This window comes from Streptomyces sp. NPDC047002, assembly GCF_040704505.1.
Taxonomy (GTDB): domain Bacteria; phylum Actinomycetota; class Actinomycetes; order Streptomycetales; family Streptomycetaceae; genus Streptomyces.
Genome location: NZ_JBEYWC010000008.1, coordinates 112,240 through 168,657 on the forward strand (window position 1 = coordinate 112,240; position 56,418 = coordinate 168,657).

A 56,418-nucleotide genomic window follows, 5' to 3' on the forward strand; every position below is an offset into this window, starting at 1 on the left:
CTCGGCGTGCTCAAGTCCGGCGCCGTGTACGCCCCGCTCGACCCCGGCCTGCCCGACGCACGGATCGCGGCGGTCCTCGACGACGCGGCGCCCCGGCTCGTCCTCACCGGCGAGGAGGGTGCGGTCGCGCTCCCGTCGAGCCGGCCCGTCCTCGTCCTGCCACGCCCCGGCGCGAGCGGTGCGCCCGCCCCGGGCCCGCGTGCCCTGCCGGGTCCCGGCGACCCCGCGTACCTCATCCACACCTCGGGCTCGACCGGCCGCCCCAAGGGCGTGCTCGTCGCCCACGGCTCCCTCGCCCGGCTGCTCGAACACCACCGCCGCCACCTCTTCGCCCCCGCGGCCAGGGCCGCCGGCACGGACCGGCTCAGGGTCGCCCTGACCGCCGCGCTCTCCTTCGACGCCTCCTTGGACCCCGTCCTGTGGATGCTGTGCGGCCACACCCTGCACCTCGTCGACGACCTCACCCGCAGGGACCCCGAAGCCCTGGTACACGCCGTGCGCACCGACCGGCTCGACGTCCTCGAGACCACGCCCACCCACGCGGCACACCTCCTCGACGCGGGGCTCCTCGCGCCCGCGGCCCACCGCCCCCGCGTCCTCGCGCTCGGCGGCGAGGCCGTACCCGCCGCCCTCTGGACGCGCCTGCGCGCCGAGGAGGACGTCATGTCCTGGAACCTGTACGGCCCGACCGAGGCGACCGTCGACACCCTGGCCACACCCCTCGCCGCGGCCGAGCGCCCCGTGCTCGGCCACCCCGTCACCGGCACCCGCGCCCATCTGCTCGACGCGGCCCTGCGCCCCGTACCCGAGGGCGTCACGGGCGAGCTCTACCTCGCGGGCGACAGCCCCGCCCTCGGATACGCGGGCCGGCCGGGCGAGACGGCGCGGTCGTTCCTGCCCGACCCGTACGGCCCGCCAGGCAGCCGCATGTACCGCACGGGCGACCGGGCGCGGCGCGCGGCCGACGGCGCGCTGCTGTTCGCCGGGCGCTCCGACCGGCAGGTCAAGATCCGCGGCTTCCGCGTGGAGCCCGACGAGGTCGCGGCCGTGCTGGAGACCCACCCCGCCGTCGCACGGGCCGTGGTGGTGGCCGAGGAGACCGGGGCGGGCGGCCGGCTCGTGGCGTACGCCGTGCCCGCGGACCCCGGCGCGACCGGCGTCGTCGACCTGCTGCGCGGGCACGCCGCCGCCACGCTCCCCGGCCATCTGGTCCCGGCGGCCTGGGCCCTCATCGACACGGTTCCCCTCACCCCGAGCGGCAAGCTCGACCGGCGCGCCCTGCCGGCCCCCACCACGGAGCACACCGGCACCGGACGCACCAGCCCCCGCACCCCGCGCGAAGACGTCCTGTGCACCCTCTTCGCCGAGGCGCTCGGCGTCGAACAGGTCACCATCGACGACGACTTCTTCCAACTCGGCGGCCACTCCCTGCTCGCCACCCGCCTCATCGGCCGCATCCGCGCCGTCCTCGGCACCGATCTGAGCATCCGCGCACTCTTCGAGGCACCCACGGTCGCCCGGCTCGCCGCCCGCATCGCCGACGGGACCGACGACGACCCCCTTACCACCCTGCTGCCGCTGCGCACGACCGGCGACCGGCCCCCGCTGTTCTGCGTCCACCCCGCCACCGGGCTCGCCTGGACCTACGGAGGGCTCCTGCCGTACCTCGACGAGGACCAGCCGGTGTACGGCCTCCAGACGCCGAACCTCGACGGCACGACACCGCTGCCCGACACCATGGCGGCCCTCGCCGCGCGGTACGTCGGCGAGCTGCGCGCCGTGCAGCCGCACGGCCCCTACCACCTGCTCGGCTGGTCCTTCGGCGGGAACATCGTCCACGAGGTGGCCGTACAGCTCCAGGACGCGGGGGAGCAGGTCGCCCTGCTCGCGATCCTCGACGCCTTCCCCGTGCCGCCGCGCGACGGCCTCGACACCGCCGACCGCGACACCGTCTTCCGCGCCCTCCTCGCCAACCTCGGCGCCGACGAGGCCCTCGTCACCAGGAAGGGACCGCTCGCCACCGTCGACGTGCGCGAGCACTTCCGCGCCGTCGGCAGCCCGATGGGCTCGCTCGAACCGGCCACCCTCGACGCGATGGTCGACTCCTTCACCGCCCAGGCCCGGCTCATGCGGTCGTTCACCCCGCGCACCTTCCACGGCCCGGCGCTGTTCTTCACCGCCACCGAGGGCCGGCCCGCCGATCTGTTCACCCTCGACCTGTGGGCGCCCCACATCACGGGCCCCCTCGACAACCACGACGTGGCATGCGCCCACGCCCGCATGTTCCAGCCCGCGGCACGGGCGCAGATCGGTCCGATCCTGGCCGCCGCCCTCCGTCCGCTCCACCGCACCGCACCGGGAGACCCCGCATGACGAACCCCTTCGACGACCCGCGCATCCAGCACCACGTCGTCGTCAACGACGAGGACCAGCACGCCCTGTGGCCTTCCTTCGCGGCCGTCCCCGACGGCTGGATGGTCGTCTTCGGCCCCGCGGAGCAGGCCAAGTGCCTGGAGTACGTCGAGCAGTACTGGACCGACATCACCCCCCGCAGCGCCCGCCCCGCAGCCGCCGCCTGACACCGGAACACCCGCTCAGAGAGGACACCATGACGCGGCAGCACGAGGCTCAGGCGGCGATCCGCGCCGTCGGCCTCACCAAACGGTTCGGCACCAGGCAGGCCCTCGCAGGCGTCGACCTCGAAGCCCCCGCGGGCACCGTCCTCGGGGTGCTCGGCCCCAACGGGGCGGGCAAGACCACCACCGTGCGCATCCTGTCCACCCTGCTGCGCCCCGACGCCGGTCGCGCCTGGGTGGCCGGGCGCAACGTCGCGTCCGACCCGCACGGCGTCCGCGAACGCCTGGGCCTCTCCGGCCAGTACGCCGCCGTCGACGAGAAGCTCACCGGCCGCGAGAACCTGTACCTGGTGGCCCGCCTCTACGGCATGCCACGGCGCGCGGCCCGCCGCAGAGCCGCCGAACTCCTCGCGGACTTCCGCCTCCAGGAGGCCGCCGACCGGCCGAGCGGCACGTTCTCCGGCGGCATGCGGCGCCGGCTCGACCTCGCGGGGGCGCTGGTGGCGAAGCCGCCCGTGGTCGTCCTCGACGAGCCCACCACCGGGCTCGACCCACGCGGCAGGACCGACACCTGGGGCGCCGTCAGAGAGCTGGTGGCCGCGGGCACGACCGTCCTGCTGACCACCCAGTACCTGGAGGAAGCCGACCAACTCGCCGACTCCATCGCGGTGATCGACCGCGGCCGCGTCATCGCCCGCGGCTCCGCCGGCGCCCTCAAGGCGCGCGTCGGCGGGGAGCGGCTCGCCCTCACCCTGCCGGACCCCGGCTCGCGCGCCCGCGCCCTCGGCATCCTCGCGGGCCTCGGCCCGCACACCCCCGACTTCGACCCGCGCACCGGCCGCTGCACCGTCGCCACCGACGACGGCGTCCGGGCCCTGGAGCACGCGCTGGCGCTGCTCCGCCTCGCGGACGTGGCCGTCGAGGAGGTGTCGCTCGCGCCGCCCACCCTGGACGACGTGTTCCTCGCGCTCACCGGCGGCGACCGGGCGCGGCGCGCGGAGCCGGGCCGCAGGGGCCCCGTGTCGCACCGCAGGGGGGCGGCGTGAGCGGCCCCGCGCGGACCCTCAGGGACGCGGGCATCCTCGCCGGGCGCAACCTCCTGAACCTGCGCCGCACCCCCGGGTCCGTGATCGCCGCGCTCGTCCAGCCGGTCATGTTCGTCCTGCTCCTCGCCTACGTGTTCGGCGGCAGCCTCGGCGGCGCCGGCTACCGCACGTTCCTGATGGGTGGCATCTTCGCCCAGGCGGTCACCTTCAACGCCGCGTTCACCGCGCTCGGCCTCGCCGCCGACCTCGACAAGGGCATCGTGGACCGCTTCCGCAGCCTGCCCATGCCGAGGACCGCGGTCCTCCTCGGCCGTACCCTCTCCGACCTCCTGATGAGCGCGGTGACGCTGACCGTCACATCGCTGTGCGGGCTCCTCGTCGGCTGGCGCACCGCCGGGTCGCTGCCCGAGGCGGTCCTCGCCTACCTCGTCGTCCTGCTGTTCGCCTTCGCCATGTCCTGGGTGGGTGCGACGATCGGCCTGGCCGCCAGGAGCGTCGAGGTCGCGCAGAGCGCCGGCCTCGTCTGGCTGTTCCCCGTCACCTTCGTGTCCTCGGCCTTCGTCTCCACCGCCACCATGCCGGGCCCGCTGCGGACGGTCGCCGAGTGGAACCCGGTCTCCGCCACGGCGACCGCGATCCGCGGCCTCTTCGGCAACCCGCCACCGCCCGGCACCGACCCCGGCCACGCCTGGCCCGTCGTCCACGCCCTGCCGTACGCGGTGGCCTGCGCGGCCGCCATCACGGCCCTCTTCATGGGCCTGGCCGCCGCCAGGTTCCGCCGCGTCACGCGCGGATGAGGCGCGGTCGCCTCGGCGGAGTGCGGCGGACAGCGGCGTCGGCAGCCCGGACCGCCGGGTGCGGTTGAGCTTGCCAAGACGGCCCAGGGCGGCCGAAACCGCCCTGGGCGCGGGCCGCCGCGTCTCCGTACCGTGCGTGTGCGGGACGGAGAAGTCTCGCGTGTCCGCCGCCCGGCGGCCGTGTGCCCCGGCCCGCGGCCGCGGCGCCCGCGCGACTCCACCCCTCGCGAAGGAGTACGTCATGGACGAGAACCCCCGCTGCCGCGTGCTGCGCAACGACGAGGAGCAGTACGCGCTTGCGCCCGCCCACGCCGTGGTCCCGGCGGGCGAAGCCGCCGTCCCCGGGGCGGGCGACGCCGGTGTGGAGGCGGGAGTGGGAGCCACCGCCCTGCTGGTCGCCGCCGCGCGCGCCATCGAGTCGCACCGCCCCGACGCGCTGGTGCACGACCCGTACGCCGAGCACTTCGTACGGGCGGCCCGGGCTTCGGCCGGCTGGCCCCTGCGGCCCGAGCAGGTGCCCGGCGGGGACGCCGACCCGCTGTGGGGGAGGCTCGGCGGCTACTTCGCGCTGCGCACCAGGGCGTTGGACGACGCGCTGGGCGAGGCGGCGGGCGCGGGGATCCGCCAGTTCGTGCTGCTCGGCGCGGGTCTCGACACCAGGGCCTACCGGCTGCGGTGGCCGGAGGGCACCACCGTGTGGGAGGTGGACCGGCCCAACGTCCTCGCCTTCAAGGAGCGGGTCCTGGCCGACGCGCAGGCCGTCCCCGCGGCCGGCCGGGTGGCCGTCCCCGCCGACCTGCGCGAGGACTGGGCGCCCCTGCTGCCGGCGGCGGGGCTCGACCCCGCCGCACCCACCGGCTGGCTCGCGGAGGGGGTGCTGCTCTATCTGCCCGGTGAAGCAGAACGGCAACTCCTGGCAGCGGTGGACGAGTTGAGTGCGCCGAAAAGCGCGCTGTGCTACGAGATCAAGCCCGTGCGCGAGGTCGAGGCCCTGCGCGAAAGCCCGGTGTACGCGGCGGCACGCGACCGGCTCGGAGTGGACCTGCTCCGCCTCTTCGACGGCCGGTCGCGCCCCGACTCGGCATCCGACCTCGCGGCCCGGGGCTGGCGCTGCTCGGTCCAGAGCCCCTTCGACCACACGCGCCGCTACGGGCGCGGACCGCTGCCCGAGCCGGACGATGCGCTCGCCGACAACCGCTGGGTCTTCGCCGAGAAGACGGCGTCCACCGCCTGCTGACGACGCCCGCCGCCGGCCGGCGAAGACCGCCCAGGATCCGGCGCGGCTCCTGCCTGCACCGCCGCGCACTCGGCCCGCGCGTCTCTTGACAGGCTCTTGTCACGGGCGGAACACTCCGGAATGGGAGAGCGCTCTCCCGCTCTCGCGTACCGGCCGCCGTCCCGGCGGGGCCCGCGGCCGGCCCTCCGTTCCCCCTCGCAGGACCATGCAGTAGGAGGCATCCATGGCACGGAAGTCCAGAGTCTTCTCCGTGTTGCTCTTATTCACGGCGACGAGCCTGACCGCGATCGGTGTGGCCGACATCGCGACGACCGGTAGCGCGTCGGCGGACGGCGCCCCCGTGGCGCACGCGATGCCCGCCGCGCACGCCGGGGCCGCCGGTATGCGGATGCCCGTCTCCACGCGCGCGTCGGGCGACGATCCGGACGGCGACGGCTACATCATGGCCGACCCGCCGGTCACGGGCGTCACGCCGTCCACCTACGACCCGCCGCACGCGTACTTCCACGAGTTCCAGGCCAAGTGCGCCCCCGACCACACGCTGCCCGACGACCCGATCGTCTTCCCCGGACAGCCGGGGAAGTCCCACGATCACACGTTCATGGGGAACACCGGCACCGACGCCGGTACCACCACCGCCTCGCTGGACGCGGCGGGCACCGCCTGCCTCGCGCCCGGCGACAAGTCCGCGTACTGGATGCCGAGTCTGTACGACGGGGACCAGAAGATCCTGCCGATCGGACCCCAGACGATCTACTACAAGTCCGGTGTCACCGACTACACCAGTGTGCGCCCGTTCCCCAAGGGACTGCGCTTCGTCGTCGGTGACCCGATGCAGACGCTCGACGAGTTCAAGAACCTGAAGGGCACGGTCGAGGGCTGGGAGTGCGGGACGTCGTACAAGAACTTCGACTTCCCCGCGACCTGCCCCACCAGTCAGGACACGCAGCTCAACCTGCGGCTCCAGGCGCCGAGTTGCTGGGACGGCATCCACCTGGACACCCCGGACCACAAGAGCCACATGGCCTACCCGGTGGCCACGGGCGCCAACCAGAACGTGTGTCCCGCCGACCATCCCGTCGCGCTTCCGATGATCGAGTTCAAGATGGCGTGGCCGGTCAACGGTGACATGTCGCAGGTCAGGCTCTCCAGCGGCAGGGGGTACTCGTTCCACTACGACTTCTTCGACGGCTGGGACGACGCCACCCTCAGCGCCATGGTCACGCACTGCGTCAACGGCGGTCTTCAGTGCGACGCCCACGGCTACGACGAGTCGCAGCCCCAGAAGGGCGCCGTTCTGGACGACAACTACGAGCTCCAGTAAGGCGGTCGGCGCCGAGAGGCGCGCGCCTCGCCGGCCGGTCGTGCGCCTCCGCGCGCGGCGGCCGGCGCCCGGGCCCGGCAACTCCCCACCCCCCACCAGCCCTCCAGCCGAGGAGAACGCGATGCACCGACCCCCTGCCCGGTCCGCCGGGCCCGCCGTGCGCGCCGTCGCGCCGCTCGCAGCCGCTGTCCTGCTGGCCGGTGCCGTGGTCGGCCTGCGGGCCCCGGCCGCGCACGCGGCGGGCGACGTGGTCAAGGTGACGGGATCGCAAGGGAACTGGCAGTTGACCGTCGACGGCTCCCCGTACCAGATCAAGGGCCTCACCTGGGGCCCGTCCACCGCCGACGCCGCCAGGTACATGCCGGACCTCGCCTCGATGGGCGTCAACACCGTGCGCACCTGGGGCACTGACGCGACGAGCGCCCCGCTGTTCGACGCGGCGGCCGCCAACGGCGTCAAGGTCATCGCCGGCTTCTGGCTCCAGCCGGGCGGCGGCCCGGGCTCGGGCGGCTGCGTCGACTACCTGAAGGACACCGCGTACAAGAACGACATGCTCGCGGAGTTCCCCCGGTGGGTCGACACCTACAAGGACAACCCCGGCGTACTGATGTGGGACGTCGGCAACGAGTCCGTGCTGGGGCTCCAGAACTGCTACAGCGGGACCGAGTTGGAGAGCCAGCGCGACGCGTACACGACCTTCGTGAACGACCTCGCGAAGAAGATCCACCAGGTCGACCCCGACCACCCGGTGACCTCCACCGACGCGTGGACCGGCGCCTGGCCCTACTACCGGAGGAACGCCCCCGACCTCGACCTGTACGCCGTGAACTCCTACGACGGGGTGTGCGACATCAGGAACACCTGGGAGCAGGGCGGGTACACGAAACCGTACATCGTCACCGAGACGGGCCCCGCCGGTGAATGGGAGGTGGCGGACGACGCCAACGGTGTGCCGGACGAGCCGACCGACCAGCAGAAGGCCGACGGCTACACCAAGGCGTGGAACTGCGTCACGGCGCACCGCGGGGTCGCGCTCGGAGCCACGATGTTCCACTACGGGACGGAGGACGACCTCGGCGGCGTGTGGTTCAACCTCCTGCCCGACGGGCTGAGGCGCCCGTCGTACTACGCCGTGAAGAAGGCGTACGGCGGCGACACCTCGCACGACAACACCCCGCCCGGCATCACGCAGATGACGGTCGGCGGGGCGGACCAGGGTGTGGAGACCGGGGGCGAGGTCACCGTCACCGCCAGGGCGACCGACCCGGACGGCGACCCCGTCGCCCGCCAGGTGCTGTTCAGCAGCAACTACATCGACCAGAACAACGCACTCGTGCCCGCGGACGCCACCGACCACGGGGACGGCACGCTCACCGTCAGGGCGCCGGACAAGGTGGGCGTCTACAAGGTCTACGTGAAGGCCACGGACGGCCACGGCAACGTCAGCTACGGGGCCCGTTCCCTGAAGGTCGTCGCGCCGAAGCCGGCCGGCAGCGACGTCGCACGAGGCAAGCCGGCCACCGCGTCGTCCTTCCAGACCGACCCGACGGGCGGCTGCCCGTGCACGGCCGCCGACGCCGTCGACGGCGACGCGACGACCCGCTGGTCGAGCGACTGGAGCGACCCGCAGTGGCTCCAGGTCGACCTCGGGGCGCCGACCTCGTTCCACCACGTCCAGCTCTCCTGGGAGGCCGCCTACGCGAAGGCCTACGACATCCAGGTGTCGCAGGACGGGCAGAGCTGGACGACGGTGAAGTCCGTGACGGACGGCAACGGGAACGTCGACGACCTCGACGTCGACGGCACCGGCCGGTACGTGCGGGTGTACGGCACCGCACGCGGCACGGGATACGGCTACTCGCTCTACGAGTTCGGCGTGTACAGCTGACGCCGGGGGCGGCGGTGCGCGGACGGCGCAGGGGCGAGGCGCCGCCGCACCTCGCCCCTCAGGCCGACTCCCGCACCACGAGCTCGGGCGTGAAGACGACCGAGGCGACAGGCCGGTCCTGGTGCTCGATGCGCTCCTGGAGCAGCCGCGCCATCTCGGCCGCCATGTCCTCGACCGGCTGCCGCACCGTGGTGAGCGGGGGATCGCAGGACACCGCGGCCGTGCTGTCGTCGAACCCCACCACGGCCACCTCGTCGGGCACCCTCCTGCCGTGGTCGCGCAGGGCCTGGCACGCGCCCTGAGCCATCAGGTCGTTGGCCGCGAACACGCCGTCCAGATCCGGGTGTCCGGCGAGCAGGGCGGTCATCGCCCGCGCACCGCCGCGGAAGGTGAAGTCGGCCTCGGCCACCGGCGGGCAGGGGGAGCCGTGCCCGGCCACGGCGTCCCGGAAGCCGGCCAGCCGGTCGTGGCCCGACGCGACGTCCTGCGGCCCCGCGATCGTCACGAGCCGCCGGCACCCCCTGGCCAGCAGATGGCCGGCGGCGAGCCGCGCACCGTCGTAGTGGGCGAGGTCCACGTAACTGATCGGCACGTCGTCCGGGGGACGGGCGAACAGCACCGCGGGCAGCCCGGCCGCGGTCATCAGCGCGGGCAGCGGGTCCTGCGCGTGTGTGGAGACGATCAGCGCGCCGTCCGCGCTCCCCTGCCGCAGGAACCCGACCGCCTGCTCGCGGGCGTCGGCCGTCTCCGCGAACATCAGCACCGGATGCATCGAGCGTGGCCTCAGGTACGCGATGACACCGCTCACCACGCGACCGAAGAAGGGATCGGCGAACACCCGCGAGGCGAAGGCGTTCTGCTCGGTCTCCGAGTCGTCGCCCGCCCCGGAGACGATGAGCGCGATGATCTCGGCGCGGCGCGTCACCAGCGAGCGCGCCGCGCGGTTGGGCGCGTATCCCGTCGCCGCGACGGCCTGCCGCACGCTCTGCTGGATCGCCGGGTCGACGTTGCGTATCCCGTTGACGACCCGCGAGACCGTCGCCCGGGACACCCCCGCCGCCCGCGCGACGTCTTCGAGCGTGGGCCCCCCGGACGAGCCACCCGGCTCTCTGCTCATGGAGCCCCACAGTACAGGGGAGAGCGCTCACCGCCAGCCCCCGCCGCCGACCGCCGTCTGCCCGCTCTCCGACGGCGGCTCCTACGTCAACGGCGGGGCGCTGTGCGCGAGGTGCGGGGCGGGGACGTCTGCTCGTCGGTGGGAAGGGTGACGATCTCGACGTTGCCCGCTTCGCGGAAGGGGGCGAGCTGCTCCTCGGTGGCCGACGCGTCGGTCACCAGGGTCCACGGGCGTTGCAGCGGTGCCCAGGCGGTGAAGGGGGAGCGGCCGATCTTCGTGCTGTCGGCGAGTACGTAGACGGCGTCGCCCCGGGCGGCCATGACCTCCTTGGTCCTGGTCTGCACGGGGCTCGCCTCGCAGATGCCGCGGTCGGCGGTGAGCCCGTCGGCGCCGAGGAAGACCCGGTGGGCGGAGAAGCGCTGGAGGTTCATGTCGGTGACGGAGCCGACGAAGCCGTGGCTGATGTGGCGCAGTGACCCGCCGAGACCGATCACGTCCACGGCGTCGGCGTCCGCCAGTTCGGCGAGGGCCGTGAGCCCGTTGGTGATCACCGTGAGCCCGGTGCGGCGGCGCAGGTGGCGGGCCGCCCTGGCGACCGTCGTACCGGCGTCGAGCATCACCGTCTCGCCTTCGCGCACCTGTGCCGCGGCCCAGCGCCCGATGGCGTCCTTCTGCGCCCGGGACTCCCGGGCCCGCTGGTGCAGGGGGGACTCCACGGGGGCGCCGAGCGGGACCACGGCGCCGCCGTAGGTGCGGGTCACCGCCCCGTCCGCGGTGAGGCGCGTGAGGTCGCGCCTGATCGTGGACGCGGTGACGTCGAGCCTGCCCGCCAGCGCCTCGACGCTGACCTCGCCCTCGGCCGAGAGCAGCGCGAGAATGCGCCTGCGCCGGTCGGCGCTGTTCATGTCGTTCCCTTCGTACGGCCTGTCCGTCCGCCCTGTCAGCGGCCTGTCGTGCCGGACGACGGCGCGCGCGGCGCGAGCGCCACGGCCTGGCGGAGCGCCTCGATCATGCTGGCCTCGTCCGCCGCGCCGGTGCCCGCGATGTCGAACGCGGTGCCGTGGTCGACCGACGTCCTGATCACCGGCAGGCCGACCGTGATGTTCACCCCCGCGTCGAGGCCGAGCACCTTCACCGGGGCGTGGCCCTGGTCGTGGTACATCGCGACCACGAGGTCGAAGTCCCCCCTGCCAGCCCGGAAGAACACCGTATCGGCGGGGAGCGGCCCGTGGGCGTCGATCCCGGCGGCGCGGGCCTCCTCGATGGCTGGGGCCACCTTCTCCTCCTCTTCTCCGTGGCCGAAGAGGCCGTTCTCGCCCGCGTGCGGGTTGATGCCGCACACCGCGATGACGGGCTCGGCGACGCCGGACTCCCGCAGCGTGCGGTGGCCACGCTCGATGGTGCGGCGGACCAGCCCCGGCTCGATCCTGTCGATGGCGTCGCGCAGCCCGATGTGGGTGGTGACGTGGATGACCTTCAGCCGGTCGCTCGTCAGCATCATGGAGACCTCGTCGACCCCGGTCAGGTGCGCGAGCAGCTCGGTGTGGCCCGGGTAGGCATGGCCCGCCAGGTGCAGGGCCTCCTTGTTGAGGGGCGCGGTGCAGATCGCCTGTATCCGGCCCGCCATGGCGTACTGCGCCGCCCGTACGACGTACTGGTACGCGCCCTCGCCCGCGGCCGGAGAGAGCGCGCCGAAGGGCAGCCCCGCCGGGAGCAGGCCGAGGTCCACGACATCGAGGGCCGAGCCGTCGGCGGACGCCTGCGCGGGGTCGTCGACGGCGCGCACCACGGTGTCGAGGCCGCAGATCTCCACCGCCTGTTCGAGTCGCGCCCTGTCGCCGATGACGACCGTGCGGCACAGGCCCTTCGTCTCGGGCGCGTGCAGGGCCTTGACGATGACCTCGGGGCCGATGCCCGCGCCGTCGCCCATGGTGATGCCGATGATCGGCTCGTCGCTCATGCCGTTCCTCTCGCGTCTGTCGCATGCGTCCCGGGGCCGGCCGGGCCGGTGTCCCGCGGCGCGGTGCGCGGGGGTGCGGGGGCGCCGCCGTGCGGGGGCGCCGCCGCGGGGAGGGCGAGCCGCACCAGGGTGCGGGCGTCGCCGAAGCTGCCGGACTTGGTGGCGATCTGCCGGGCGGTGCCGTCGTCGGTGACGGACAGCACCGCGCCGGGCTCCGCCTCGCCGGGCAGCCGCAGCGACGTGGTGCGCGCGACGGTCAGCACGGCCCTCGCGGTGGCGCCGCCCGTGAGGACGGCCGTGTCGGCGCCTGTGACGTCGTCGGCGATCACCCAGGCCCAGGCCCGGGCTCCGGTCACCGTGTGCCTCCTGTCAGCAGGTCCGCAGCGCGCGATGGCGGGGAGGGCCACCGGGCTGTCACGATAGCCAGCGCTGCGCGTTTCGCGCAATTGTCTGCCCCGATTCTTGCGTGGAACGCGCCATCGATACAAATTCGTTGGCACAAACCACGCTGTCGTGCACAGACCGAGCAGGATTTCCCCTGCGGCGGCCCGGGAGCGCCCGACGGATCGGCCGGCGGAAGCACGGCCCACGGGCGCCCCGCTCCGCATGGCCCACGCGATCGCTGCCGGAGGAGACGTGGCGCCACACGGAGTCGGCGGGACCCGTGTGCCGGGGCCCGCAGGACCGGCGGGGGGGGGCAGGACGTGCCGGCCGGTTTTGGCTGAGGCCGGCGTCGGCCGCGCGCCTGTCCCGGCGAAGCCGGAGGCGCTGTCGCCGCACGGGCCGCTCGCGATGAGGGCGTGACCGCGCCGGAGCGATGCGGCCATGGTGTCCAACGGCCGCCGTGGACGCGGGCATCCGGCCGACTGCCTCGGCGGGCCGAGGCCGCCAGGACCGCCGCCCGGTGGGCCCGTCGGAGCCGCGTCCGTGGCCGGAAGTCGCCCGTTCTGCTCGAAGTCGTGGCGCTGTGCCGCGGGTTTGACCTGCGCGTATGGTGACCCACCCCCTTACGCCCCCGGGCCGGGACATGATAGGCATCTCCTTGTAACTGCAAATAGGTCGCAAGTAAGGGCTATGTGCATGGGTGTGAGAAGGGTCGGCACGGGGATGGCCGCCGTGTGCGCGGTGACGGCGCTGCTGGTGAGCGGCTGCGGCGGTGGCGGAGGGGGCGGGGGGAGCGCGTCCCACGACCGCTTCGTCTACGGCGACCCGATGGAGCCGTCCTCGCTCAACCCGCTCCTGCAGAGCCAGACCGACTCCGTCACCGAGATGGTCTTCAAGGGGCTCGTCGGCCACGGCGACGGCAACAAGGTCGTGCCCGCGCTCGCGTCCTCCTGGAGCATCTCGAAGGACCAGCTGGACTACACCTTCCATCTGCGCAAGAACCTCCGCTGGCAGGACGGCGAGCCCCTCACGGCCGCGGACGTCGCCTTCACCCTCGACAAGGTGCGCGACCCCGCGGTCAACTCGCCGTCCGCCCCGCAGTTCGCCGCTGTCCGGTCGGTGGCCACGCCCGACGACACCACGGTCGTGGTCCACCTCAGCCGGCCCTACGCGGGGATGCTCGACGCGCTCAGCCTCGGCGTCGTACCGCGCCACCTGCTCGCAGGCAAGGACATCGCACGCGACGCCGCCTTCAACGACAAGCCGGTGGGCGAGGGCCCGTACGAGATCACGGCGCGCCGCAAGGGGGACTCGGTGACCCTCAGGGCGAGCACGCACTGGTACGGGGACCACGCCCCGCACATCGGCCGCATCGTGGTGCGCTTCGTCCCCGACGCCTCCCAGCGGCTGGTGCAGCTGCGCAACGGCGAGCTCGACGGCGCGTTCCTCGAACCCGACGACGTCGCCACGGCCCGGAAGATGCCGGGACACACCGTGCTGCGCGAGCAGAACGCGGACTTCCGCTCGCTCGTCTACAACCTGCGCATGCCCCTGCTGAAGGACGCCCGCGTCCGGCAGGCGCTCGACGCCGCCGTGGACCGCGACGCCCTCGTCGACAGCGTCCTGCACGGCTACGGCGCCCCCGCCCACGGACCGCTCGACCGCAGCCCCTTCGCCGACAAGCAGCTGCCCGCCTCCCCGCACGCCGACCCCGCCGAGGTCGACCGGCTGATGACGGCGGCCGGTTGGACGAAGCAGCACGGCACCTGGACGAAGGACGGCAAGCCGGCGGCCTTCACGCTCGGCACCTTCACCGACGACCCCGTCAGGGCCGACATCAACGAGATACTCGTGGACCAGTTCGCCGAGGCGGGCTTCAAGGCCACCACCGAGGCACGGGACTTCGGATACGTGGTGAGCCACTGGGAGGAGCAGCAGGTCTTCCAGACCGGCGCAGCCGCCCAGTACGACCCGGACCCGGCCGTCTTCGCGCCCTTCCACTGCGGCAAGGCCGGCACCGCCAACCACGGCGCCTACTGCGACCCCGCGGTCGACAAGGACCTCGACGCGGGCCGCGCCTCGACCGACCAGGACACGCGCCGCCGCGCCTACGACGACCTGCAGAGCCGGTTCCGCGCCGACCCGCCGGAGACCTGGCTGGTCAACCTCGACACCGTCTACGCCATGCCCTCGGGCCTCAAGGGCGTCCAGCACAAGCTCCTCGGCCACCACGGCGCCGGACTCTTCGAGAACGCCCAGGACTGGACGTGGAACGGCAAGTGACCACTCCGCCTCACCCGGGGCCGGTGCGTCCGTGATCAGATACGCCGGTATCCGGCTGCTGCACCTGGTGCCCCTGCTGTTCGTGCTTTCCCTGCTCTGCTTCGGGCTGCTGGAGGCAGCGCCGGGAGACGCCGCCTCCGCGCAGCTCGCGGCGCGCTCCGTGCTGTCGCCCACGCCGGAGCAGCTCGCACAGGCACGGCACAACCTCGGCCTCGACCAGCCGCTGCCGCTGCGGTACGCGAGCTGGCTCTCCCGGGTGTGCCACGGCGACCTCGGCTTCTCCACGGCCACCGGGACGCCCGTACGCACCGAGCTGGCCGACGCGCTGCCGTGGACGCTGCTGCTGGTCGGCGCGGCCCTGCTGGTGACGACCGTGCTCGCGCTGCTCCTCGGGGTGTCGCTCGGCACGGCGCGGGGGCGGGCGGGACGGCTCTGGCCGGCCCTCGTCCACGGCGTCACGCTGCTCCTCGGCGCAGCCCCCGCGTTCGTCGTCGCGCTGCTCGGTGTGTGGCTGCTCGCCCTGACGCTCGGATGGCTGCCGTCCGGGGGAGTGGCGTCCCCGGGGAGCGACCCCACCGTGCCCGAGGTGGCCCGCCACCTGGTGCTGCCCACGCTCACCCTGGCCTGCTCGCACCACCTGGGCATCTTCACCAGGCTCATCGAGAACGGCATGCTCCAGGCCCGCGCCGACCAGCACGTGCTGACCGCGCGTGCCCTGGGGCTCGGCGAGCGCACGGTCGTGCGGCAGCACGTCCTGCGGGTCGGGCTCGTGCCCTTCGTCGCCCGCGTCGGCAGCACGTGCGGCGCCCTCGTCGGGGGCTCGTACGTCGTCGAGATCATCTTCGGCTGGCCCGGCATGGGCAGGCTCACCCTGGAGGCGGCCCAGGGATACGACGCCCCCACCCTGTGCGGCGTCGTCCTGCTGTCCGGCGCCGTCGTCCTCGCCGTCAACCTCCTCGCCGACGTGGCCGTCGCCTGGCTGGCGCCGCAGAGCAGGCCGGAGCGCACCGCCGCGCGCCGCGCCCCGCGCACCTCGGGGAAGGGAGGTGCCCGCCTTGTCCACGGCCGGTGAGCCGACGCGGCTCGGGCGAAGGCGCGGAGCACCGCCGGGCCGCCCCGGAAGCTCCCCTGAGCCGGCGGGCGGGCGGCGGGACGCGCCGCGCGGCCGCCGCGGCGCCCGCGCCTCCCTGTGGGCGGGTGCCGCGCTGCTCGCGCTCGTCGTCTGTCTCGCGGTCCTCGCGCCCCTGCTCACCCCGTACTCGCCGCGCGCCACCCGCATCGCGCCCGCGCTGCTGCCGCCCGGCAGCCCCCACCACCTCCTCGGCACCGACCACCTCGGCCGCGACGAACTGGCCCGCGTCCTGTACGGGGGACGGGTCTCGCTGCTTGTCGGCTTCGCCGCCGCGGTGATCGTCACCGTGGTGGGCACCGTCATCGGCGTCACCTGGGCGTTTTTGCGGGGCCCCGCGAGCCACGCCGTGTCCGCCGTCGTGGACGCCCTGCTCGCGCTGCCGCTGCTCGTCGTCGTCCTCGGCTTCCAGGCGGTCGTCAGGCCGGGAACCGCGGGCGTGGTCCTCGCGATCGGGCTCACGGGCTGGATGCCCGTCGCCCGGATGGCGCGCGCCCGCACCTCCGTCGTACGGGTCGAGCCGTATGTACGGGTGGCGAGGCAGCTGGGGGCGCGGCGCAGGGACACGTTCGTCCACCACCTGCTGCCGGCGGTCGCGCCCGCCGTGCTCTCGGTCAGCATGTTCGAGGTGGCGGGCGCGATCCTGACGGAGTCGACCCTCAGCTTCCTCGGGCTGGGCGTGCCGAGCTCCCAGGCCACCTGGGGCAACATGCTGACGAGCAGCCAGGACGACCTGCTCGGCGGCGACTGGTGGCTCGTGGTCCCGCCGGCCGCGGGCATCGTGCTGACGGTGGCCGCCGTCAGCCTCGTGATCGGTGTCCGCGACAGCGCCGCACGGCGCGGCGGCGAAAGCGGGAAGGGAGAGCCGCGATGAGCGGGACGAGCCCCGCCCGGCTCGAAGTGCGGGAGCTGACGGTCACACTGCCCGACGGGAGCAGGCCGGTGCGAGGGGTCTCCCTCGACGTCGCCGCCGGGGAGATCCACGCCCTGGTGGGCCCGAGCGGCAGCGGAAAGTCCCTCACCGCGCGCGCCCTGGCCCGGCTGCTGCCGCCGGGAGCTGCCGCGGGCGGCTTCGCGAGCGCGACAGGACCCGAAGGCGGCAGCCTCGTCCTGGTCGGCGACCCGGCCGCGCCCGCCCACCGGGTCAGGGGCCGCGCGATCTCCTACGTGCCGCAGCAGGCGGGGTCCGCGCTCCACCCCGGGCGCAGGATCGCCGCACAGGCCAGGGCGGTGGCACGGGCCCACGGCCGGGGCGGGGCCTGGCAGCAGGCCGCCGTCGCGGCGCTGCGCTGGGCGGGGCTGAGCGACGGCACGGACGCGGCGGCGGAGCGCGGGATCCTGCGGGCCTACCCCCACCAGCTCTCCGGCGGCCAGCAGCAGCGCGCGCTGCTCGCGCTGGCCGAGCTGTGCCGCCCCTGGGTCTCCGTGCCCGACGAGGTCACCACGGGGCTCGACCCCGAGGTGCGGGACGCGGTACTCGGGCGCATGCGCGAACGCGCGGATACGGAGCGGCGGCCGATCCTGCTGATCACCCACGACATCGGGCTCGTGGAGCGCTGGGCCGACCGCGTCACCGTCCTCAGGGACGGCCGTACGGCCGAGACCGGGCCCGTGCGCGAGGTGCTGGCCGGGCCGCGCGACCCCTTCACCCGGCAGTTGCTCGCCGACCGCCCCGCGCGGTCGGCGCGCCCGCGCACGCCCGCGCCGCGCACCCCGTCCCGGCAGGACGCGCCGGTACTGGCGGCCGTCGACGTCACCGTGCGCCATCCGCCGCGCCGCCGCGGCGGGCCCGCGGTCACGGCGCTCGACGCGGTCGGTGTGAGCCTGGGGCCCGCGGAGGCCCTCGCGGTGGTGGGGGCGAGCGGCAGCGGAAAGAGCACACTGCTGCGCTGTCTCGCCGGGCTCCAGTCGCCCGACGGCGGAGAGGTGCGCGCGGGCCCGCGGCGCACGGGCGCGTCCCCGGTCCAGCTGCTGTTCCAGGACGCGCTCTCCTCGCTCGACCCGCGCTGGCCCGTCGCGCGCCTCGTCGCCGAGCCGCTGCGCTACGCCTCGGGGAGCTGGCGCGGCACCGGGCGCAGGGTCGGCGAGCTGCTGGAGTCGGTGGGCCTGCCTGCCGGGCTCGCCGACCGGCGCGCGGCCGAGCTCTCGGGCGGCCAGCTGCAGCGGGTCGCCGTCGCGCGGGCCCTCGCGGCCGACCCGGCCGTGCTGCTGTGCGACGAGCCCACCACCAACCTGGACCTGACCGCCCAGGCCGGTGTGGTGCGGCTGCTGGACGCGCTCAGGCGCGAACGCGGCCTGGCCACCGTCTTCGTCACGCACGACCTCGCCCTCGTCCCGCACGTCGCCGACCGGGTCCTGGTGATGGCGGAAGGCCGCGTGGTGGAGGAGACCGACCCCGCGCGGCTGCGCGAGTCGGTTCATCCGGCCACCCGCCGCCTGCTGGCCCCCGGCGGCACCGGCGCGGGGGCTGCGCCCGTCCCGCGGGCGGCGGAGGGTCCCTGACAGCCGGACCGGCGCGCGGCCGGCCCGGCCGCCGGGAAGGGGGAGCGCCGCCTAGGCGACGTCCGCGCTGTCCACCAGGGCGACGCGGTGGTTGTACTGGACGGTGTAGAACTTCTCCGCGCCGGTCACGTGCGTGTCGCCCGAGACGAAGAAGTCGTCGGCGCTGACCGGGGGCTGGGCCGCCACGTACGCCTGGCCCCTGGGGAAGGAGTACACGCTCAGCGGCTCCTGGGTCGATGGCGTGAGGCCCGAGGGGTACTCGGACGGCTTCGGGTAGCCGGAGCCGTACAGCGCGGCGCTCTCGCCGGTGGGCGTGACGACGGTCGCGCCCGGAGCGGGCACGGTGTTGCGGCCGCCCGGGTTGTAGAACCACACCTTCGCGCCGCTGAACCAGATCGCGGTCCAGTCGCCGCTGACACCGGCGACCACGAACTGCTGCCCGTCCTGGACGGTGCTTCCCCAGTCGTCGATCTCGTCCGTGCCCTTGCCCTCGGCGCCGGGGTGCACGGCCGGGTCGGCGAAGAGGGGCGCGCCGGAGTCCGGAGCGGTGCGCACGGGAAGGAAGTTGGCGGGCTCGGAGCGGTCGGCGCACGCGGTGGTGGTGCCGCTGGGGTCGTCGTCCGGGCACACGTGCACGGTCTGCTCGTTGCCGGAGAACGGCGGTGCGATCGTCACGGCCTCACCGACCCCGGGCGTGCGTCCCGTGCGGGTGGCGGTGTGCGTGCCGACCATGCCCATGAAGGCCGACCAGTCCCAGTACGGGCCCGGGTCCCAGTGCATGCCCGCGACGTAACTGTCCTGAGGGCCCGGCACGTTGTCGTGGCCGATGATGTGCTGGCGGTCCAGCGGGATGCCGTACTCGGCTGCCAGGTACTTCACCAGCTCCGCGGTGGCCCGGTACTGCGTCTGCGGGTACCAGCTCGCGCCCTGGGCCGCGAAGCCCTCGTGCTCGATGCCCACCGAGTGCAGATTGAACCAGTAGTTGCCCGCGTGGTACGCGACGTCCTTGTCGGCCGTCATCTGGGTGACGGCACCGTCGGAGGCGCGCATCACGTAGTGGGCCGAGTCGGCGCTGCCGTTCTTCTGGAACGTGTCGATCGCCGCCTGGTAGGACGACTCGGTGTCGTGGATGACGATGTACTTGATGTCGACACCGTCGGCGGGCCGGTCGGCGACCTGGCCGTTGGACGCGGCGGCCGGCAGGAAGGTGCAGTCCACCGTGGCGGGGCACTCGGTGTCGGCGGCGGGCGTGCCGGCCTTCAGCTTCAACTCGGCGAGCTGGCCGGTCGAGGGGCGCACCGAGGGGGCGGCCGTGAGCTTGACGCGCTGCCCGTCCTGCGTCGTGCGGCCGGCGCCCGCCTTGACCGAGGCGAAGACGCGGTCGGCGAACAGGCCCGCGGACTTCTCGTCGGGGGACTGGCTGTAGCGCGCGACCGCCCCGTACCAGGCCGCGGGGTCGTCCGGGGTGTGGCCGGTCAACTTCTTCTCGTACGAGGCGAGGAGGGCCGCGCCGCCGCGGATGTTCTCGCGGTCGTCCGTGCGCAGCTCCTTCGCGGAGGCGCCCGTGAGCCCGGCCGCCGCCTTCAGGGTGTGCAGCGAGGGGCTCGAAGTGAGCGAGGCGAGGTCGCCGCGCCCCGCCGCGCCGGCGGCGCCGCCCGAGACCATCGAGGAGGTGACGTCCGTCAGGTTCATCGGGCCGTAGCCGCCCGAGGTGTTGTACCGGCCGCCGTGCGCGTCCCACAGCGACTCCTGGTAGGAGACGCCGAGCAGCACGTCGAGCGGTACGTGGAACTCCTCGGCCGCGTCGGCGAAGTCCGCCTGTCTTCCCTGTGTGCCGGGGTCGCCGGTCAGGGCGGCCTGCGCGGACGGCAGGGCCACCAGGCAGCCCGCGACGACCGCGGCTCCCGCCACCGTGCCCGCCAGGATGGTGCGGGACTTCTTCTTGTGTGCAGACTTTCGCAAGGAACCTACCTCGATCACGCGCTTCTTGGGGACCCGTCAGGCGGCGCACGCGCCGGTGCGATGTCACCGTGGTCACGACAACCCGACGAACGTATCAAGCCGGTCGGCCCATCGAGCGGCCGGACCTGAGCCCGCAGGACGAGCGCGAAAGCGCGGCTCGTCGCCAGTCCGACCGGCCGCGCCGCACACCGGGGCGCACACGGCGGCGGCCGACCGGATCCCGGCACACCGCGGCGCCGCGCCGGGCCGTTCCGCCTCCCGCACAACAACCCCACGGGATCTCCTCGCCGCGCGGCGGGGCGGCGCGTGCGCCGGTCGCACGATCCGCCGGGACCGTCACACGCAGTGGCCGCCGCCCCCGGCCTGCCGCGGATCCACCGGCCGGGAGGAGAATGCCGCTGTCAGGACGGGGACCGAAGAGGAGGCGGTGGGGCGGGATGGCCGGTGTGGTGCAGCGGCTGGTCGACGGGCTCGCCGACCGGCTCGGGCGCGCGGTCGTCGTCGACGACCCGGACCTCAGGCCGCTGTGCACGAGCAGGCACTTCGGCGACGAGGACGAGCAGCGGATCCGCAGCGTCCTCCAGCGCGACTCCGGTTTCGCGGCGACCCGGCACCTGCTCGCGCAGGGCGTACGGCGGTGGACCGCCCCCGCGCCGGTGCCTGCGGACCCGGGGCTCGGCATGGCCGCGCGGCTCGCCGCGCCCGTCAGGCTGCACGGGTGCTTCCTCGGGCTGCTGCTCGTCATCGACGCGGACCACTCGCTGACCGGCGCCGAGCGCGCGCTGATCGGCCGCACCGCGGACGACGTCGCCGTCCACCTGTATGCGGAGCGGCTCGCAGCCGACGGGGACCGGGCCGTGACCGAGCGGGCCGTCGGCGACCTCCTCTGCGGGCAGCGGGCCCGCAGGCAGGAAGCGCTCGCCGTGCTCGCGGCCGCCGCGGGCCGGCCGCCCGCGGAGGCGCCCACGGCGGTGACGGTCGTCGAGGTGGCCGCCCCCGCGGGCGGCGGGGGCGCGGTCGACGCGGAGGACGCGCTGCGCACGGCGCTCCAGCACGTGGGGCACCGCGGCGGCGGGGCCTGCCTGTCCCGCGTGTCCGCCGCGGGCGCCTGCCTGGTGGAGACGGGCCCGGGGGTCTTTGCCGCCGCGCTGCGTAAACGGGCGGCCGCGCTCGTCCGCGCCGTGGACGAACTGTGCGGCGGCGGCCGGGCCTCGGCCGGGATCGGCGACGACGCGGCCGGGCTCGGCGAGGCGTGGCGCGCCCACCGCCAGGCCCTGGTCGCCGCCGAGGCGGCGCGCCGCGTGCCCGGCTTCGGCCCCGCGGCGGTCTGGTCGGAGCTCGGCCCCTACGGCACGCTCCTGCAACTGCCGGAGGACGCCGCCGCGTGGGAGCCGCCGCATCCGGCCCTGCGCGCGCTGGCCGAACGCGACGGCGGCGGCCGGCTCGCCGAGACGCTGGAGTCCTTCCTCGACCACGCGGGGTCGCGGCCGCGGACCGCCGAGGCCCTGCACATCCACCGCACCACCCTCTACTACCGGCTCGACCGCATCGCGGAGATCACCGGGCTCGATCTGGACGACGGCGGGGACCGGCTCGCACTCCATCTCGCGCTGCGCCGCGCCCGGATCGCCACACCCCGGACGGACCGGGCATGACCTGCTCTTTCCTCTCCCCGTAGGAAAGGCCTCCCGGCTCTTTCCCGCCTCCGGGGGATCACCCGGCGCCCGGTGCCCGGACATACTCCGGGAACACACCGCCTGTCGGCGCGCGGCGCCCGCCCGCGCCGCCGGTGCGCAGGGCCGGCGCGGTCGAGCGCCGAGCCAGCCGAGATCCGGGAGCCATGCATGAGCAGCACACCACAGAACCCGCCCGACCTGGCGTCGCGGCCCGCCGTCGTCGTGGGCGGGAACAGCGGGATCGGTCTCGAAGTGGTCCGCAGGGCCGCCGGCACCGGCGCGTCCGTCACCGTGGTCGACCTGCCGGAACGGCCGTCCGCAGGACTCGCCGCACTCGGGGGGCGGGTCCGCTACCTCAGGGGCGACGTGCTCGATCCAGGGGGCCTGGAGAAGTGCTTCACCACCGCGGCCGAGGACGGTCCCGTGGGGAGTGTGTTCGTGTCGGCGGGCGTCACACTGCCGGGCAGCCTGCTCGACGTGTCCGCGGAGGCCGCCCAGCGATGTCTGCTGATCAATCTGATGGGCTCGGTCAACACCCTGAAGGCCGCGGTCGGTTCACTCGCCTCCGACGCCTCGGTCGTGCTGTGTGCCTCGGTCGCGGCGTACACCGGAGGCGGCTATGTGGGTGGTTCGGTCTACGGTGCGTCGAAGGCGGGCGTGATCGGCCTGGCCAGGGGCGCGGCGCGGGAGCTCGCCGGGCGGGGCGTCCGGGTCAACTGCGTGGCGCCGGGGGCCACCACCACGGGCATGGTGGGGGACGACCCCGCCGTGATCGAGCGGCTGAGCGCGAAGACCCTGCTGGACCGGCTCGCGACCCCGGCGGACATCGCGGCCTCCGTGCTGTTCCTGTGGTCGTCGGCCGCCTCCTATCTGACGGGCGCGACGATCGACGTGAACGGTGGCTCCCACCTGGGGTGAAGTGCCCCTTCCGTTGGGGTGAGAGCCCCTCCCGGCGGTGCGACCCGGTGCGGTCACCATGGCTACATCCTGGATCCAGGATGCATTAGGCTATCGGTGGTCGCACCGTTCGCTGCGTACCACACCGCCGAGGAAGGAATCCGGGAGCACATGGCAGCCACCATCTACTACGAGGCCGACACCGACCTCCGTATCGTCCAGGGGCGCAAGGTCGCCGTCATCGGCTACGGGAGCCAGGGGCACGCGCACGCCCTCAGCCTGCGCGACTCCGGCGTCGACGTGCGCGTGGGCCTGCCCGAGGGCTCCGCGTCCCGCGCCAAGGCCGAGGAGGCGGGGCTGCGCGTCCTGACACCGGCTGCGGCCGTCGCCGAGGCGGACCTCGTCTCCGTCCAGGCGCCCGACACGGTGCAGCGCACCCTGTACAGGGACGACATCGAGCCGCATCTCCAGCCGGGCGACGCCCTGTTGTTCAGCCACGGCTTCAACGTCCGCTACGGCTACATCACCCCGCCCGAGGGCGTGGACGTGCTCCTCGTCGCGCCCAAGGGCCCCGGGCACCTGGTGCGCCGCCAGTTCACCGAGGGCAACGGCGTGCCGTGCCTGGTGGCGGTGGAGGCGGACGCCTCCGGCGGCGCCCTGGCCCTCGGCCTGTCCTACGCCGCGGCGATCGGCGGCGCCCGCGCGGGCGTGCTGGAGACCACCTTCGCCGAGGAGACCGAGACCGACCTCTTCGGCGAGCAGGCGGTGCTCTGCGGCGGCACGTCGGCCCTGATCCAGGCCGGGTTCGACACCCTGGTCTCGGCGGGCTACCAGCCGGAGATCGCGTACTTCGAGGTGCTGCACGAGCTGAAGCTGATCGTGGACCTCATCTACGAGGGCGGCATCGCCCGCCAGCGCTACTCGTGCAGCGACACGGCCGAGTACGGCGACCTCACGCGCGGCCCCCGCATCGTCGGCGACGCCACGCGCGCGGAGATGCGGAAGATCCTCACGGAGATCCAGGACGGCACCTTCGCCAGGGAGTGGATCGCCGAGGACGAGAACGGCCGCCCCGACTTCCTGCGGCTGCGCGCCGAGGGCAAGGGGCACGGGATCGAGTCGGTGGGCGAGCGGCTGCGCGGGCTGATGTCCTGGGTCGACCGGCCGCTCACCGAGACCGCCTGAGCGGCGGACCGCGGGACGCCCGCGGCTGTACCGGTCCGGCTGCCGGCACGCCGCCGCCGTGTCCGCGGGCGGCGGGCCGCGGGCGGCCGCGGACACGGCGGATGCGGCAGCGGATGCCGGATACGGCAGGGGCGCTGCCGGCGGCCTCCCGTGTCAGGGCATGGACAGGGCGGAGACCGCCGGCAGCGCGTCGTGCGGAGCCTCAGTGTGCTGCTCCGGGCGAGGGGGGCCGGTTGTGCCCGGCCGGGGGAGCGCTCAGTCCGCCGCGACCAGCTCCCGGATCTCGCGCACCAGGAGCCCGGTGTCGGGCACGACGGCCGCCTCAAGTCCTTCCGCGTAGGGCACGGGTGTCCGCGCGCCGCCGAGCCTGCGCGGCGCCGCCCGCAGGGTGTGCCACAGCCGCCGGCCCACCTGGGCTGCCAACTCGGCTCCGAAGCCGAAGAGTTCGGGAGCCTCATGGGCCACGAGCAGGCGGCCGGTGCGGGCCGCTGACGCGGTGACGGTGTCGATGTCCAGCGGGTACAGCGTGCGCGGATCCACCACCTCCACACTGATCCCCTCGGCCGCCAGGACGTCCGCGGCTTCGAGCGCGCGCCTGCGCATCAGCTGGGTGGCCACCACCGTGACGTCGGACCCCGGGCGTACGACGTCCGCGAGTCCCAGCGGGATCGGCCCTTCGCCGACCGGGCCGCGGTCGTTGTAGAGGGCCTTGTGTTCGAGGAAGACCGTCGGGTTGGGGCTCTCGATCGCCGAGAGCAGCAGGCCGTACGCGTCGCCCGCGCTGCCGGGGACGACCACTTCGAGGCCGGGCACGTGCGCGAAGAGGACTTCGAGCGACTGGGAGTGCTGGGCCGCCTTGCCGATGCCCGAGCCCTGGTTGGTGCGCAGCACCAGCGGGACTTCGTACTGCCCGCCGAACATGTACCGCGCCTTCGCCGCCTGGTTGACGATGCCGTCCATGCCCAGCAGGGTGAAGTCGGAGTACATGACCTCCAGTACGGGACGCGCCCCACGCATGGCGGCGGCGACCGCGGCGGAGACGAGGGCCTCCTCGCTGATGGGGGTGTCGCGCACCCGCTCGGTGCCGAAGGTCTCCGCGAGTTTGCGCGTGACGCCGTAGATGCCGCCGCCGGTGCCCCAGCGCGTCAGGTCCTCGCCCATGACGAAGACCCGCTCGTCGGCCGCCATCGCCTGGTGGAGCGCCGAGTTGAGGGCGCGCCAGGTGCTCAGCGTACGGGTGGCGCCCGGTGCCGTACCGCCTTCGCGGGGTGCGGCGGGTGCGGTGTGTGCGGTGGATCCGGCGTGTGCCGGTGCGGTGTCGGTCATCGTGCCCGTCCCTCCGTGACGGCGCTGCCGTCGGTGGCGTATACGTCCCGGAAGGCGCTCTCCGCCGCCGGGTGCGGGGACGCGAGCGCGAACGCCTCGGCCTCGTCCACGGCGCGCAGGGCGTCGCGCTCCAGCCGCCCGAGCGCCTCGTCGGTCAGGTGGCGGGCCGCGATCAGCCGCCGGGCGAGCGCGGCCACCGGGTCGCGCTCGCGCCAGGTGTCCACTTCCGCGGGCTCGCGGTAGATCTGGGTGTCGTCGGCCATGTGCCCGAGGTAGCGGTAGGTGTCCGCCACGATCAGGGTCGGGCCCCCGCCCGCACGGGCGCGCTCTACCGCCGCCGTCGCGGCCTCGTGCACGGCGACCAGGTCCATGCCGTCCACGTCCACGGAGGGCACGCCGTAGGCGGTGCCCCGCTCGCTGATGCGGAGCTGGGCGACCATGCGCTCGATGGCCGCGGACTGCGCGTAGTGGTTGTTCTCGCAGACGAAGACGGTGGGCAGGGCCCAGACGGCCGCGAGGTTCAGACTCTCGGCGAGTACGCCCTGGTTGGACGCGCCGTCGCCGAAGTAGGCGACCGCCACCTCGTCGGAGCCCGCCAGCTTCGCGGCGAGCGCCGCGCCGGTCGCGAGGCCGATGCCCGCACCGACGATGCCGTTGGTGCCGAGGATGCCGAGCTCGCGCACGGCGATGTGCATCGAGCCGCCCTTGCCCCCGCAGTACCCGTCGGCGCGGCCCAGGATCTCCGCGAGGGTGCGGGCGGGGTCGGCGCCGCGCGCCAGGCAGTGGGCGTGGCCGCGGTGGTTGCTCGCGATGCTGTCGCGCGGTCCGAGGGCCATGGAGACGCCGACCGCGACGGCCTCCATGCCCACGGAGGGGTGGGTGGAGCCCCGGATGAGCTTCTTCTCGGCGTAGCCGGGCAGCCTGCGCTCGAACTCGCGGATGAGGAGCATGGTCCGCAGCGCCGGCAGACCGTCCCGTGCGGGATCGAAGCCCGCGCCGCCGCTCATGCCAGCCTCGCGACGACGGTGTCCGCTGCGACGACCTCGCCCGCGCCCACCAGGATGCTCAGGGTGCCCGCGGCGGGCGCGGTGAACTCGACCGACGCCTTGCCGGTCTCCAGTTCGGCGATCGGCTGCCCGCTCTCGACCGCGGTGCCGTCCGCGACGAGCCAGGCCGTCAGTTCGGCCTCCTCCTCGTCCCCCAGCAGGTCCCCGTGCACGGTGACGTCCATGTTCTGACTCCTAGAATCGGTACGACCGTTTGCATGATTGGTGTGTCCACTGACCCCTGTCAAGGGTTCCGCTCATACCGATCGATAAATTGGTCGTACCGATTCGAGGCTGCAATCGGCGGCGGAATTGGTAACACCAATCCGTGTAGGGTGCAGGACATGAGCGACGGGTTGATTGCCACCGAGCTGTTCCCCGACCGGCTGACCGGTGAGCTGGCGCAGCGCGTGCTGGCGATGGGGGCGGGCAAGCGGCTGCCGAGCGAACGCCGGATGGCGGAGGAGCTCGGAGTCAGCAGGACCGCCCTGCGGGACCGGCTGACCCACCTGGAGTCGCTCGGGGTGCTGGAGCGCAGGACCGGCTCCGGGACCTACGTGCGCGGGGTGCGGCCCGACACGGTGACCGAGGCGCTCGGCCTCGGACTGCTGGCCTCGCACCTGACCTTCGCCTCGCTGTACTCCGTGCGCGTCGCGCTGGAGCGGCAGGCCGCGTACGAGGCCGCGCTCGCCGGGGACCCGGTGAAGACCGCGCATATGGCCGCCGCGGTCAAGCGCATGGAGGCCACGGAGGACGGCCAGGAGCTGTACGAGGCCGATGTCGCCTTCCACCGGGCCCTGTTCACGGCCTCCTGCTCGCCCGCGCTCGAATTCTTCGCCGACGCGCTCTCCGGCGTGCTGTCCCGCTCGGTCCAGCAGCGCCAGGCGCACATCCTGCGGATGACCGACGACATCGAGCACATGCGGCAGCTGCACCGGGACATCCACCTCGCCGCGGCCGCCGAGGATCCGGAGCGCGCCATGCGGGCCGTCGACAGCCACTTCGTCTGGCTCGACCAGGGGCTCGGCGGTCCGGACGGCGGCTGAGGGCGGCCGTCCCCGGCCGCGGTGTCAAGCCGACGCCGCCCGGTGGCGCGCGGCCAGCTCCCGGTACAGCACGGCGTTCTCGCTGATGCGCAGCGCCTCTTCCGGGCGCAGTGGGCGCCGTGCTGCGCCCGGCACGCCCACGACGAGCGAACCGGGTGGCACCACGGTGTCCTCGGGGACCACGGCGCCGGCGGCGACCAGGCTCCCGGCGCCGATCCGTGCCCGGTTCATGACGACGGCGGCCATGCCGATCAGGCAGTCGTCCGCCACCGTGGCGCCGTGCACCACGGCCGTGTGCCCCACCGAGACCCGGTCGCCGATCACGGTCGGGCAGCCGGTGTCGTTGTGCACCACCGCGTTGTCCTGGAGGTTGGAGTCGCGGCCGACGGTGATCGGTGCGAGGTCGGCGCGCAGCACGGCGCCGTACCACACCGAGGAACCGGGGCCCACGGACACCGCGCCGACGAGCCGGGCGCCGGGCGCGATCCACGCCTGCGCGTCGGTGACGGGCCGGTCCTCGCCGAGCGCCAGCAGGTACGGGCCGTGGGGGTGCGAGCTGTTCATGGCGGGTCCTCGGAGGTCGGGGCTGCTCGGGTGCATCATCGGCCCGGGCGGTGCGGGGCGCCGGCGCGCGGGAGCGGAAAACGGGCCGTGCGTCTCCGCCGTGGAGAGGAGACCGCCGCCGCCCGGCTCCCCCTCCCGGTGTCACGGGTGCGCCCGGGGCCCGTCGGCCGCGGCGGGCGGGATCAGCCGGGCCCGGTCCCGCCGTGCGGTCTCCCGCAGGTGCTCGCACACCACGCTGACGCGCTCGGTGGTGAGCAGCCGGGACGGCACGATCATCCAGAACGTCCGCCGCGCGCGCACCTCTTCGTGCAGGACCGGCAGGAGCCGCGGGTCGTGGTGGGCGAGGAAGCACGGCACGAGGCCGAGGCCGACCCCGCCCGCCGCGCCTTCGAGCTGCGCGAACAGGTTGGTCGTACGGAAGACGATGTTGGCCTGCGCCGCGATCTCCTCGGCGCTGCGCAGCTCGGGCAGGTCGAGCAGGGACTCCACGAACCACACCAGGTCGTGGCGCGCGAGGTCGGCCGGGGTCCGCGGCTGCGGCCGCCCCGCGAGGTACGCCCTGCTGCCGTAGAGGCGCAGGTCGTAGTCGCACAGGCGGGTCACCTGGTAACCCGGCCTGGTCGGCCTGTTGATGGTCACGGCGATGTCGAACTCGCCCACGGCGTAGCTCAGCAGCTGGCTGCTCGTCACCAACTCGACCTCGATGGACGGGTGCTCGGCCCGCAGGCGTGCGAGCCCCGGCGCGATGATCTTCGAGCCGAAGCCGTCGGTGGCCACGATCCGCACCGTGCCGCGGGGGCTGTGCTCCCGCCCGGTCACGGCCGTGTGGGCGGCCTGCGACTCCGCCTCGATGCGCTGGGCGTACGGGAGCAGCCGCCGGCCCGCCGCCGTGGGGGTCCAGCCGCCCGCCGTCTTGTCGAACAGGCGCGCGCCGAGCCGCTTCTCCAGCGCCACGACCCGCCTGCGGATGGTCGTGTGCTCGACGCCCAGGCGCTCGGCGGCCAGGGTGAGCCGCCCGTAGCGGGTCAGGGCCAGGAAGTAGCGCAGGTCGTCCAGGTTCATGGTGTGCATCTTTGCACATTGGTCATGCAGATCTTTGTCTTGCATGTGCAACAAGGTGCTGTCGATAGTGAGGGACGGGACAGCCGCTGTCCTCTCCAACTACCAGCGAAAGCAGGCGCGATGAGCATCGTCGGGTTCGTCGGACTGGGCAACATGGGGCGGCCGATGGCCGCGAACCTCGCCGCCGCGGGGCACGAGGTGCGGGGCTTCGACGTCGTGCCGGAGGCACGGGAGCGCGCGGCCGCGCAGGGCGTCACCGTGGTGGATTCGGCCGAGGCCGCAGCGGACGGCGCCGACGCGCTCATCACGATGCTGCCCAAGGGCGCGCACGTCCGGAGCGTGCTGCTGACCGAGGGCGGCCCCCTGACCCGGCTCGCCGCAGGCGCCGTCGTCGTCGACGCGTCCTCCATCGACGTCGCCACGTCGCGCGACGTGCACGAGGCATGCAAGGCCCTGGGGATCGAGGTCCTCGACGCGCCCGTCTCCGGGGGCGTCGCGGGCGCCACCGGCGGCACCCTCACCTTCATGATCGGCGGCGCGGAGAGCGCCCTCGCCCTGGCCCGCCCCCTCCTCGACGTCATGGGCGGACGGCTCATCGCGGTCGGCGGCGCCGGCGCGGGACAGGCCGCGAAGGCGTGCAACCAGATGGTGTTCGGCGCGAGCCTGGTGGCGCTGGCCGAGGCGTTCGTCATGGCCGACAGGCTCGGCCTCTCCGCGCGCAACCTCTTCGACGTGCTCAGCACGTCATCGGGCAACTGCTGGGCGCTCACCAACTTCTGCCCCCGCCCCGGACTGGTCGAGGGGTCGGCCGCCGACAACGGGTACGCGGCGAAGTTCGCCGCCGCCCTGCTCGCCAAGGACCTCGGCCTCGCCGCCTCCGCGGCCGACAGCGTCGGAGTCGACCTCGCCGTCGGCAGCGCCGCGCGGCGCCGCGTCGACGAACTCGCCGCGAGCGACGGCGCGCTCGACGCCTCGGCCGTCATCAAGGCCGTCGAGGCCGTCGACACCACCGCCTGAGACCCCTGCCCGCGGCCCCGCCCACGGGCGCACCGCACACCGGACCCGACACACGCAAAGGAACTGCCATGGCCGACACGGCGACCACTCCGCGCGAGCACCCCCACCTGGTGGACGGCCAGTGGGTCCCCGCACGCGACGGGCGATGGATCGACGTCGAGAGTCCCCGCAACCGCGAGGTCATCGCCCGCGTCCCGCGCGGCGGTGAGAAGGACGTGCAGGACGCGGTCGCCGCGGCCGGACGCGCCTTCCCCGGCTGGCGCGACACCGCCCCCAGGGCCAGGGGCCGCCTGCTCCAGCAGATCGCCGACACGCTGGAGCCGGAGGCCGAGCGCATCGCCCGCCTCATCTCCGAGGAGAACGGCAACGCCCTGCGCACCCAGTCGCGCGGCGAAGTGGCCTTCGCCGTCGACGTGTTCCGCTACTTCGGCTCCGTCGCAGGCGAGACCAAGGGCGAGACGATCCCGCTCGGCGCCCAGGTGCTCGACTATTCGAGGCGCGAACCGCTCGGCGTGGTCGGCGCGATCGTCCCCTGGAACGCGCCGGTCCAACTCGCCGTCATGAAGATCGCCTCAGCGCTCGCCGCAGGCAACACACTCGTGCTGAAGGCCGCGGAGGACGCGCCGCTCGCCGTCCTCGAAATCGCCCGCGCCTGCCACGCCTACCTGCCCCGGGGCGTCCTCAACGTACTCGTCGGATACGGCACGGAGGCAGGTGAGGCCCTCATCACCCACCCCGAGGTGCGCAAGCTGTCGTTCACCGGCTCCACGGCGGTCGGCCGGCGCGTCATGGGCGCGGCCGCGGAGCGCATCGTGCCCGTCTCCCTCGAACTGGGCGGCAAGAACCCGCAGATCGTCTACCCCGACGCCGACGAGGACTGGGTCGCAGCCGGTACCGTCACCGGCATGCGCTTCGTGCGCCAGGGCCAGTCCTGCACCGCCGGGTCGCGGCTGTTCGTCCACCGCTCCATCGCCGACTCCTTCGTCGAGAAGGTCGTCGCCGACCTCCGCACCCTGACGGTGGGCGACCCGCTGGACGAGGCGTCGGACATCGGCGCCATCGTCAACAGGAAGCAGTACGACCGGGTGTGCGGCTTCATTGACGAGGGCCTCGGCCACGGCGGCGCCACGGTCGCGCTCGGCGGCCGCCCGCCCGCGGAAGGGCCGCTGTCCGAGGGGTACTTCGTGGAGCCCACGGTCTTCGTCGGCGTCGACAACGAGTGGCGGATGGCGCAGGAGGAGATCTTCGGACCCGTGCTGTGCGTCATCCCCTGGGACGACGAGGACGAGGTCATCCGCATGGCCAACGACACCCACTACGGGCTCTCTGCGTTCGTGTGGACCCACGACATCGGGCGCGCGCTGCGCGCGGCCCACGCCATCGAGGCCGGCTGGGTGCAGGTGAACCAGGGCGGCGGCCAGGTGCTCGGCCAGTCCTACGGCGGCTACAAGCAGAGCGGCATCGGCCGCGAGTTCTCCCTCGAAGGCATGATCGAGGGCTTCACCCAGCGCAAGCACGTCTCCGTGGACATCAGCCGGTGAGTCGGCCACCCGGCACTCCCGCCCGGGGCGCACGCACCGCGCCTGCGGCCCGGCACCCCGCGGGCGCCCCCGGCGCCGTCGCCGAGGCGGTACGCGCCGCCCTGGCCGAGGACCCGCCGCAGGCCGACGCCGTCGACCGGGTGCACCTCGCGCGGCTCGGAGGGACCGCCGTCGTCACCCTGGCGGAGCCCGGCTCGCACAACGCGCTCACCCTGGGGAGCTGGCGGCGCCTCGAAGAGGTCTTCACGCGGCTGGCCGGGGACCGCGAGCTCCGCGCCGTCGTCGTACGCGGCGCCGGGGACCGGGCGTTCGCCGCCGGCGCCGACATCAAGGAGTTCCCGCACACCCGGCTGACGGCCGCCGACGCCACGGAGTACAACGAGTCCATCGCCCGCGCGCTGCGCGCCGTGGAGCGGCTGCCCGTGCCCGTGGTGGCCGCCGTGCGGGGGCTCGCCGTGGGCGGCGGCTGCGAACTGGCCGCGGCCTGCGACGTCCGCATCGCCACCGAGAGCGCCCGGTTCGGCATCCCCGTCGGCAGGCTCGGGGTGATCCTCGGCTACACGGAGACCACGGCGCTCGCCCGCACGATCGGCCCCGCCGCCCTCAAGTACCTGCTGTTCTCGGGCGACCTGGTGGACGCAGGGACCGCCCTCGGCCTGGGCCTCGCCCAACGGGTCGTGCCCGACGCCGAGTTCGAGGAGGCGGTAGCCGCCTTCGTGGCGGGCGTCCACCGCCAGTCCGCGGTCACCATGCGGGCGGCCAAGCTCGTGACCGGCATGCACGGAAGGCCGCTGACCGCGGCCGACAGCGAACTCCTGTCCCGGCTGACCGTCGAGGCGTACGAGGGGGACGACCTCAAGGAGGGCGTCGCCGCGTTCCGCGAGCGCAGGCCGGCCGACTTCGGCCGGGCCCGCACGCCCGGCGCCGCGTGCGCACCGCACACACCCACGCAACCGTGAAAGAGAACTGACATGGCCGCACTCGACGGAATCCGCGTCGTGGACATGAGCCGCTACCTCTCAGGGCCGACCCTGACCATGCTCCTCGCCGACCTCGGCGCCGACGTCGTCAAGATCGAACCGCTGCCGGTGGGCGATCCGGCACGCCAGTCGGGCCCCTTCCAGGACTCCGAGAGCGTCTACTACATGGCCTCCAACCGCAACAAGCGCAGCGTCGCACTCGACCTGCGCAGCGCGGACGGCATGCGGACCTGCCGCGAACTCGTGCGCACCGCAGACGTGTTCGTGCAGAACTTCAAACCCGGTACGGCCGAGCAGATGGGCCTGGGCCCCGACGACCTGCACGAGGTCAACCCCGGCCTCGTGTACGTCGGGCTCAGCGGCTTCGGCCGCCGCCCGCCCGGCTCGGAACTGCCGGGCTTCGACCAGACCGCCCAGGCCATGTCCGGCCTGATGAGCGTCACCGGCACACCCGCGACGGGCCCGCTGCGCGTGGGCATCGCCGTGGCCGACTCGGCGACCGGCGTGTTCGGCGCAGTCGGCGTCCTCGCGGCGCTCTACGAGCGCGAGCTCACCGGCGAGGGCGCGGTCGTCGAGGGCTCGCTGATGCAGTCCATGCTCACCCTGCTGTCGTACCAGGCGCAGAAGTACCTGAGCCTCGGCGTCGTACCGGGCCAGGACGGCAACGACCACCCCATCATGTTCCCCCAGGGCACCTTCCGGACCGCGGACGGCGCCATGACCCTGGCCTGCGGCAACGAGAAGATGTGGCACAGGCTGTGCGACGTGCTCGGCCTCGGGCACCTCGCAGGCGACCCGCGGTTCGCCGACAACGCAGCCCGGATGGAGAACCGCGGCGAGCTGCGCCACCTCATCGAGGAGGTGCTCGCGCGGCGCACCACCGCCGCATGGCTGGAGACCGTGGGTCGGGCAGGGGTGCCGTGCGGGCCCGTGCTGAGCGTGGACGAGGCGCTCGACCACCCCGTCACCCAGGGCCTCGGCATGGTCGCGGAGACCGAGCACTCCCTGCTCGGCGCCATGCGGGTGCTCGGCCAGCCGGTCAACGTGAGCGGCAGCGGCGAGGGCTGGCTGCGCCGCCCACCGCCGATGCTCGGAGAGCACACCAGGGAGGTGCTGACCGAGGCCGGCTACGACAGGGCCGCCGTCGACGCGCTCCTCGACTCCGGGCGCGCACGGCAGTGGACGTCCCCCTCATGAGCCCCGCCGCCACCGGTGGGCGCACCAAGGTGGCGCTGTTCGGCACCTGCCTCGCGGACACCCTCTATCCGGGGACCCTCGTCTCCGTGGTGCGGCTCCTCGAACGCCTCGGCTGCGACGTCGACTTCCCGATGGACCAGACGTGCTGCGGGCAGATGCACTACAACACCGGCTACCGGCCGCCCGCCGCACGCCTCGCAGCGGCGCTCGACACCGCGTTCGGGGAACACACCGCCGTGGTCGTCCCGTCGGGCTCCTGCGCCGCGATGGTCAGGGACATCCACCCCGGGCTCGGCGTGCCGGGGTCAGGACTGCCCGGCAAGGTCTACGAGCTCTCCGAGTTCCTCGTCGACGTGCTCCAGACGACCGACGTCGGCGCGTACTTCCCGCACCGCGTCACCTACCACCCCACCTGCCACTCGCTGCGGATGCTCGGGGTGGGGGAGCGGCCGCTGCGGCTGCTGCGGGCGGTGCGCGGCATCGAGCTGGTGGAGCTCGAAGAGGCCGCCGCCTGCTGCGGGTTCGGCGGCACCTTCGCCGTCAAGAACCACGAGACCTCGGGCGCCATGCTCGGCGACAAGATGCGCCACGTCCTCGCGACCGGCGCCGAGGTGCTGACGGCGGGCGACCGCTCCTGCCTCATGCACATCGGCGGCGGCCTGTCCCGGCTGCGCACGGGCGTGCGCACCCTGCACCTCGCCGACATCCTGGCGTCCACGGAGGAGGAGCCATGGCGCGCAACCCCGTGACCTGGCTCGGCACACCCGCCTTCCCCGAGGCCGCGCACACCGCGCTCGCCGACTCCCAGCTCCGCGCCAACCTGCGCCGCGCCACGCACACCATCAGGGACAAGCGGGCGGCCGCCGTCGCCGAACTCCCGGACTGGGAGCGGCTGCGGCGCGCCGGAGAGGCGATCAAGGACAGGACCCTCGCCCGCCTCGACACGCATCTGGAGCGGTTGGAGGCCGCGGTGACGGCGCGCGGCGGCACCGTGCACTGGGCCAGGGACGCGGCGGAGGCCAACGCCATCGTGCTCCGCATCGTCAGGGCACAGGGCGCCGACGAGGTCGTCAAGGTCAAGTCCATGGCCACGGCCGAGATCGGGCTCAACGAGGCGCTCGCCGAGGGCGGGGTCACCGCAGTGGAGACCGATCTCGCCGAGCTCATCGTGCAGTTGGGGCGCGACCGGCCGTCCCACATCCTGGTGCCCGCGATCCACCGCAACCGCGCGGAGATCCGCGACGTCTTCCGCAGGGAGATGCCGGACGCGCCCGCCGACCTGCCCGCGGAGCCGCGCGCCCTCGCCGAGGCCGCGCGGCGGCACCTGCGGCAGCGGTTCCTCGGCGCGCGGGTGGCCGTCTCCGGCGCCAACTTCGCCGTCGCGGACACCGGTTCCGTCATGGTCGTCGAGTCCGAGGGCAACGGGCGCATGTGCCTCACCCTGCCCGAGACCCTCATCACCGTGATGGGCATCGAGAAGCTGGTGCCGAGCTGGCGCGACCTCGAAGTGTTCCTGCAACTGCTGCCCCGCTCCTCGACCGCCGAGCGGATGAACCCGTACACCTCGGTGTGGAGCGGGGTCACCCCGGGCGACGGGCCCCGCGCCTTCCACCTCGTCCTGCTCGACAACGGCCGCTCCGCGACCCTCGCGGACCCCGTCGGCCGGCAGGCGCTGCGCTGCATCAGGTGCTCGGCCTGCCTGAACGTCTGCCCCGTCTACGAGCGCACCGGCGGCCAGGCGTACGGCTCCGTCTACCCCGGCCCGATCGGCGCGATCCTCACCCCGCAGCTCGTCGGCGACCCGCACGACAAGCAGGCGTCCTCGCTGCCCTACGCGTCCTCGCTGTGCGGCGCCTGCTTCGAGGCGTGCCCCGTCAGGATCGACATCCCGGCCGTCCTGACCCACCTGCGCGCCCGTGCGGTGGAGGCCAAGCCGGCCGCCGCGCCCGAGGCGCTCGCCATGGCCGCGCTCGCCCGGGTCTTCGAGCATCCGCGCGTGTACGAGAGGGCGCAGCGCGCAGGCGGCCTCCTCGGCCGCCTCGCCAGGGACGGCACGCTCAGCCGGCTGCCCTGGCCCGGCTCGCGCTGGAGCACGGCGCGCGACCTGCCCGCGCCCCCCGCCGAGTCCTTCCGCGCCTGGTGGCGGCGGCGGGAGGGCGCGTCATGAGCGGCCGGGAACCCACCGGAGCCAGGGCCGAGGTGCTCGCGCGGGTCCGTGCCGCCCTGGCGGACAGGCCCGAGCCCCCGCCCGTCCCCAGGGAGTACGACACCGCGCGGGCCCACGGCGACCTCGTGGAGCTGGCACGCGAGCGCATCGAGGACTACCGCGCCACGGTACGGCGCGTCCCGGCCGCGCGGCTCCCGCACGCCGTCGCCGACCTGCTGGCGCTGCGCGGCTCCCGCCGGGTCGTCGCGCCGCCCGGCCTGCCGCAGGAGTGGCGCTCGGGGCCGGGCGCCGCCGGCGTCACTTGGCTGCGCGACCTGCCGCCCCTGGCCCTCGCCGAGCTGGACGGCGCCGACGCCGTGCTGACGGGATGCGCCGCCGTGATCGCCGAGACGGGGACCGTCGTCCTCGACGGCGGCCCCGGCCAGGGCAGACGCGCGCTCACCCTCGTACCCGACCGGCACCTGTGCGTCGTGCGGGCCGGGCAGATCGTGGCGACCGTGCCCGAGGCCATGGCGCGGCTCTCGCCCGTGAGGCCGCTGACCTTCGTCTCCGGGCCCTCAGCGACCAGCGACATCGAACTCGAACGCGTGGAGGGCGTCCACGGCCCGCGCACGCTCGACGTCCTGCTCGTGGACGAAGGGCCCGCGGACGCCTGACCGGGCCGGATCCGCACGGTGGCACCGGGGTGGATTGTGGATCCAGGGCGTCGTCGCCGTATCATCGTCGGCAGACCCGTCCGCGCGGAAGCGCGGCCGGGACAGCCGACGCATGGGAGGCAGACAGATGTCCGGGCCGGACGCCGATTTCACCGATCGCACCGAACCCGTTCTCGGTGAGCTGCCGCCGCGCGACACGACGGCCCTCGTGCGCACGGTGCGCGACCGGCTCCGGCTGGCGATCAGCCTGGAGGAGATCCCCTCGGGCACCCGCCTCAACCAGGTCGCCGTGGCGAAGCAGCTCGGCGTGAGCCGCATGCCGGTACGCACGGCGATCAGCGAACTCGTCTCCGAGGGGCTCCTCGAAATGGTGCCGGGCGGCGGTGTCGCCGTGCGCTCGCTCACCCCGGACGACCTGCTGGACGTCTACGAGGTGCGCGAGGCGATCGAGTCGCGCGCGGTGCGCAGGGTGGCCCAGCTGCGCCCCGCCGAGGGACTCGCGCGGATCGAGCAGGTCGTCTCCACCCACAAGCCGCGCGTCACTGGCTACGGCGCCGCCGAACTCCTCGCCGCCGACCGGGAGTTCCACATGGCCGTGCTCGACGCCACCGGCAACGAGTACTTCCGCCGTGCCCTGGTGCCCGTCTGGTCCATCGTGGAGCGCGGCATGGTGCGCTCCCTGCACATCACGGACGTCTTCACCGGCGCGTGGGACGAGCACGAGGCGATCGCCAAGGCCCTGCTCGCCGGCGACGCCGACCACGGCGAGCAGCTGCTCCTGCACCACCTGCGCAATGCGTCGAGCAAGCTCGCGCAGACCATGCCGACCAGCTCGGCCGACGAGACCTGAGCAGTACGGGAGGGGGAGGCGGGCGACCGCCTCCCCCTCCGCCGTGAGCCTCTCGCGCGGTGCGCGCGGGGCGCCGCGCGAGAGGGGCGCCCTCACCCCTCCTTGAGCGGGGCGGCCGCCACCGCGGGGCCCGGTGCGGTGGCGGGCGCGGGCCGCGCGGCGAACCGCTCGACGGCCAGGGCCGCGAGCGCCCCCGCAAGCAGGAAGAACCCGAGGATGTACAGGCCGCCGCGTGCGGAACCGCCGTCGGACGCCGCTCCCACGACGATCGGCCCGATCAGCCCGCCCAGACTCCCGAAGAGGTTGACGAGGCCCGTCACGGGCCCGGCCTGCTCCGCGGGGACGAACTGCAGCGCCCACGCCCACCACGGGCCGAAGGGCGCGTACACACCGACCGCCGTGACCAGCAGGCACACCAGCTGGAGCGGCAGGGCGGCCGGCAGGGCGTGCTGGGCGAGCAGCGCGGCGGCGCCGAGGAAGAGGGCGGGGACCACGAAGTGGGCCTTCGGCCTGGTGGAGCGGTCCGCCGCACGGGAGTTGAGGAGCATGGCGGCGGCCGCGGCGGCGAACGGGATGACGGAGAGCCAGCCCACCGCCTCCATGCCGCGCGACGAGAGCTGCTTGAGCACGGTGGGCAGCCACAGGCCGAAGCTGTAGAAGCCGGTCAGCCAGAGGAAGTACACCAGGCTGCACGCCCACACCACCGGCGAGGTCAGCGGCCGCAGCACGGACTGGCGCCGCGCTGCCGGGTCGGGCGCTGCCCGGTGTTCGACGATGAAGGCGCGCTCGGCGGGGGAGAGCCGCCGGTCCTGCTCCGGGCTGTCGCGGAGGAACAGCAGGACGGCCGCGGCCAGCACGAAGGCCGGTATGCCCTGGACGATGAACATCGTCTGCCAGCTCCAGGTCTGGATGAGCCAGCCGGCCGACGGGGCCATCACCAGGGAGGAGGTGGGCAGCGCGAGCAGGGACAGACCGGCGGCGCGGGCGCGCTCGTTCACCGGGTACCAGCGGACGAACAAGACGGCGAACGCCGGCCAGACGACGCCCTCGGCGAGCCCCATGAGGACACGGGAGACGATCAGCGGTGTGACCGAGCCCGACCAGGCCTGGGCGAAGGCGGTGACGCCCCAGACCAGCAGCGAGGCCGCGATGATCCGGGTGGGGCTCGCCTTGGACGCGAGCCAGCCGCCGGGGACCTGGGTGACGACGTAGCCCCAGAAGAACGCGGACAGGATGACTCCGGTCGCGGCCCCGGTGAGGTGCAACTGCTCGGAGACGGAGGGCGCCGCGACGCTCACGTTGGCGCGCTCGGCGAATGCGGTGAAGTACACGAGGAAGAGGAGGAGGCCGGTGCGGCGCCAGCGGGCGTTCGGCACTCCGGCGGGTTTCGCGGTGTGTGGTGCGGGTCGTTCGGTGTGTGACACGGCAGTTCAGCTCCCTTGATGGGCCACCGTTCGCGGGGTTCTCGTCGACCGCTGCTGTGTTGCGCTGTATCCCTTGTGGAAAATTAACCTGTATGTATCCTGGACTCTGGATCCACGAGCGATGAAGCTAACAACGGATGCGGACGTCGTCAATGAATGCAGCCGAAAGACCTGTCGATCGTCCCAGCTCAGAGCGTCCGGCCTCGAACTCCTCGGCGGATCCGGGCCGCAGGCCCCGCTGAACCCGCCGCACCTCCCCTGGCCGAGCGGCTCCCCGCGCCGTCCGGGGCCGCTCCTCGGCGCAACACGCCCGTCACACCGGCGACTCTGCGCCCCCTTCCCGTCCCGCCGGAGCCTCCCCTCCGCCAACTCCCGCCCCACGCCCGAAGGAAAGGTGACGTACACACCGATGGCCCAGAACGCCGTGATCGACAAAACGAGGACCGTGCCGCAGGGCACCAGGCCGGCCGTGGTGGACTGCGACGTCCACCCCGTGCTCCCCTCGCCCGACGCACTCCTGCCCTACCTCGACGAGTACTGGGGCGACCAGCTGGTCGCCGCGCTGTCACCGTCGTACGAACCCAACTACCATCCGCGCGGCTCCGCGATCGCCCAGCGCCCCGACGCGGCCACCGGCCCCGACGGCCGTGCCGCGACCCGTCCCCAGGACCTGGCCGGCGACGTCTTCGCGGACGGCTTCGCCGACTTCGCGATCCTCAACTGCCTCTACGGAGTGCAGCAGATCCACCAGCCGCGCCGTGAACAGGCCCACGCCCGCGCCCTCAACTCCTGGATCGCCCGCGAGTGGCTCGACGTGGACCCGCGGCTGCGGGCCTCCATCGTGGTCCCGCAGGGCACCCCGGAGGCGGCGGCCGCCGAGATCGAGCACTGGGCCGGCGACAAGCGCTTCGTCCAGGTGCTGCTGCTCGGCCAGTCCGAGCTGCTGTACGGGCGCCAGGTCAACTGGCCCATCTGGGAAGCCGCCGAGCGCGCGGGACTGCCCGTCGCGATCCACATCGGAGGCGTGTTCCGGCAGGCCCCCACCTCGGTCGGCTGGCCCGCCACCCACCTGGAGTGGTATGTCGGCCAGCAGTCCAACCTGGAGGCGCAGCTCAGCTCCATCGTCTCCGAGGGCGTCCTGCAGAAGTTCCCCGGCACCCGGATCGTCGTGTCCGAGGTCGGCTTCAACTGGCTGCCGCCCTACCTCTGGAAGTTCGACAAGCTCTGGAAGAGCTACCGCCCCGACATCCCCTGGGTCGACCGGGCCCCCTCCGAACTGATCAGGGAACACGTCAAGTTCACCACCAGCCCGTCGGACGGCGCCGAACTCGCGGGAAACCTCGACAAGACCGTCGAGCGGATGGGCTCCGAGGAACTCCTCGTCTATTCGAGCGACTACCCCCACCGGCACCACACCGCACCCCGCGCCATCGAGGGCGGCACCCGCGACGCGGCGCTGCTCGACCGGATCTACCGGCAGAACGCGTGGGACCTGTACCAGCTCTCTGTCCCCACCGCAGGAGAGGCGGCCTGAAACATGACCATCCTCGAACACCCCGCCACCCTCGGCAGGCCCGTGGTCGACACCGGCATCGTCGACGTGGACATCCACCCCGTCCCGCTCCCGGGCGCCATCGACTCCTACCTGCCGAAACGCTGGCGCACGCATGTGCGCGCCTACGGGTCCCGCACCACCAACGGCCTCCAGAACAACGGCGAATACCCGCAGATGTACGGCGGCGCGATGCGCGCGGACGCCTGGCCGGAGACCGGCTACCCGGGCTCCAGCCTCGCACTCATCCGCGATCAGCTGCTCGACCTGCACAACGTGCAGCTCGGTGTGCTCCAGTGCATCGCCCCCGGCGGCCAGACCCTCAACCCGGCGAGCCAGGCGCTCAACCAGGAGCTCGCCCACGCCCTCGTGCGCGCCATCAACGACTGGCAGCTCGAACACCTCGTCTACCCCGAGCCCCGGCTGCGCGCGGCCATCCCGGTCCCGTTCGAGACCGCGGAGTACGCCGTCGCGGAGATCGAGCGCGTCGGCTCGGACCCCGGGGTCGTCGCGGTGCTCGGACTGAGCAAGACCCTGGAGCCGCTGGGCAACCGGCGCTACTGGCCGATCTACGAGGCCGCCGTCGCGCAGGGGCTGCCGATCCAGTTCCACCTCTCGCAGGGCGGCGGCAACCCCAACACGGGCACCGGCTGGACCTCGTACCACACCGAGTACCACGTCGGGCACGTCCAGAGCTTCCAGTCGCAGATCCTCAGCCTGATCCTGAGCGGCACCTTCGACCGGTTCCCCGACCTGAAGGTGATGTTCGTCGAGGGCAACGTGGCCCACTTCGTGCCCCTCGTGCAGCGCCTCGACTACCACTGGGCGAACCTGCGCAGCGAGGTCCCCGACCTCCAGCGCCGCCCGTCCGAGTACGTACGCGACCACGTATGGGCGTCCACCCAGCCGATCGACGAGCCCGAGAACCCGAAACACCTCGCGGAACTGATCGAGGAGTTCTGCCCCGAGAACGTGCTGTTCGCCTCGGACTACCCGCACTTCGACTTCGACTCGCCGGAGACGGTCTTCCCGCACAGCTTCCCCGAAGCGCTGCGGACCAAGGTGCTGCGCACCAACGGACAGCGCTTCTTCGGCCTGGAGGTCACGGACTGATGACCAGGTACGTGGTGGCCACGTCCGCCGAGATCGGCGAGGGCGAGCGGAAGATCGTCGAGCTGGAGGGCCGCTCCATCGGCGTGTTCAACGTCGAGGGCGAGTACTACGCCCTGCTCAACCAGTGCCCGCACGCGGGCGCCGAACTCTGCGCCTACGGCACGGTGTTCGGTGTGTCGAAGGCCGAGGTGCCCGACGGTTCGATCGCCTACGAGCGCGGCCGCTCCCTGCGCTGCCCCTGGCACCAGTGGGAGTACGACATCAGGACGGGGGAGTCCTGGTACGACCCGCGCAGCACCCGCGTGCGCAGGTACGAGGTCGAGGTCGTCCCCGGATCCCCCGAGGACGTCGTCGACCCCGAGGGCGGACCCCAGAAGGGCCCCTACGTGATGGAGGGTTACGCCGTCACGTTGGAGGGCGACCTGGTCGTCGTCGACACCAGCAGGCGCAGGCCGGGCACCCGGCAGCACCGGGAGCGCACCCCGGGCGAGGGGAGCGGCGGGCCGGGCGCCCCGGCCCCCCACGCCGAAGCCGGCCGCGCCTAGCCGCCCAGCGGCCCCACCCACCCCTGCCGGGCCGGCGCGCGGCGCCGACCGCACCGGCGTCCCCGGCCCGGCAGGGCGCCCCGCACCCCTCTCACGTACGGATGGCACCGATGGCACACGCGAAAACAACCGCCACGTCCGCCCTGGCCGAGACCCGGACGGTGGTGACCGGCATCGACGTCGAGGCCGACGGTGTGGTCTCCGTCCGGCTGGCCGCGGCCGACGGCGGCCCGCTCCCCGCGTGGGAGCCGGGCGCCCACATCGACCTCCTGCTGTCGCCCGGCATGGAGCGGCAGTACTCGCTGTGCGGCGACCCGCAGGACACCCGCAGCTGGCGGGTCGCCGTGCTCCGGGAGCCGGAGAGCCGCGGCGGCTCCCAGTACGTGCACGAGAAGCTCGCCGTCGGCGACCACCTCACCTGCCGCGGGCCGCGCAACAACTTCCCCCTGGCCGAGGCGGGCGCGTACCTGTTCGTGGCCGGCGGGATCGGTATCACACCCATCCTCCCCATGATCGCGGCCTGCGCGGCCGCGGGACGGCCCTGGCGCCTCGTCTACGGCGGACGCGCCGCCGCCTCCATGGCCTTCACCGGGCGCCTCGCCGGGTACGGCGGGCAGGTGGACCTCTGGCCCCAGGACACCCGGGGACTCATCGACCTGGGCACACTGCTCGGCGAGGCGCGCGAGGACACGGCCGTGTACTGCTGCGGCCCCGGCCCGCTGCTCGACGCCGTCCAGGCGGCCTGCGCCCACTGGCCCGAGGGCGCCCTGCACGTCGAGCGCTTCCGGCCGAGGGCGGGCGCGCTCGCCGGACGGAACACACCCTTCCAGGTGGTGCTCGAGGAGTCGGGACTCGAACTGACCGTGCCCGCCGACCGCAGTGTGGTCGAGGTGCTCGAAGAGGCCGGTGTGTCCGTGCCCACCTCGTGCCGTGAGGGCACCTGCGGCACCTGCGAGACCGTCGTGCTCGAAGGCACCCCCGACCACCGCGACTCCTTCCTCACACCGCAGGAGAAGGACGCGGGCGAGGTCATGATGGTGTGCTGCTCACGCGCCGTCAGCGACGTCCTGGTCCTCGACCTCTGAGCGCCTCCGTACCGGCGGAAAGGAGCGGGACCTGCGATGGGGACGGAGAGCGGCGGCCCGGGGGCCGACACGGTGCCGGAACCCGGGACGGGCGGGCCCGGGCGCCCAGGGGCGCGCGCCCGCCGGCGCGGCGGCCGGCCCGGCACCCTGCCGGCGGTCCTCGGACCGGCGTTCGTCGCGTCGGTCGCCTACCTCGACCCGGGCAACTACGCGACCAACATCCAGGCGGGCGCCCGGTACGGCTACCTCCTGCTGTGGGTCGTCCTCTGCGCGGGCCTGTGCGCGATGCCCGTGCAGTACCTGTCGGCGAAGCTCGGCACCGTCACCGGCCGCACCCTGCCGGAACTGGTACGCGCCCACTACCCGCGCCCCGTGGCGCACGGCCTGTGGATCCAGGCCGAGGCGATGGCGATGGCCACCGACGTCGCCGAGTTCCTCGGCGCCGCCATCGGCCTGCACCTGCTGCTCGGCGTGCCCGTGTTCCCCGCGGGGCTCCTCACCGGTGCCGTGGCGCTCGGCCTGCTCGCGCTCCAGTCCCGGGGCCGGCGCGCGTTCGAAGGCGGCATCGTCGCCCTGCTCGCCGTGGTCTTCGCCGGCTTCGCCTACGAGGTCGCCCGCGTGCGCCCCCCGGCCTCCGGCGTGCTGCACGGGCTGCTGCCGTCCCTGAGCGGCGGCGACTCGGTGTACCTCGCGGTGGGCATCGTCGGCGCGACCGTCATGCCGCACGCCGTGTACCTGCACTCGGGGCTCACGGCCGCCAGGTCGGCCGCGCTGCGCGGCACGCCGACCGCGCGGGTGCTGCGCGGCGAGCGCGTGGACGTGCTCGTGGCGCTTGGGCTCGCGGGAGTCGCCAACATGGCGATGCTCGCCGTCGCCGCGCGCCTCTTCCACGTACCGGGGCTCGAAAGGATCACCGACATCGAGGCGGCGCACCACGCGATCGGCGGCCTCCTCGGCCCGGCGGCCGCGGCCGTGTTCGCCGTCGCGCTGCTGGCCTCCGGCCTCTCCTCCGCCGGAGTGGGGACGTACGCGGGACAGGTCGTCCTCTCGGGCTTCACCGGGCTGCGGCTGTCTCCCCGGATCCGGCGCCTGGCCACCATGGTGCCCGCCCTCGCGGTCCTGGCCTCGGGCGCCGACGCGACCGCCGTGCTCGTGCTGAGCCAGGTCGTCCTGTCCTTCGGCATCCCCTTCGCGCTCGTCCCCCTCGTCCTGCTGACCTCGCGCCGGGACGTGATGGGACCCTACGCGAGCAGAGCGGTGGCCAAGACCGCGGCCTGGGCCGTGGTCTGCCTGGTCAGCGCGCTGAACGTCTTCCTGATCGCACGGCAGTGGGCAGGCGGCTGACCGCCGCAGGCCCGCACAACGACCCGAGCACCCCCACCCACACAGACGGAGGCCGGCGGCAGTGCGCCGACCCGACGAACGGCGGAACCCATGGAGCGAGACGTGACCTGCGGCCACGGCACACGGGAGGTCCCGGCGGCCGAGCGCGCGTACAGCGAGACGAAGGAGCTGGTGCTCAACGGGGAGTTCCCCGGCGGACACTTCCTGACCGAGGGCGACATCGCGGAACGGCTCGGCATGAGCCGCACACCGGTGCGCGAGGCGTTCATCAGGCTGCGCACGGAGGGGCTGTTGAGGCTGATGCCCCGGCGCGGCGCCGTCGTCGTCCCCGTGCGGCGCGGGGAGGCCGAGGACGTCCTCGACGCGCGCGAGGCGGTCGAGACCGCGGCGGTGCGCAGGCTGGGCGGCAGGCCCGACGACATCCCGCGCGTCGTCCAGCAGCTGCGCGCCGCCCTGGAGGCGCAGCGCGCCCAGGCAGGGACCGGGGACCTGGAGAGGTTCCTCCAGGCCGACGAGGCGTTCCACCGGCTGATCGTCGGCGCGGGCCGCAACGCGCTGCTGATCGACTTCTACGCGACCCTGGCCGACCGGCAGCGCCGCATGAGCATCCACGCGCTGGGCCCGGGGCCCGAGCAGTTCCCTCCCGTGCTGCGTGAGCACGAGGAGCTGATCCGGATCATCGAGTCCTCCGAGCACGAGGCGTTCGCGCCCGCGCTCCGCGCCCACCTCGACTGGGCGTACCGCCACTGACGGGGGCGGGGCACCTGCGGGGTACGGGCCGGGGCGCGGATCAGGTGCGCTGGAAGAACTCCACTTCGGCGAGGGCCAGATGGCGGCCGCGGGTCAGGCCGACGGGGCCGTTCAGCGTGAGGCGGATCCGTGTGACGTCGCTGATGCCCTCCTGCGTGGGCTGCGAGCCCGGCTTGTCGCTCAGGCTGAGCCGCTGGTGCTCGGTGTGTCCGCCGCTCGTCGTCACCTCCGCGTCGATCTCCAGTGCGCGCCCCTGGGCGGCGTACTCCTGGGCCGAGGCGGAGGCGCCGTTGGTGATGATCAGGTCCACCAGGCGGAACGGCTTGGCGAAGGTGTACGTGATGGAAGCGCCCGCCGAGGGCGCCCCCCAGTAGCGGTTGTTCAGTCCGTCGACGGTGTCGTCCGCCGGGTGCCCCGGCAGCTGGGCGGTGGCTTTGACGGTGGATGGGGACACGGCCTTGGCCCCGCCGAGCTTGTCCCTGGTGTCCTCGAACAGCCCGCGTCCCGCGGGCAGCAGGAGGACGGCCGCCGCGGCCAGGACGAGGACGACGGCCAGGATCACCAGCGCCCGCACCAGCCGGCCCGAGCCCGCACGGGCGCGCCGCCGCCGCAGCGGCCACACCCGGCGCCACCACGGCAGGGACGCGGGTGCCGCTTCCGGTACGAGGCGGGCGGCGCAGCGGCGGCAGAAGCGGCGGCCCGGCTGGTTGAGGGTGCCGCACACCGGGCACGGCGTACCGGACACGTCGTCCTCCGCGGGGAGGGGGCGCACCACGGGGCGCGGCGCCACCGCCTTGGCGGGCTTCACCGGCTGCGGGCCCGCGTCGGCTCCAGGAGGCGCGGGGCGAACTCCTCCGCGGGGGCCTGCGGGTGACGGCACGTCACCTGTGGATTCCGGGGCGCGCGGCGGACGCGCGGGCACGGGTGGGCGCGCCGCACCGGCGGCCGGGCTTCCGGACGCCGGAGGCGGAGCCGCGGCCGGGCCGTCCGGGCGCGGCGGCGCAGGCGGGCCGGACGGCCGCGGCGGCGCGCCGGGGGGTGCGTCAGGGCGCGGCGGTGTGCCGGAGGACGCCGTGGGCGGACGGTCGGGGCGCGGTGGTGTGGCGTCCTGGCGCGGTGGCGTGCCGGACGGACGCGCGGCCCCGGCGCCCCGGCGCGCTCCCGGTGCGCGGTCCGCGTCCGCGCGCGGCGGCGCGGCGGCCCGGCGCCCGGCGTCCGTGCGCGAGGACGCGCCGGACGGGCGTTCCGGCTCCGTGTCCTCGCGCGCCCGCGCGCCGGACGGGCCTGCGGCGCCCGCGGGCGGGGGCGCCTCCGCAGGGCCGGGTCCTTCGGCCGCCGCCCCGGGCGCGGGGTCCCGGGCCGGGGCGGCGGCCGCACGCCGCGACCTGCCGCCAGGCGACTCGTCCGACCAGCCGAGGTAACTCCCGCAGTTGCCGCAGAAGTCGTCCGTCTCCCCGTTGGACGCCCCGCAGACAGGGCACTCGCGCATGGCTCACCTTCCGTCATCGACGGGCGGTCCCGGCAGGACCTCCACCCGGAACGCCGTGTGCACCGGGCACAGCGCCCGGACCAGTTCGCCGACCCGGTCGGCCTCGACGCTCTCCGCGCGGTCGGGCCAGACCCGGACGAGCACCTCGTCGGTCTCCGGCGCGGGCGGCAGCGCGGCGCCGGCCGTGCGCGACCAGGTGGCGGCGCCGCCCTCGGCGACGTCCGCGCCGACGCCGAGCACCAGCCGCAGCGCCTCCGTGAGACCGCGGGCCGTCCCGCGCCGCCGGTGCAGTTCGAGCGCCCGCACCGCCGCCTCGCGCCGCAGTTCGAGCGGCCTGCGCGGATCGTCGGAGCCGCCCACCCACGAGGCGAGCCATGCGACGAAGTCGGCAGGCGCGATGCGGGGATCGAAGTACGCGGGCAGGTTGTCGAGCGTCGCGAACACCGGCGCGAGCACCGTGTCGAGCCCGGCGGTGAACCGCTGCGCGAAGTCGTCCTCCGCGTACAGCGCAGGGAGCTGCCCGCCGATGGGGTACCGGCTCGGCAGCCCGGGTACCGCGGCCCTGCTCATGCGCCGTCCCCCGACTCCGCAGCGGTGACCACCACTTGGTGCTGGTACGAGAAGACCAGCGTGCCCGCGCCGACGTCGACGCGGTCGACCGGCGCACCGCGCCGCCCGCTGACCGGGTCGGCGGCGAACATCCTGATGTCCTCCACCAGCACGTCCCCGACGGCGCGTTGCAGCACCCCGAACACCTCCCCGTACTGCACGGGGCGCCCGAACGGCCACCCCGTGCCGTCCGCCCCGCCGTGCAGCGGGTTGAGATGGCGGAACAGCGCGGCGAGCGCCGCCTCCCTGACCCGGTCGGCGTCCCCGGCGGGCGCGACGAGCCGGGCGACGACGGTGACGCCCTGGTACACGGGCGGTTCCACGACGAGCCTCGTGCCGATCAGCCGCCGCTCGTCGAGGGCCGCCGCGATCGCGGCGAGCACCTGGTCCGAGGGGATCAACTGCTCGAAGCGCAGCCGGTCGTCGCCCTCGTCGGCGACCGCGTCCGGCACGACGAGGACCCGGACGGCGCCGGGTTCGTCGGCGGCCGGCAGGCAGCGGACCCTGCGCACCGAGGGTGCCGCGCGGCGGGCGATGATCTCGTAGTCCTCCGCGGTCACCGCGCGCTCCTGCATCCGCAGCGCCTGCGGCGCCCGCAGCTTCGCGTTGTCGACGGTCTCGCCCGCGACGCCGCCCTGCGCCGCCTCCCGGTTGCCGACCCGCGCCACGTACGGCACGGAGCTGCGCAGCACGTTGACCGCGCCCCGCGCGACATTGCCCGCGGGGCCGCCGCCCGTGCGGTAGCGCGCGACCCGCACCTGGGCGCCCTTCGGTGGCACGTCCCCGCACACCCGCAGCGTGCCGTCGGCCTCGCGCAGCGCAGGCGGGAAGGTGAACTCGCCCGTGGCGGGGTTCACATGGACGTGCCGGTCGCCGGGGCCCGAGCGCCCGAAGTGGTCCACGACGCGCCACCGCTGCCATCCCTCGGGCGAGGACACCTCCACCACCGGGGGCTCGCCGTCGAGCAGCACCGGGGGCCGCTCCAGCCGGAACACCTGCCCCGGCACGCCCTCCGACGTGCCGAGCGGCACGTCCACCACCGTCTCGGCGTGCTCCACCGTCATCGTGCCGCCCACGGTGAACACCGCCGCCTCCCGCACCGTCGGCGACTCGGAGTAGAACGGCTGGCCCGGCTCGGGCTCGACGACCCGGCAGCGCAGCCAGCCCGCGCGGATACCGCCGATCACCGAGGCGGTGTGCCCCGCAGGTATGTGCACGATGACCTCGCCCGGCCGGTTCAGGCCGCCGGTGGAGTCCTCGCCCGTCTCGCACCGCTGCCAGCGCCCGCCGTCCCACGCCTCCCACACAAGCGGCGGCTGCCTGGGGTCGACGCCGACGCCCTCGACGCGGCTGTCGAGGCGCACCGCGACGATGCAGCGCGGCGCGGCGGTCGGCAGCCCGAACAGCAGCGCGTCGCCCGGCTCCGGGGCAGTCTGGAAGCACGGCACGTCAGCGCCGTCCGCGAGCGCCCCGGTCCTGTCGGTCTGCTCGCCGCGGTGCGGCGCGGTCACCAGGCGCGTCAACTCACTGGGCACGATGTCCAGTGCGCCGGTGGTCGCGAACACCACCGCCTCCTCGTCCTCCCCGGCCGCCGTGGTGACCTCGGTGCCCGCGGCCAGCGCCACCGTGTCCGGCTGCGGGGCCGAGAGCCAGAAGTCCACCTCTGCGCCCGCGGCCGCGGGCGGGAACAGCTCGATGCCCAACAGGTCGAGGAACGCGAGGTAGTTCTTGTCCGGGACGCGGTTGAGCCGGTACAGCAGCTGGTCCACGAGGTACGCGAACGTCTCGATCAGGGTGACACCGGGGTCCGACACGTTGTGGTCGGTCCACTCGGGTGCGCGCTGCTGCACGTACCGCTTCGCCTCGTCGACGAGCTGCTGGAAGCGCCGGTCGTCCAGATTGGGGGAGGGCAGGGCCATCAGTCGCCCACCGCTTCCTCGGTCCCCTCGTCCGAGGGGATCGTGTAGAAGGGGAACACCAGGTTGCGCCGGTCGTTGGTGGTGCGCACGGTGTAGCGCACGTCGATGTAGAGCGTGCCCGCGTCCACCGAGTCGAAGGCGACGACGACGTCGTCCACGGCGATCCGCGGCTCCCACCGCTCCAGCGCCTCGCGCACCTGCTGCGCGACCCGCCCCGCGGTGGCGCCGTCGCCGGGCGCGAAGACGTAGTCGTGGATGCCGCAGCCGAACTCCGGCCGCATCGGCCGCTCGCCGGGCGCCGTGCCGAGCACCAGCCGGATCGCCTCCTCGATCTCCCGGGCCCGCTCGACCATGGCGATGCCCCCGGTCGGCCCGACACGCATCGGGAACGCCCAGCCGCGCCCGATGAACCGCTCGCTCACAGCGGGCCTCCGATCTCCACCGACACCGCCCCCGGCAGGAGTTGGGCGCCGCACGCCGTCTTGTCGCCCGTCCGCGCGGCCGGCAGCCCGCCGATGAGGACCACACCGCGCACCAGGGCGGCGGGGTTGGGCAGGATCACATCGGCCGGGCCGAGTGCCGCGTGCGGCACGATCGGGCAGACGTGCAGGCTGCCCTCGACGGCGGCGGGCAGGCCGCCGATGAGGACGCTCTCCACGGCCGCGGCGGCCAGGGGCGGCGGGGCGGTGATCCGGCCGCCGTGGCTCGTGGGGTCACCGGTACGTGCTGCTGCGGGCATCGACACTCCTCGTGCGGCGGATACGGGGCGGCGGGGTCGCGGGGCCGGGACCGGGCGCGGCGGGCGGCCTGGCCCTGCGCGCGAGCACGGCGGGCGCGCTCAATTGATCTTCACAAGCGGGGCCTGGACGGACGTCTCGGTCCGCCCGACCACACCCACGGTGCGGCCGGTGACATTGACCGACGACTGCCCCTCGACGTTCACCCTGCGCCCCTTGATGGTGACGGCGCCACGCCCCGCGTCCAGGGTGATGCCGTCCTTGTCCAGGACGAGGGAGGTCGCGACCTGTCCCGGGGACCGGTACACGGTCACCTCGACGCGGTCCTCCCGGTCGTCGAGGCGCACCTGGAGGCGCTGGTCGCCGGTCATCAGGCGCAGCCCGGAGGGGCCCGGGTTCGGCGCATCGAGCAGCTCCACGCGGTGGCCCGAACGGGACACGACGGAGCGGCGGTTGACCTTGCCACTGGTCTTGTCGACCAGCGGCACGTCGTGCGGCGACGGCTTGTCGACGCCGTTGTAGAGCCCGCCGATGACATAGGGGCTGTCGAGCAGCCCCTGCTCGAAGCCGACGAGCACCTCGTCGTTGACCTCGGGGCTGACCACACCGCCCCCGCCCTTGCCGCCCCACTGCACCGTGCGGACCCAGTCCGTGATGTACGTGTCGTCGAGCCAGGGGAACCTGAGGCGGACCGCGCCGCGGTCCGAGCCCGCGGGTTCCTCGCGCACGTCCGTCACCACCCCGATCGCCAGGCCCGGGATGCGCGGGCCCCTGCCGGGCGCGTTGGCGCCCGTGACCAGGCCGGTCAGCGAGCGGTCCGGGCTCGCGCTCACCCACACGGTGGTCCGGTAGCCGCCGTGCGGTTCGATGACGTGCTGCACCGCCGTCGCCGTGTACCGCCCGGAGAACGCCGTACCGACCCTGCCGAGCGCGATCGGCTTGCCCGCGCGCAGCATCGGGTTGCCCTCCACGACGGCCTCCAACTCGCCGTACCCGGCCGCCACCTGCTCGGCCGTCGCCCGCGCGGCCGCCGTCGTCTCCGCAAGCGTGCGGTACGGGGTGTCGGTGACGGTGATCTGCGTCGCCTTCCCGAACCGGTTGACGGCCGTGGGACTGAGGCCCGGCACCACCGTGCCGCTGACCATGGACGCCTGCTCGGCGACCAGCGGCCGCTTGGTCGTCACGTCCCAGCCGCGTACCTGCACCTTCGACGCGGCGTCGGCCGTCGTGAGCGCGGCCCGCAGCGCCAGCAGGTTGCGCCCGTACTCGAGGACCATCGGGCTGCTCGTCGCCGGCGTCGACGGTGCGGGCGCCCCCGCCGCCCGCACCGGCCTGGTGAACTGCAGGACCCCCTTGTCGTCCACCCGTACCAGCGCGCCGCACTCGCCCGCGAGGTACTGGAGGAAGTCCCAGTCCGACACGTTGGCCTGCGAGAGCTGCCGGTGGGTGACGGCCGGGGCCTGCACCTTGCCCACGGCGAGCCCGGCGCCCGTCGCCACCTTGCGGACGATCTCGGCGGTCGTCATGTTCCGGTACGCCACGACCTTGCGGCCGCGCTGCAGCCGGTGCGTCCTGGAGAACGCCCGCACGACGGTGAACGTGCCGGTGCTGTCCCTGTCCAGTTCGAGCGCCGTGACCTCGCCGTTGAACAGCCGCTCCCGCGAGCGCCCCTTCACGGTCACCACCGACACCCGCAGCGGTGTGCCGATGGTGATGCCCGTCGCGTCGAGGAACTCGTGGTCCGCGTCCCTGAAGGACAGCACCGCCATGTCGGGCAGCCCGACGTTCTCGTCCACCACACAGCTGACCAGCTGCGCGGCCCAGACGGGCGGCAGCTCGCCGGGTGCCTCGACGACGGGGTCGGCCGCGAACGACCGCCCGTCGCGCGCCTCGGGTGTCGTCATCTCGCGTCCTCCTCCTCGTCCCACGCGTCCCGTGCGCCCGGCACCACGAGTTCGGTGCCGGGCGCAAGGGCCATCGGGTCGTCGATGCCGTTGGCCTCCGCGATGGCCCGCCACGCGGTGGCGTCCCCGTACTCCCGCCACGCCAGCAGGGCGAGGCTGTCGCCCGCGACGACCGTGTGCGTGCTGCGCGCGGTGCGCGAACCCGAGGTGGGGTTCTGCCCCGGCGGGTCGACGCTCGCCTCCTCGATGGACAGCGAGCAGGTCGCGCGCAGCGGCGTCCCGTCCACGTCGAACAGCGTGTACGACACCGACAGGCTCGACAGCACCCCGTCGAACGACGTGGTGCGCGCTGTGCCCCACTCGAACCGCACCCAGGGACTCGCCGGCTTCTTGCGCCCCAGGCTCGCCGGGGTGGGCACGCACGCCTTCATCAGGGTGTCCACCGCCTGCTCCACCGAGTCGTCGTGCTTCGCGGTGGCGTCGAGGAAGACATCGAGGCTCAGCCTGCGCGGACCGCTGCCGACGAACTCCGGCAGCGCCGACTCGGCGGCCGTCCTCGACGGCGTGCGCCGCCACTCGGTGGACTTGCTGAGTGACAGCGTCGACGGGTTGAACTGGAGGTTGAGCCGCGCGATCGTGCCGCCAGGCCTCGCGCCGACCGAGGCGGGCGGCTCCTTCAGGGTGAGCTGGGCCCTGGCCCGGCCGGCACGGACCGCTGGGGACATGGCGGGTGTTCCTCTCGTACGGGTGGGGGCGGACGCGGCCTGCGCGAGAACGGCGTGCGCGGATCACGAGGGCGAGAGCCCCTCGTGCGCGATCTCCAGGGTCTCCGTGGCGGGCGCCGAGTCGGCCGGGTCGAACGAGGGCCCCTGCCAGCGCACCGGGACGATGCCGTAGACCTGCCAGCTGATGATCGGGCTCAGGTCGGGTCGCAGCGCCACGATCTCGCCGTCCTTCGGCTCGACCTTGCGCAGCGTCTCGTCGAGCCAGCGGCCGATCTTCGCCGTGTCGGCCGTGACGGGCCGCGTCAGGGTGATGTTCGACCAGGTGACGCGGCCGGGGAGCTGCCAGGTGAAGCCGTTGTTCCCGCCCTCGGCGTAGCGTTCGAGCTCGACTTCGGCGCCCATGCCGGAGCAGGTGTGGAACGCGCCCAGGTCGTTGCCGCCGATGGCCAGGCGGAAGAACACGCTCGTCGCGAAGATGTTGTCCGTCATGCCTCTGTCCGCCGTCCGTTCCTCGTGCGTCGCTCGTCCGGTCTGCGTGTGTCCCTCGTGCGCTCCCCGTGCTCAGCGGCGGCGGTCACCCGGCCTGCCCGTGCGTTCGCGGCCGCGCCGCAGGTCGGAGCGGAGCAGGCGGGACACCGGGTCGATCAGCCGGCGTGCCAGGTCGTCCAGGTCGGCACCCGTGGCGCCTTGAGGCGCCGGCGGTGTCTGCGTGCCCGTGGACACCGTGGTGGTCGCGGTGCCGGTCGCCGTGGACTGCGTGGCCGCCGGGTCCGTGCCGGTAGCGGCGTCCCCCGCGGCCCCGGTGTCCCGCTGCACGGCCCGCCGCGCCGGACGCGCCACGGGCGCGACGGGTTCGCCCCTGGTGGCGGCCGCCGGAGTGAACGACGGCTGGACCGTGGGCAGATGGCCCGGCGGCTGCGTGACGGGCAGCGCGCGGCGCGGCGTCGCCGCGGGAGATCCGCCCGAGGTGGGAGCGGGGCGTACGGCGCGGGGCGGTGGCGGGGCGCTCGCGCGCTGCACACGGGGCGCGGCACCGGCAGGTGCGGGCGCGACGGCCACCGGGCCCCCGGCGCCCGGGAGTTCGGGCCCGTGTGCCCAGCGCGCCGCGACGACCGGGCGTTCCTGCACGGCCGGCGCGGTCGGCGCCATGTCGCTCGCAGCGCCGGTGCTGACGGCCAGTGGGCGGGCCGCGAGAAGCCGCACGGCCGGGCGGAGCGCGGGCGCGGCGGGGCGCGTGCCACCGGAGACGGCCCGTGCCACGACCACGGGGGTGGGGCGGTGCGGGGGCGCAGCGGGGCGCGGCCCGCCGCCGTTCTGCCCGGGCGCGGGGGCCAGGCCCGCGGCCGGTTGCGGCGCGGCCGGGCCGTACGGGGCCGAGGCGTGGCGCCCGACGAGCGGAGCCGGTGCGCCGGGCGCGGCCTCGTCGCGGTCTGCGGGGATGCCCTCGCTGCGGGACGCGGTGGCCGGCGCGTGCCCGGCCGGGCCGTCGGCCACCTGGCGCCGGCCCAACAGGGGCGCGCCTGCTGGGCCGGCCGACGCGGAGGACGGCGTGCCGGGGGAGGGCGCGCGCTGGACGGCCGCGCGGGAAGCGGGGGTGGCCCTGCCGGTGCCGGGCGGCTCGGCGCTGGGCGGGAGCGCGGCCAGGGGAGCGCCGAGCCCGGCGCGGGGCCTGCGCCCCGGGGGCCGGGGAGCGGCGCCTGCCCCGGGGCCCGGCAGCGCCGGGGGACCGGCGGGTGCCTCGGCCGCACGGCCCTGTGCGACGGGCAGCGGGGGAGGGGACGCGGCGCCCGTGGCCGTGCCGGTGCCCGGAGGCAGTGGGACGGCGGTCGGCGGCAGGTGGGTCAGCGGCTCGCCGAGCGGCGGCCGCCCGGCGGCACGCGGCGCCGCCGCCCCCGTGCCGGGCCCCCGCGCTGCCCCGGCGTCCGGGAGGCCGCGCACCGGGACAGGGGCGGTTGCGGGGCGTACGGCGGCTATGCGGCGCACCGGAACCCCCGCGGTGCGGGCGACGGTCAACGGCCGCCCGGAGGGCCGGGGCCGCACCCTGCGGGCGGGCCCGGCCACCGGCGCGGCGCGGCCTCCGGCGGCGCCGGGGCCGTGGGACGTGCTGCCGCTCCTTGCGGTGTCCGCCACCGCCCCTGCGGGTCCCGCGCCCGGCGACGCCGAGGGGCGGTGTTCCCGGGCGCCGGGAGTGCCGGACGCCCCGCCATGTCCCGTGCCGGACGCGGCCGTCGGGGCGGTGCGCCCACCACGGGGTGGGCGGCCGCCGCGCGCGCTGTCTGCCGACTCCCCGCCGCGTCCCGCGCCGGGCTGAGCCGCCGGGGCCCCGGTGCGGGGACCGCGGGAGGCGCGACCACTGCGCGCAGGGTCCGCTGCCTCTCCGTCACGTCCGGTACGGGACGCGGCCTTCGGAGTGCCCGTACCGGACGACGCCACGCGCCGCTGCGCCCCGGACGCGGCGGAAGAGGACGCGGCGGACGCGGCGGACGCGGCGGAGGCGGAACCGGCCGGGGGCGGTGGTGTGCCGGGTCCGCTTCCCGGCACCACGGCGACCCGCCGCACCAGCGGAAGCACCGGCGCCGCAGGGGCCGAGGGGCGGCCCGCGGTGCCCGCTTCCCGCACCGACGGCATGGCGCCGGACCCCGCCGCCAGGGGCGCGGGCCGCTCGGACGTCAGGGCGCGCTGCACCGGGACCTCCCCGGCCGTGGGCGCCGCGGCGGCCCTCGGTGCCTTGCCGCCCCCGCCCGGTGCCGCAGGGGAGGCGACCCGTCGCTGCGGCCCCGGGGAGCCCTCCGTACCGCTCCCGGAAGCGCGGCGACGCGCGGCGGCGTCCTGCGCACGCCGCCGCGCCGCCGATACGGCGTCCTGCGCGCCCCTCGTGTCCTGCGCCGTACGCCGGTCCTCCGGGGTGCCCGGGTCCCGCCTGTCCCGCGCCCGGTCCTCCCGCCCCCGCACGCCGCCCTCGCGGGCCGCGGCACGGCGGCGGTCGGCTTCCGGGGCGTCCCGGGTGCCGCCGCCCGGATCCTCGGGGCCGCGCCCGCCCTCTCGGCCGGGCCGCCGCCCCTCGTCGGTGCGTACACGCCGCCGGACCTGCGGCAGCGCCCCCTGCGGGCCCGCCGCCCGCCCGGCGGACGCCGGCGGGGACGGCGATGCGGCCCCGGCTCCGGAGCCCGGGGCCGGGGAGGCCGCCTCGGGTCCCGACGCCTCGTCCGCGGGATTGCGCAGCGCCCGCAGCAGCAGCGGCCCGCCCGCGCTCCGTGCGGCCCGGTCCTGGCCCGCGGCCGCGGGCGGCCGGGCGACGCCGCGCACCAGGCCGGCCGGTGCGGAGCGCAGCACCCCGTGGGCGAGCCCGGTGTCGAACGACGGGTCCTGCCACGCGGCGAGGCCCGAGCGGAACACCAGGCCGTCGCTGACCGCGAGCGGCGCACGGGACAGCGTCAGCACGGGCGTTCCGGCGCGCCGCCAGCCGCCGTCCCACCCCTCGGGGACGGCGGCGGACCCGGCTCCTGACCCGAGGTGCGGCGCCGCCACCGCGCCCCCGGACGGTGCGGCCCGTCCGGCGCGCTCCCTGCGGCGCACCATGTCCCGCCATGCCATGTGCTCAACCGCCTTCGTTCACCCGGGTGTTGATACGGGCTATCTCGCCGGCCCACTGCCGGCGCTCGTCGTGGGTCAGGTCGAGGATCTCCTCGCGCGGCCAGTGGAAGTGGTAGGCGATGTACGCGATCTCCTCCCGCATCCGGGGGAGCGCGTACGTCACGATTCCCCCAGGCGCCCACCGGAGAGGTCGACCTCGAAGCCGCCCTCGCA

Annotated in this window: 51 protein-coding genes (2 of these 51 cut by a window edge); 29 read left to right on the forward strand and 22 right to left on the reverse strand. The window is 74.5% G+C overall.

The genetic code is table 11. The features are described 5' to 3' along the window. The 7 genes from AB0910_RS10815 to AB0910_RS10845 all read left to right on the forward strand — a co-directional run. On the forward strand, positions 1-2,373 hold the end of the coding sequence (locus AB0910_RS10815) for an amino acid adenylation domain-containing protein (RefSeq protein WP_366744205.1). The gene continues 8,094 nt to the left of window position 1, outside the view; the window shows 2,373 of its 10,467 coding nt (coding positions 8,095-10,467); its start codon lies beyond the left edge, outside the window; it ends in the stop codon at positions 2,371-2,373. Next, complete coding sequence (locus AB0910_RS10820) at positions 2,370-2,579, forward strand: MbtH family protein (protein WP_366744206.1); 210 nt, start codon at positions 2,370-2,372, stop codon at positions 2,577-2,579. Before AB0910_RS10815 ends, AB0910_RS10820 begins: the two co-directional genes overlap by 4 nt. Before the next feature lie 29 nt (positions 2,580-2,608). Further along, positions 2,609-3,622 (forward strand): ATP-binding cassette domain-containing protein, encoded by a 1,014-nt coding sequence (locus tag AB0910_RS10825; protein ID WP_366744207.1) that lies wholly within the window; start codon positions 2,609-2,611, stop codon positions 3,620-3,622. Next, positions 3,619-4,419, forward strand: coding sequence for an ABC transporter permease (locus AB0910_RS10830; RefSeq protein ID WP_366744208.1), 801 nt, complete (start codon positions 3,619-3,621; stop codon positions 4,417-4,419). The genes AB0910_RS10825 and AB0910_RS10830 overlap by 4 nt, the downstream gene beginning before the upstream one ends. Positions 4,420-4,660: 241 nt before the next feature. Beyond that, positions 4,661-5,656, forward strand: coding sequence for an SAM-dependent methyltransferase (locus tag AB0910_RS10835; RefSeq protein ID WP_366744209.1), 996 nt, complete (start codon positions 4,661-4,663; stop codon positions 5,654-5,656). A 223-nt stretch (positions 5,657-5,879) separates the two neighbouring features. Then, positions 5,880-6,980 carry a DUF1996 domain-containing protein gene (locus AB0910_RS10840; protein ID WP_366744210.1) on the forward strand — a complete coding sequence of 367 codons (1,101 nt, stop codon included), beginning with the start codon at positions 5,880-5,882 and terminating at the stop codon, positions 6,978-6,980. Between the two features lie 121 nt (positions 6,981-7,101). Continuing rightward, a complete protein-coding gene (locus tag AB0910_RS10845) occupies positions 7,102-8,868 on the forward strand; it encodes a discoidin domain-containing protein (protein ID WP_366744211.1) in 1,767 nt (588 codons plus the stop codon). 58 nt (positions 8,869-8,926) lie between these two features. On the opposite strand, the gene AB0910_RS10850 is transcribed toward AB0910_RS10845, so the two are convergent. The 4 genes from AB0910_RS10850 to AB0910_RS10865 all read right to left on the reverse strand — a co-directional run bounded on the left by AB0910_RS10850 (position 8,927) and on the right by AB0910_RS10865 (position 12,301). After that, complete coding sequence (locus tag AB0910_RS10850) at positions 8,927-9,985, reverse strand: LacI family DNA-binding transcriptional regulator (RefSeq protein ID WP_366744212.1); 1,059 nt, start codon at positions 9,983-9,985, stop codon at positions 8,927-8,929. An 86-nt stretch (positions 9,986-10,071) separates the two neighbouring features. Next, positions 10,072-10,890: a DeoR/GlpR family DNA-binding transcription regulator gene (locus AB0910_RS10855; protein WP_366744213.1), complete on the reverse strand. Its 819-nt coding sequence runs from the start codon at positions 10,888-10,890 to the stop codon at positions 10,072-10,074. Between the two features lie 35 nt (positions 10,891-10,925). Further along, complete coding sequence (gene pdxA / locus AB0910_RS10860; RefSeq protein WP_366744214.1) at positions 10,926-11,945, reverse strand: 4-hydroxythreonine-4-phosphate dehydrogenase PdxA; 1,020 nt, start codon at positions 11,943-11,945, stop codon at positions 10,926-10,928. Then, positions 11,942-12,301, reverse strand: coding sequence for a nucleotide-binding domain containing protein (locus AB0910_RS10865; protein ID WP_366744215.1), 360 nt, complete (start codon positions 12,299-12,301; stop codon positions 11,942-11,944). Before AB0910_RS10865 ends, pdxA begins: the two co-directional genes overlap by 4 nt. A gap of 724 nt (positions 12,302-13,025) precedes the next feature. Here AB0910_RS10865 and AB0910_RS10870 point away from each other — a divergent pair. From AB0910_RS10870 to AB0910_RS10885, 4 genes are read left to right on the forward strand one after another with little or no spacing between them, the layout of a single operon-like run. Beyond that, complete coding sequence (locus tag AB0910_RS10870) at positions 13,026-14,612, forward strand: ABC transporter substrate-binding protein (RefSeq protein ID WP_366744216.1); 1,587 nt, start codon at positions 13,026-13,028, stop codon at positions 14,610-14,612. A 31-nt stretch (positions 14,613-14,643) separates the two neighbouring features. Continuing rightward, on the forward strand, positions 14,644-15,684 hold the full coding sequence (locus AB0910_RS10875; RefSeq protein ID WP_366744217.1) for an ABC transporter permease: 1,041 nt from the start codon (positions 14,644-14,646) through the stop codon (positions 15,682-15,684). Further along, on the forward strand, positions 15,668-16,615 hold the full coding sequence (locus AB0910_RS10880) for an ABC transporter permease (RefSeq protein ID WP_366744218.1): 948 nt from the start codon (positions 15,668-15,670) through the stop codon (positions 16,613-16,615). The genes AB0910_RS10875 and AB0910_RS10880 overlap by 17 nt, the downstream gene beginning before the upstream one ends. Then, entirely contained in the window at positions 16,612-18,243 is a 1,632-nt protein-coding gene (locus tag AB0910_RS10885; RefSeq protein ID WP_366744219.1) for an ATP-binding cassette domain-containing protein, read from the forward strand. The genes AB0910_RS10880 and AB0910_RS10885 overlap by 4 nt, the downstream gene beginning before the upstream one ends. 51 nt (positions 18,244-18,294) lie before the next feature. On the opposite strand, the gene AB0910_RS10890 is transcribed toward AB0910_RS10885, so the two are convergent. Then, a complete protein-coding gene (locus tag AB0910_RS10890; protein ID WP_366744220.1) occupies positions 18,295-20,205 on the reverse strand; it encodes a peptidoglycan recognition family protein in 1,911 nt (636 codons plus the stop codon). 437 nt (positions 20,206-20,642) lie between these two features. Between AB0910_RS10890 and AB0910_RS10895 the strand changes: the two genes are divergently transcribed. The 3 genes from AB0910_RS10895 (at position 20,643) to ilvC (ending at position 23,963) form a co-directional block, all read left to right on the forward strand. Next, entirely contained in the window at positions 20,643-21,860 is a 1,218-nt protein-coding gene (locus tag AB0910_RS10895; RefSeq protein ID WP_366744221.1) for a helix-turn-helix domain-containing protein, read from the forward strand. A 189-nt stretch (positions 21,861-22,049) separates the two neighbouring features. Further along, on the forward strand, positions 22,050-22,799 hold the full coding sequence (locus AB0910_RS10900) for an SDR family oxidoreductase (protein WP_366744222.1): 750 nt from the start codon (positions 22,050-22,052) through the stop codon (positions 22,797-22,799). A 150-nt stretch (positions 22,800-22,949) separates the two neighbouring features. Continuing rightward, positions 22,950-23,963, forward strand: coding sequence for a ketol-acid reductoisomerase (gene ilvC, locus AB0910_RS10905; protein WP_366744223.1), 1,014 nt, complete (start codon positions 22,950-22,952; stop codon positions 23,961-23,963). Between the two features lie 255 nt (positions 23,964-24,218). Here the strand turns inward: ilvC and AB0910_RS10910 are convergent, their stop codons facing one another. The 3 genes from AB0910_RS10910 to AB0910_RS10920 are packed head-to-tail and all read right to left on the reverse strand — an operon-like array spanning position 24,219 to position 26,520. Further along, complete coding sequence (locus AB0910_RS10910) at positions 24,219-25,289, reverse strand: transketolase C-terminal domain-containing protein (protein WP_366744224.1); 1,071 nt, start codon at positions 25,287-25,289, stop codon at positions 24,219-24,221. Beyond that, complete coding sequence (locus AB0910_RS10915; RefSeq protein ID WP_366744225.1) at positions 25,286-26,296, reverse strand: thiamine pyrophosphate-dependent dehydrogenase E1 component subunit alpha; 1,011 nt, start codon at positions 26,294-26,296, stop codon at positions 25,286-25,288. The genes AB0910_RS10910 and AB0910_RS10915 overlap by 4 nt, the downstream gene beginning before the upstream one ends. Continuing rightward, positions 26,293-26,520 carry a lipoyl domain-containing protein gene (locus AB0910_RS10920; protein ID WP_345642249.1) on the reverse strand — a complete coding sequence of 76 codons (228 nt, stop codon included), beginning with the start codon at positions 26,518-26,520 and terminating at the stop codon, positions 26,293-26,295. The genes AB0910_RS10915 and AB0910_RS10920 overlap by 4 nt, the downstream gene beginning before the upstream one ends. A 159-nt stretch (positions 26,521-26,679) precedes the next feature. On the opposite strand from AB0910_RS10920, the gene AB0910_RS10925 reads away from it, so the two are divergent. Further along, entirely contained in the window at positions 26,680-27,381 is a 702-nt protein-coding gene (locus tag AB0910_RS10925) for an FCD domain-containing protein (protein WP_366744226.1), read from the forward strand. Between the two features lie 24 nt (positions 27,382-27,405). On the opposite strand, the gene AB0910_RS10930 is transcribed toward AB0910_RS10925, so the two are convergent. After that, positions 27,406-27,945, reverse strand: coding sequence for a gamma carbonic anhydrase family protein (locus AB0910_RS10930; protein ID WP_366744227.1), 540 nt, complete (start codon positions 27,943-27,945; stop codon positions 27,406-27,408). A gap of 141 nt (positions 27,946-28,086) precedes the next feature. Further along, entirely contained in the window at positions 28,087-29,007 is a 921-nt protein-coding gene (locus tag AB0910_RS10935; protein ID WP_366744228.1) for a LysR family transcriptional regulator, read from the reverse strand. A 120-nt stretch (positions 29,008-29,127) separates the two neighbouring features. On the opposite strand from AB0910_RS10935, the gene mmsB reads away from it, so the two are divergent. The 8 genes from mmsB (at position 29,128) to AB0910_RS10975 (ending at position 37,415) form a co-directional block, all read left to right on the forward strand. Continuing rightward, positions 29,128-30,024 (forward strand): 3-hydroxyisobutyrate dehydrogenase, encoded by an 897-nt coding sequence (mmsB, locus tag AB0910_RS10940; protein WP_366744229.1) that lies wholly within the window; start codon positions 29,128-29,130, stop codon positions 30,022-30,024. Positions 30,025-30,092: 68 nt separating this feature from the next. Then, on the forward strand, positions 30,093-31,565 hold the full coding sequence (locus AB0910_RS10945; protein ID WP_366744230.1) for an aldehyde dehydrogenase family protein: 1,473 nt from the start codon (positions 30,093-30,095) through the stop codon (positions 31,563-31,565). Then, positions 31,562-32,524 (forward strand): enoyl-CoA hydratase-related protein, encoded by a 963-nt coding sequence (locus tag AB0910_RS10950; protein ID WP_366744231.1) that lies wholly within the window; start codon positions 31,562-31,564, stop codon positions 32,522-32,524. Before AB0910_RS10945 ends, AB0910_RS10950 begins: the two co-directional genes overlap by 4 nt. Positions 32,525-32,536: 12 nt before the next feature. Next, positions 32,537-33,742 (forward strand): CoA transferase, encoded by a 1,206-nt coding sequence (locus tag AB0910_RS10955; RefSeq protein WP_366744232.1) that lies wholly within the window; start codon positions 32,537-32,539, stop codon positions 33,740-33,742. Continuing rightward, positions 33,739-34,491 carry a (Fe-S)-binding protein gene (locus tag AB0910_RS10960; RefSeq protein ID WP_366744233.1) on the forward strand — a complete coding sequence of 251 codons (753 nt, stop codon included), beginning with the start codon at positions 33,739-33,741 and terminating at the stop codon, positions 34,489-34,491. The genes AB0910_RS10955 and AB0910_RS10960 overlap by 4 nt, the downstream gene beginning before the upstream one ends. Next, complete coding sequence (locus AB0910_RS10965) at positions 34,473-35,909, forward strand: lactate utilization protein B (RefSeq protein WP_366744234.1); 1,437 nt, start codon at positions 34,473-34,475, stop codon at positions 35,907-35,909. Before AB0910_RS10960 ends, AB0910_RS10965 begins: the two co-directional genes overlap by 19 nt. Continuing rightward, the gene (locus tag AB0910_RS10970; RefSeq protein ID WP_366744235.1) at positions 35,906-36,565 is read left to right on the forward strand and encodes an LUD domain-containing protein; all 660 of its coding nucleotides are present in this window, start codon (positions 35,906-35,908) and stop codon (positions 36,563-36,565) included. Before AB0910_RS10965 ends, AB0910_RS10970 begins: the two co-directional genes overlap by 4 nt. A gap of 127 nt (positions 36,566-36,692) precedes the next feature. Beyond that, positions 36,693-37,415: a GntR family transcriptional regulator gene (locus AB0910_RS10975; RefSeq protein WP_366744236.1), complete on the forward strand. Its 723-nt coding sequence runs from the start codon at positions 36,693-36,695 to the stop codon at positions 37,413-37,415. 92 nt (positions 37,416-37,507) lie between these two features. On the opposite strand, the gene AB0910_RS10980 is transcribed toward AB0910_RS10975, so the two are convergent. Next, entirely contained in the window at positions 37,508-38,791 is a 1,284-nt protein-coding gene (locus AB0910_RS10980; RefSeq protein WP_366744237.1) for an MFS transporter, read from the reverse strand. Positions 38,792-39,233: 442 nt separating this feature from the next. Here AB0910_RS10980 and AB0910_RS10985 point away from each other — a divergent pair, with 442 nt between their 5' ends. The 6 genes from AB0910_RS10985 to AB0910_RS11010 all read left to right on the forward strand — a co-directional run bounded on the left by AB0910_RS10985 (position 39,234) and on the right by AB0910_RS11010 (position 45,228). Continuing rightward, complete coding sequence (locus AB0910_RS10985) at positions 39,234-40,373, forward strand: amidohydrolase family protein (RefSeq protein ID WP_366744238.1); 1,140 nt, start codon at positions 39,234-39,236, stop codon at positions 40,371-40,373. A 3-nt stretch (positions 40,374-40,376) separates the two neighbouring features. Further along, entirely contained in the window at positions 40,377-41,504 is a 1,128-nt protein-coding gene (locus tag AB0910_RS10990) for an amidohydrolase family protein (protein WP_366744239.1), read from the forward strand. Further along, positions 41,504-42,049, forward strand: coding sequence for a Rieske (2Fe-2S) protein (locus AB0910_RS10995; protein ID WP_366744240.1), 546 nt, complete (start codon positions 41,504-41,506; stop codon positions 42,047-42,049). Before AB0910_RS10990 ends, AB0910_RS10995 begins: the two co-directional genes overlap by 1 nt. 110 nt (positions 42,050-42,159) lie before the next feature. Continuing rightward, a complete protein-coding gene (locus AB0910_RS11000; RefSeq protein WP_366744241.1) occupies positions 42,160-43,134 on the forward strand; it encodes a PDR/VanB family oxidoreductase in 975 nt (324 codons plus the stop codon). Positions 43,135-43,170: 36 nt separating this feature from the next. Beyond that, positions 43,171-44,478: an Nramp family divalent metal transporter gene (locus tag AB0910_RS11005; RefSeq protein WP_366744242.1), complete on the forward strand. Its 1,308-nt coding sequence runs from the start codon at positions 43,171-43,173 to the stop codon at positions 44,476-44,478. 90 nt (positions 44,479-44,568) lie between these two features. Then, a complete protein-coding gene (locus AB0910_RS11010) occupies positions 44,569-45,228 on the forward strand; it encodes a GntR family transcriptional regulator (protein WP_366744243.1) in 660 nt (219 codons plus the stop codon). Positions 45,229-45,268: 40 nt separating this feature from the next. Here AB0910_RS11010 and AB0910_RS11015 read toward each other — a convergent pair whose 3' ends face one another. The 11 genes from AB0910_RS11015 to AB0910_RS11065 all read right to left on the reverse strand — a co-directional run. Beyond that, the gene (locus AB0910_RS11015) at positions 45,269-45,973 is read right to left on the reverse strand and encodes a zinc ribbon domain-containing protein (protein ID WP_366744244.1); all 705 of its coding nucleotides are present in this window, start codon (positions 45,971-45,973) and stop codon (positions 45,269-45,271) included. A gap of 747 nt (positions 45,974-46,720) precedes the next feature. Next, positions 46,721-47,287: a phage tail protein gene (locus AB0910_RS11020; RefSeq protein ID WP_366744245.1), complete on the reverse strand. Its 567-nt coding sequence runs from the start codon at positions 47,285-47,287 to the stop codon at positions 46,721-46,723. After that, complete coding sequence (locus AB0910_RS11025) at positions 47,284-49,245, reverse strand: putative baseplate assembly protein (RefSeq protein ID WP_366744246.1); 1,962 nt, start codon at positions 49,243-49,245, stop codon at positions 47,284-47,286. Before AB0910_RS11025 ends, AB0910_RS11020 begins: the two co-directional genes overlap by 4 nt. Continuing rightward, positions 49,245-49,628: a GPW/gp25 family protein gene (locus tag AB0910_RS11030; protein WP_366744302.1), complete on the reverse strand. Its 384-nt coding sequence runs from the start codon at positions 49,626-49,628 to the stop codon at positions 49,245-49,247. Before AB0910_RS11030 ends, AB0910_RS11025 begins: the two co-directional genes overlap by 1 nt. 35 nt (positions 49,629-49,663) lie before the next feature. Continuing rightward, positions 49,664-49,984: a PAAR domain-containing protein gene (locus AB0910_RS11035; protein WP_366744247.1), complete on the reverse strand. Its 321-nt coding sequence runs from the start codon at positions 49,982-49,984 to the stop codon at positions 49,664-49,666. A gap of 99 nt (positions 49,985-50,083) precedes the next feature. After that, complete coding sequence (locus AB0910_RS11040; RefSeq protein ID WP_366744248.1) at positions 50,084-51,886, reverse strand: VgrG-related protein; 1,803 nt, start codon at positions 51,884-51,886, stop codon at positions 50,084-50,086. Further along, complete coding sequence (locus AB0910_RS11045) at positions 51,883-52,611, reverse strand: LysM peptidoglycan-binding domain-containing protein (RefSeq protein WP_366744249.1); 729 nt, start codon at positions 52,609-52,611, stop codon at positions 51,883-51,885. The genes AB0910_RS11040 and AB0910_RS11045 overlap by 4 nt, the downstream gene beginning before the upstream one ends. A 63-nt stretch (positions 52,612-52,674) precedes the next feature. Further along, positions 52,675-53,100: a phage tail protein gene (locus tag AB0910_RS11050; protein WP_366744250.1), complete on the reverse strand. Its 426-nt coding sequence runs from the start codon at positions 53,098-53,100 to the stop codon at positions 52,675-52,677. Between the two features lie 72 nt (positions 53,101-53,172). Beyond that, positions 53,173-54,120 carry a hypothetical protein gene (locus AB0910_RS11055; RefSeq protein WP_366744251.1) on the reverse strand — a complete coding sequence of 316 codons (948 nt, stop codon included), beginning with the start codon at positions 54,118-54,120 and terminating at the stop codon, positions 53,173-53,175. Between the two features lie 2,089 nt (positions 54,121-56,209). Further along, complete coding sequence (locus AB0910_RS11060) at positions 56,210-56,368, reverse strand: DUF6760 family protein (RefSeq protein WP_366744252.1); 159 nt, start codon at positions 56,366-56,368, stop codon at positions 56,210-56,212. Beyond that, positions 56,365-56,418: the 3' end of a hypothetical protein gene (locus tag AB0910_RS11065; protein ID WP_366744253.1), read on the reverse strand. It continues 438 nt past the right edge of the window; only the last 54 of its 492 coding nucleotides appear in the window; its start codon lies beyond the right edge, outside the window — the gene reads right to left on this strand; it ends in the stop codon at positions 56,365-56,367. The genes AB0910_RS11060 and AB0910_RS11065 overlap by 4 nt, the downstream gene beginning before the upstream one ends.

Bases quoted from the DNA above. Each gene is read 5' to 3' on its own strand.
- AB0910_RS10820 (WP_366744206.1), top strand. From the start codon at position 2,370: ATGACGAACCCCTTCGACGACCCGCGCATCCAGCACCACGTCGTCGTC.
- AB0910_RS10825 (WP_366744207.1), top strand. From the start codon at position 2,609: ATGACGCGGCAGCACGAGGCTCAGGCGGCGATCCGCGCCGTCGGCCTC.
- AB0910_RS10835 (WP_366744209.1), top strand. From the start codon at position 4,661: ATGGACGAGAACCCCCGCTGCCGCGTGCTGCGCAACGACGAGGAGCAG.
- AB0910_RS10840 (WP_366744210.1), top strand. From the start codon at position 5,880: ATGGCACGGAAGTCCAGAGTCTTCTCCGTGTTGCTCTTATTCACGGCG.
- AB0910_RS10845 (WP_366744211.1), top strand. From the start codon at position 7,102: ATGCACCGACCCCCTGCCCGGTCCGCCGGGCCCGCCGTGCGCGCCGTC.
- AB0910_RS10850 (WP_366744212.1), bottom strand. From the start codon at position 9,985: ATGAGCAGAGAGCCGGGTGGCTCGTCCGGGGGGCCCACGCTCGAAGAC.
- AB0910_RS10855 (WP_366744213.1), bottom strand. From the start codon at position 10,890: ATGAACAGCGCCGACCGGCGCAGGCGCATTCTCGCGCTGCTCTCGGCC.
- pdxA (WP_366744214.1), bottom strand. From the start codon at position 11,945: ATGAGCGACGAGCCGATCATCGGCATCACCATGGGCGACGGCGCGGGC.
- AB0910_RS10870 (WP_366744216.1), top strand. From the start codon at position 13,026: ATGGGTGTGAGAAGGGTCGGCACGGGGATGGCCGCCGTGTGCGCGGTG.
- AB0910_RS10885 (WP_366744219.1), top strand. From the start codon at position 16,612: ATGAGCGGGACGAGCCCCGCCCGGCTCGAAGTGCGGGAGCTGACGGTC.
- AB0910_RS10895 (WP_366744221.1), top strand. From the start codon at position 20,643: ATGGCCGGTGTGGTGCAGCGGCTGGTCGACGGGCTCGCCGACCGGCTC.
- AB0910_RS10900 (WP_366744222.1), top strand. From the start codon at position 22,050: ATGAGCAGCACACCACAGAACCCGCCCGACCTGGCGTCGCGGCCCGCC.
- ilvC (WP_366744223.1), top strand. From the start codon at position 22,950: ATGGCAGCCACCATCTACTACGAGGCCGACACCGACCTCCGTATCGTC.
- AB0910_RS10910 (WP_366744224.1), bottom strand. From the start codon at position 25,289: ATGACCGACACCGCACCGGCACACGCCGGATCCACCGCACACACCGCA.
- AB0910_RS10915 (WP_366744225.1), bottom strand. From the start codon at position 26,296: ATGAGCGGCGGCGCGGGCTTCGATCCCGCACGGGACGGTCTGCCGGCG.
- AB0910_RS10920 (WP_345642249.1), bottom strand. From the start codon at position 26,520: ATGGACGTCACCGTGCACGGGGACCTGCTGGGGGACGAGGAGGAGGCC.
- AB0910_RS10925 (WP_366744226.1), top strand. From the start codon at position 26,680: ATGAGCGACGGGTTGATTGCCACCGAGCTGTTCCCCGACCGGCTGACC.
- AB0910_RS10930 (WP_366744227.1), bottom strand. From the start codon at position 27,945: ATGAACAGCTCGCACCCCCACGGCCCGTACCTGCTGGCGCTCGGCGAG.
- AB0910_RS10935 (WP_366744228.1), bottom strand. From the start codon at position 29,007: ATGAACCTGGACGACCTGCGCTACTTCCTGGCCCTGACCCGCTACGGG.
- mmsB (WP_366744229.1), top strand. From the start codon at position 29,128: ATGAGCATCGTCGGGTTCGTCGGACTGGGCAACATGGGGCGGCCGATG.
- AB0910_RS10945 (WP_366744230.1), top strand. From the start codon at position 30,093: ATGGCCGACACGGCGACCACTCCGCGCGAGCACCCCCACCTGGTGGAC.
- AB0910_RS10955 (WP_366744232.1), top strand. From the start codon at position 32,537: ATGGCCGCACTCGACGGAATCCGCGTCGTGGACATGAGCCGCTACCTC.
- AB0910_RS10960 (WP_366744233.1), top strand. From the start codon at position 33,739: ATGAGCCCCGCCGCCACCGGTGGGCGCACCAAGGTGGCGCTGTTCGGC.
- AB0910_RS10965 (WP_366744234.1), top strand. From the start codon at position 34,473: ATGGCGCGCAACCCCGTGACCTGGCTCGGCACACCCGCCTTCCCCGAG.
- AB0910_RS10970 (WP_366744235.1), top strand. From the start codon at position 35,906: ATGAGCGGCCGGGAACCCACCGGAGCCAGGGCCGAGGTGCTCGCGCGG.
- AB0910_RS10975 (WP_366744236.1), top strand. From the start codon at position 36,693: ATGTCCGGGCCGGACGCCGATTTCACCGATCGCACCGAACCCGTTCTC.
- AB0910_RS10990 (WP_366744239.1), top strand. From the start codon at position 40,377: ATGACCATCCTCGAACACCCCGCCACCCTCGGCAGGCCCGTGGTCGAC.
- AB0910_RS10995 (WP_366744240.1), top strand. From the start codon at position 41,504: ATGACCAGGTACGTGGTGGCCACGTCCGCCGAGATCGGCGAGGGCGAG.
- AB0910_RS11000 (WP_366744241.1), top strand. From the start codon at position 42,160: ATGGCACACGCGAAAACAACCGCCACGTCCGCCCTGGCCGAGACCCGG.
- AB0910_RS11005 (WP_366744242.1), top strand. From the start codon at position 43,171: ATGGGGACGGAGAGCGGCGGCCCGGGGGCCGACACGGTGCCGGAACCC.
- AB0910_RS11010 (WP_366744243.1), top strand. From the start codon at position 44,569: ATGGAGCGAGACGTGACCTGCGGCCACGGCACACGGGAGGTCCCGGCG.
- AB0910_RS11020 (WP_366744245.1), bottom strand. From the start codon at position 47,287: ATGAGCAGGGCCGCGGTACCCGGGCTGCCGAGCCGGTACCCCATCGGC.
- AB0910_RS11025 (WP_366744246.1), bottom strand. From the start codon at position 49,245: ATGGCCCTGCCCTCCCCCAATCTGGACGACCGGCGCTTCCAGCAGCTC.
- AB0910_RS11030 (WP_366744302.1), bottom strand. From the start codon at position 49,628: ATGCGTGTCGGGCCGACCGGGGGCATCGCCATGGTCGAGCGGGCCCGG.
- AB0910_RS11035 (WP_366744247.1), bottom strand. From the start codon at position 49,984: ATGCCCGCAGCAGCACGTACCGGTGACCCCACGAGCCACGGCGGCCGG.
- AB0910_RS11040 (WP_366744248.1), bottom strand. From the start codon at position 51,886: ATGACGACACCCGAGGCGCGCGACGGGCGGTCGTTCGCGGCCGACCCC.
- AB0910_RS11045 (WP_366744249.1), bottom strand. From the start codon at position 52,611: ATGTCCCCAGCGGTCCGTGCCGGCCGGGCCAGGGCCCAGCTCACCCTG.
- AB0910_RS11050 (WP_366744250.1), bottom strand. From the start codon at position 53,100: ATGACGGACAACATCTTCGCGACGAGCGTGTTCTTCCGCCTGGCCATC.